The 57671-nt window shown below is 43.7% G+C and carries 50 protein-coding genes (2 of these 50 running past the window's edge); 22 read left to right on the top strand and 28 right to left on the bottom strand.

What is annotated here, in order from left to right; all coding sequences use genetic code 11:
• Positions 1-597 carry the 5' portion of a pyruvate, water dikinase regulatory protein gene (locus Q1A86_RS12590; RefSeq protein WP_299807033.1) on the bottom strand. The gene continues 216 nt to the left of window position 1, outside the view, so only the first 597 of its 813 coding nucleotides appear in the window; the start codon lies at positions 595-597; its stop codon lies beyond the left edge, outside the window.
• Positions 598-723: 126 nt separating this feature from the next.
• Here Q1A86_RS12590 and ppsA point away from each other — a divergent pair, with 126 nt between their 5' ends.
• The 5 genes from ppsA to Q1A86_RS12565 all read left to right on the top strand — a co-directional run bounded on the left by ppsA (position 724) and on the right by Q1A86_RS12565 (position 7889).
• Complete coding sequence (gene ppsA / locus Q1A86_RS12585; RefSeq protein WP_299807031.1) at positions 724-3093, top strand: phosphoenolpyruvate synthase; 2370 nt, start codon at positions 724-726, stop codon at positions 3091-3093.
• 144 nt (positions 3094-3237) lie between these two features.
• On the top strand, positions 3238-6273 hold the full coding sequence (locus Q1A86_RS12580; protein WP_299807071.1) for an FAD-binding and (Fe-S)-binding domain-containing protein: 3036 nt from the start codon (positions 3238-3240) through the stop codon (positions 6271-6273).
• 89 nt (positions 6274-6362) lie between these two features.
• Entirely contained in the window at positions 6363-6806 is a 444-nt protein-coding gene (locus tag Q1A86_RS12575) for a DUF1285 domain-containing protein (protein WP_299807029.1), read from the top strand.
• Positions 6807-6962: 156 nt separating this feature from the next.
• A complete protein-coding gene (locus Q1A86_RS12570) occupies positions 6963-7376 on the top strand; it encodes a MarR family transcriptional regulator (RefSeq protein ID WP_299807027.1) in 414 nt (137 codons plus the stop codon).
• A gap of 96 nt (positions 7377-7472) precedes the next feature.
• Positions 7473-7889 (top strand): PliI family lysozyme inhibitor of I-type lysozyme, encoded by a 417-nt coding sequence (locus tag Q1A86_RS12565; RefSeq protein WP_299807025.1) that lies wholly within the window; start codon positions 7473-7475, stop codon positions 7887-7889.
• 51 nt (positions 7890-7940) lie between these two features.
• Here the strand turns inward: Q1A86_RS12565 and Q1A86_RS12560 are convergent, their stop codons facing one another.
• Positions 7941-8285 (bottom strand): hypothetical protein, encoded by a 345-nt coding sequence (locus Q1A86_RS12560; RefSeq protein WP_299807023.1) that lies wholly within the window; start codon positions 8283-8285, stop codon positions 7941-7943.
• 172 nt (positions 8286-8457) lie between these two features.
• Positions 8458-9489: a Glu/Leu/Phe/Val dehydrogenase dimerization domain-containing protein gene (locus tag Q1A86_RS12555; protein WP_299807020.1), complete on the bottom strand. Its 1032-nt coding sequence runs from the start codon at positions 9487-9489 to the stop codon at positions 8458-8460.
• A 262-nt stretch (positions 9490-9751) separates the two neighbouring features.
• On the opposite strand from Q1A86_RS12555, the gene Q1A86_RS12550 reads away from it, so the two are divergent.
• Positions 9752-10177 carry a DUF4826 family protein gene (locus Q1A86_RS12550; RefSeq protein WP_299807018.1) on the top strand — a complete coding sequence of 142 codons (426 nt, stop codon included), beginning with the start codon at positions 9752-9754 and terminating at the stop codon, positions 10175-10177.
• 84 nt (positions 10178-10261) lie between these two features.
• Here the strand turns inward: Q1A86_RS12550 and Q1A86_RS12545 are convergent, their stop codons facing one another.
• From Q1A86_RS12545 to Q1A86_RS12520, 6 genes are all read right to left on the bottom strand, one after another.
• Positions 10262-11392 (bottom strand): cupin domain-containing protein, encoded by a 1131-nt coding sequence (locus Q1A86_RS12545; protein ID WP_299807016.1) that lies wholly within the window; start codon positions 11390-11392, stop codon positions 10262-10264.
• Between the two features lie 146 nt (positions 11393-11538).
• Positions 11539-12909 (bottom strand): adenylosuccinate lyase, encoded by a 1371-nt coding sequence (gene purB, locus Q1A86_RS12540; protein ID WP_299807014.1) that lies wholly within the window; start codon positions 12907-12909, stop codon positions 11539-11541.
• Between the two features lie 31 nt (positions 12910-12940).
• On the bottom strand, positions 12941-13558 hold the full coding sequence (hflD, locus tag Q1A86_RS12535; RefSeq protein WP_299807012.1) for a high frequency lysogenization protein HflD: 618 nt from the start codon (positions 13556-13558) through the stop codon (positions 12941-12943).
• Positions 13559-13561: 3 nt separating this feature from the next.
• Positions 13562-14677: a tRNA 2-thiouridine(34) synthase MnmA gene (gene mnmA, locus Q1A86_RS12530; RefSeq protein ID WP_299807010.1), complete on the bottom strand. Its 1116-nt coding sequence runs from the start codon at positions 14675-14677 to the stop codon at positions 13562-13564.
• A 267-nt stretch (positions 14678-14944) separates the two neighbouring features.
• Positions 14945-15397, bottom strand: a complete 453-nt coding sequence (locus Q1A86_RS12525; RefSeq protein ID WP_299807008.1) for an NUDIX hydrolase — start codon at positions 15395-15397, stop codon at positions 14945-14947.
• A gap of 10 nt (positions 15398-15407) precedes the next feature.
• A complete protein-coding gene (locus tag Q1A86_RS12520; RefSeq protein ID WP_299807006.1) occupies positions 15408-16145 on the bottom strand; it encodes an rRNA large subunit pseudouridine synthase E in 738 nt (245 codons plus the stop codon).
• A gap of 303 nt (positions 16146-16448) precedes the next feature.
• Here Q1A86_RS12520 and Q1A86_RS12515 point away from each other — a divergent pair, with 303 nt between their 5' ends.
• On the top strand, positions 16449-18671 hold the full coding sequence (locus tag Q1A86_RS12515; RefSeq protein WP_299807004.1) for an NADP-dependent isocitrate dehydrogenase: 2223 nt from the start codon (positions 16449-16451) through the stop codon (positions 18669-18671).
• Between the two features lie 183 nt (positions 18672-18854).
• Here Q1A86_RS12515 and cspD read toward each other — a convergent pair whose 3' ends face one another.
• Positions 18855-19061, bottom strand: a complete 207-nt coding sequence (cspD, locus tag Q1A86_RS12510) for a cold shock domain-containing protein CspD (RefSeq protein WP_012155761.1) — start codon at positions 19059-19061, stop codon at positions 18855-18857.
• A 239-nt stretch (positions 19062-19300) separates the two neighbouring features.
• On the opposite strand from cspD, the gene clpS reads away from it, so the two are divergent.
• Both clpS and clpA read left to right on the top strand, forming a co-directional pair.
• Entirely contained in the window at positions 19301-19609 is a 309-nt protein-coding gene (gene clpS, locus Q1A86_RS12505) for an ATP-dependent Clp protease adapter ClpS (RefSeq protein ID WP_012155760.1), read from the top strand.
• 37 nt (positions 19610-19646) lie between these two features.
• Entirely contained in the window at positions 19647-21905 is a 2259-nt protein-coding gene (gene clpA / locus Q1A86_RS12500; RefSeq protein WP_299807000.1) for an ATP-dependent Clp protease ATP-binding subunit ClpA, read from the top strand.
• 144 nt (positions 21906-22049) lie between these two features.
• Here the strand turns inward: clpA and infA are convergent, their stop codons facing one another.
• The 3 genes from infA to aat all read right to left on the bottom strand — a co-directional run bounded on the left by infA (position 22050) and on the right by aat (position 23808).
• The gene (gene infA, locus Q1A86_RS12495) at positions 22050-22268 is read right to left on the bottom strand and encodes a translation initiation factor IF-1 (RefSeq protein ID WP_026959988.1); all 219 of its coding nucleotides are present in this window, start codon (positions 22266-22268) and stop codon (positions 22050-22052) included.
• Positions 22269-22382: 114 nt separating this feature from the next.
• Positions 22383-23141, bottom strand: a complete 759-nt coding sequence (locus Q1A86_RS12490) for an arginyltransferase (protein ID WP_299806995.1) — start codon at positions 23139-23141, stop codon at positions 22383-22385.
• The gene (aat, locus tag Q1A86_RS12485) at positions 23098-23808 is read right to left on the bottom strand and encodes a leucyl/phenylalanyl-tRNA--protein transferase (protein ID WP_299806993.1); all 711 of its coding nucleotides are present in this window, start codon (positions 23806-23808) and stop codon (positions 23098-23100) included. The genes Q1A86_RS12490 and aat overlap by 44 nt, the downstream gene beginning before the upstream one ends.
• Before the next feature lie 105 nt (positions 23809-23913).
• Between aat and Q1A86_RS12480 the strand changes: the two genes are divergently transcribed.
• Positions 23914-24339 carry a glycine zipper 2TM domain-containing protein gene (locus Q1A86_RS12480; protein WP_299807069.1) on the top strand — a complete coding sequence of 142 codons (426 nt, stop codon included), beginning with the start codon at positions 23914-23916 and terminating at the stop codon, positions 24337-24339.
• A gap of 175 nt (positions 24340-24514) precedes the next feature.
• On the opposite strand, the gene Q1A86_RS12475 is transcribed toward Q1A86_RS12480, so the two are convergent.
• Positions 24515-25882, bottom strand: coding sequence for a PLP-dependent aminotransferase family protein (locus Q1A86_RS12475; protein ID WP_299806991.1), 1368 nt, complete (start codon positions 25880-25882; stop codon positions 24515-24517).
• Between the two features lie 161 nt (positions 25883-26043).
• Here Q1A86_RS12475 and Q1A86_RS12470 point away from each other — a divergent pair, with 161 nt between their 5' ends.
• Entirely contained in the window at positions 26044-26649 is a 606-nt protein-coding gene (locus Q1A86_RS12470; protein WP_299806989.1) for a LysE family translocator, read from the top strand.
• Positions 26650-26704: 55 nt separating this feature from the next.
• Here the strand turns inward: Q1A86_RS12470 and Q1A86_RS12465 are convergent, their stop codons facing one another.
• Positions 26705-27424, bottom strand: coding sequence for a glutathione S-transferase (locus Q1A86_RS12465; RefSeq protein WP_299806987.1), 720 nt, complete (start codon positions 27422-27424; stop codon positions 26705-26707).
• A 284-nt stretch (positions 27425-27708) separates the two neighbouring features.
• Here Q1A86_RS12465 and Q1A86_RS12460 point away from each other — a divergent pair, with 284 nt between their 5' ends.
• The 3 genes from Q1A86_RS12460 to Q1A86_RS12450 all read left to right on the top strand — a co-directional run bounded on the left by Q1A86_RS12460 (position 27709) and on the right by Q1A86_RS12450 (position 30787).
• Positions 27709-28692 carry a rhodanese-related sulfurtransferase gene (locus Q1A86_RS12460; RefSeq protein WP_299806985.1) on the top strand — a complete coding sequence of 328 codons (984 nt, stop codon included), beginning with the start codon at positions 27709-27711 and terminating at the stop codon, positions 28690-28692.
• Positions 28693-28850: 158 nt separating this feature from the next.
• Positions 28851-30218, top strand: a complete 1368-nt coding sequence (yegD, locus tag Q1A86_RS12455) for a molecular chaperone (RefSeq protein WP_299806983.1) — start codon at positions 28851-28853, stop codon at positions 30216-30218.
• A 74-nt stretch (positions 30219-30292) separates the two neighbouring features.
• Positions 30293-30787: a CreA family protein gene (locus Q1A86_RS12450; protein ID WP_299806981.1), complete on the top strand. Its 495-nt coding sequence runs from the start codon at positions 30293-30295 to the stop codon at positions 30785-30787.
• 134 nt (positions 30788-30921) lie between these two features.
• Here Q1A86_RS12450 and Q1A86_RS12445 read toward each other — a convergent pair whose 3' ends face one another.
• The 4 genes from Q1A86_RS12445 to pdsR all read right to left on the bottom strand — a co-directional run bounded on the left by Q1A86_RS12445 (position 30922) and on the right by pdsR (position 36002).
• Positions 30922-31494, bottom strand: coding sequence for a type II secretion system protein (locus Q1A86_RS12445; protein ID WP_299806979.1), 573 nt, complete (start codon positions 31492-31494; stop codon positions 30922-30924).
• A 145-nt stretch (positions 31495-31639) separates the two neighbouring features.
• On the bottom strand, positions 31640-32818 hold the full coding sequence (locus Q1A86_RS12440) for a cystathionine beta-lyase (RefSeq protein WP_299806977.1): 1179 nt from the start codon (positions 32816-32818) through the stop codon (positions 31640-31642).
• Positions 32819-33026: 208 nt separating this feature from the next.
• Positions 33027-35213, bottom strand: a complete 2187-nt coding sequence (gene pdsS, locus Q1A86_RS12435) for a proteobacterial dedicated sortase system histidine kinase (RefSeq protein WP_299806975.1) — start codon at positions 35211-35213, stop codon at positions 33027-33029.
• Between the two features lie 96 nt (positions 35214-35309).
• On the bottom strand, positions 35310-36002 hold the full coding sequence (gene pdsR / locus Q1A86_RS12430; protein ID WP_299806973.1) for a proteobacterial dedicated sortase system response regulator: 693 nt from the start codon (positions 36000-36002) through the stop codon (positions 35310-35312).
• A gap of 244 nt (positions 36003-36246) precedes the next feature.
• On the opposite strand from pdsR, the gene pdsO reads away from it, so the two are divergent.
• The 3 genes from pdsO (at position 36247) to Q1A86_RS12415 (ending at position 40193) form a co-directional block, all read left to right on the top strand.
• A complete protein-coding gene (gene pdsO / locus Q1A86_RS12425) occupies positions 36247-36996 on the top strand; it encodes a sortase-associated OmpA-like protein PdsO (RefSeq protein WP_299806971.1) in 750 nt (249 codons plus the stop codon).
• A 69-nt stretch (positions 36997-37065) separates the two neighbouring features.
• On the top strand, positions 37066-39483 hold the full coding sequence (locus tag Q1A86_RS12420) for a marine proteobacterial sortase target protein (protein ID WP_299806969.1): 2418 nt from the start codon (positions 37066-37068) through the stop codon (positions 39481-39483).
• On the top strand, positions 39483-40193 hold the full coding sequence (locus tag Q1A86_RS12415) for a class GN sortase (protein ID WP_299806967.1): 711 nt from the start codon (positions 39483-39485) through the stop codon (positions 40191-40193). Before Q1A86_RS12420 ends, Q1A86_RS12415 begins: the two co-directional genes overlap by 1 nt.
• Positions 40194-40361: 168 nt before the next feature.
• Here the strand turns inward: Q1A86_RS12415 and Q1A86_RS12410 are convergent, their stop codons facing one another.
• The 3 genes from Q1A86_RS12410 to Q1A86_RS12400 all read right to left on the bottom strand — a co-directional run bounded on the left by Q1A86_RS12410 (position 40362) and on the right by Q1A86_RS12400 (position 43469).
• On the bottom strand, positions 40362-41387 hold the full coding sequence (locus Q1A86_RS12410; protein ID WP_299806965.1) for a GGDEF domain-containing protein: 1026 nt from the start codon (positions 41385-41387) through the stop codon (positions 40362-40364).
• A gap of 293 nt (positions 41388-41680) precedes the next feature.
• Positions 41681-42553, bottom strand: coding sequence for a hypothetical protein (locus tag Q1A86_RS12405; RefSeq protein WP_299806963.1), 873 nt, complete (start codon positions 42551-42553; stop codon positions 41681-41683).
• Between the two features lie 544 nt (positions 42554-43097).
• Positions 43098-43469 (bottom strand): diacylglycerol kinase, encoded by a 372-nt coding sequence (locus Q1A86_RS12400; protein ID WP_299806961.1) that lies wholly within the window; start codon positions 43467-43469, stop codon positions 43098-43100.
• Between the two features lie 266 nt (positions 43470-43735).
• Here Q1A86_RS12400 and Q1A86_RS12395 point away from each other — a divergent pair, with 266 nt between their 5' ends.
• Positions 43736-44611, top strand: coding sequence for a DNA ligase (locus tag Q1A86_RS12395; RefSeq protein WP_299806959.1), 876 nt, complete (start codon positions 43736-43738; stop codon positions 44609-44611).
• Positions 44612-44719: 108 nt separating this feature from the next.
• Here the strand turns inward: Q1A86_RS12395 and Q1A86_RS12390 are convergent, their stop codons facing one another.
• Positions 44720-45376, bottom strand: coding sequence for an NAD(P)H-dependent oxidoreductase (locus Q1A86_RS12390; RefSeq protein WP_299806957.1), 657 nt, complete (start codon positions 45374-45376; stop codon positions 44720-44722).
• A gap of 229 nt (positions 45377-45605) precedes the next feature.
• Between Q1A86_RS12390 and Q1A86_RS12385 the strand changes: the two genes are divergently transcribed.
• The gene (locus Q1A86_RS12385) at positions 45606-46094 is read left to right on the top strand and encodes a low molecular weight protein-tyrosine-phosphatase (RefSeq protein WP_299806955.1); all 489 of its coding nucleotides are present in this window, start codon (positions 45606-45608) and stop codon (positions 46092-46094) included.
• 132 nt (positions 46095-46226) lie between these two features.
• Here Q1A86_RS12385 and ylqF read toward each other — a convergent pair whose 3' ends face one another.
• Positions 46227-47165, bottom strand: a complete 939-nt coding sequence (gene ylqF, locus Q1A86_RS12380; protein ID WP_299806953.1) for a ribosome biogenesis GTPase YlqF — start codon at positions 47163-47165, stop codon at positions 46227-46229.
• A gap of 117 nt (positions 47166-47282) precedes the next feature.
• Positions 47283-48122, bottom strand: a complete 840-nt coding sequence (locus Q1A86_RS12375) for a 2OG-Fe(II) oxygenase family protein (RefSeq protein WP_299806951.1) — start codon at positions 48120-48122, stop codon at positions 47283-47285.
• Positions 48123-48569: 447 nt separating this feature from the next.
• Between Q1A86_RS12375 and Q1A86_RS12370 the strand changes: the two genes are divergently transcribed.
• Positions 48570-49475, top strand: a complete 906-nt coding sequence (locus tag Q1A86_RS12370; protein ID WP_299806949.1) for a bifunctional methionine sulfoxide reductase B/A protein — start codon at positions 48570-48572, stop codon at positions 49473-49475.
• 92 nt (positions 49476-49567) lie between these two features.
• Here the strand turns inward: Q1A86_RS12370 and Q1A86_RS12365 are convergent, their stop codons facing one another.
• Together Q1A86_RS12365 and rne are read right to left on the bottom strand one after the other, a co-directional pair.
• On the bottom strand, positions 49568-51127 hold the full coding sequence (locus tag Q1A86_RS12365) for a SulP family inorganic anion transporter (RefSeq protein WP_299806947.1): 1560 nt from the start codon (positions 51125-51127) through the stop codon (positions 49568-49570).
• 130 nt (positions 51128-51257) lie between these two features.
• A complete protein-coding gene (rne, locus tag Q1A86_RS12360; RefSeq protein ID WP_299806945.1) occupies positions 51258-54530 on the bottom strand; it encodes a ribonuclease E in 3273 nt (1090 codons plus the stop codon).
• 599 nt (positions 54531-55129) lie between these two features.
• Between rne and rluC the strand changes: the two genes are divergently transcribed.
• Complete coding sequence (gene rluC / locus Q1A86_RS12355; RefSeq protein WP_299806943.1) at positions 55130-56089, top strand: 23S rRNA pseudouridine(955/2504/2580) synthase RluC; 960 nt, start codon at positions 55130-55132, stop codon at positions 56087-56089.
• Positions 56086-56733, top strand: a complete 648-nt coding sequence (locus Q1A86_RS12350) for an HAD-IA family hydrolase (protein ID WP_299806941.1) — start codon at positions 56086-56088, stop codon at positions 56731-56733. The genes rluC and Q1A86_RS12350 overlap by 4 nt, the downstream gene beginning before the upstream one ends.
• 69 nt (positions 56734-56802) lie before the next feature.
• On the opposite strand, the gene Q1A86_RS12345 is transcribed toward Q1A86_RS12350, so the two are convergent.
• Positions 56803-57671 carry the 3' portion of a GGDEF domain-containing protein gene (locus Q1A86_RS12345; RefSeq protein ID WP_299806939.1) on the bottom strand. The gene runs 493 nt beyond the window's last position, so 869 of the gene's 1362 nt are visible here — the last part of the coding sequence; its start codon lies off the right edge, out of view; it ends in the stop codon at positions 56803-56805.

Genomic DNA, 57671 nt, shown 5'->3' with positions numbered 1-57671 from the left:
GCCAAACAGTTTATGCTTATTACGTTTAAGTGCTTCAGGCAACTTAAGGTTATCCATATCATCTTCGGTAAAAGGATAGTTGGCTGCCTTTATACCAAACTGCATAGAAAGGTAGAGACTCGACGGGGTCTTACCGCAACGAGATACACCCAATAAAATAAGGTCAGCTTTATCCATATGCTTCATGGTTTGACCGTCATCATTTTCCATCGCGTAGTTAATGGCATCGATACGCGCTTCATAACTTTCGTTGGTTTTTCCGTGAGTACGATGTAGTGCTGGTGCAGCAGCAACGCCTAGTTGTTTCTCTAATGGCGCGACAAAAGTGTTCAAAAAGTCATAATCTAAGCCTTCACTGCTATAGATGATGTCTCTGATCTCAGGTTTTACGATGGAGTGGAAAACCAGAGGTCTTTCACCTGTTGTAATAAAACAATCATTTATTTGAGCCTTAACGGCTTCTGCTTTTGTTTGTGTTTCGACAAATGGAATTGTAAGTGCATCAAATTCAAGTGGAAACTGGGAAAGCACTGCATGGCCGAATACCTCTGCTGTGATCGCTGTCCCATCTGAGATATAAAAAACTTTACGTAACATTTTGACCTCTTGTAGTAATAAAATTACAAATAAAATTATACATTTACGCTTGTTGCCATGGAGTGTAAGATGCCTCTGCTCTCGTGTGAAGAGCCACACTAAAATATACTTGCGGAGATAAAAACTGTGCAGCAATACGTACTCTGGTATCAAGAATTAGGCATGGGCGATGTTAACAAGGTAGGCGGCAAAAACGCTTCTCTTGGTGAGATGATTAGCAACCTATCAAACGCAGGCGTTCAAGTGCCTGGTGGATTTGCGACAACATCTTTTGCGTTCAATGAATTTCTTGAACAAAGTGGACTTAACCAGAAGATATACGAAATTCTAGAAACCCTAGATGTAGATGACGTGAACGCACTCGCTACAGCCGGTGCACAGATTAGACAGTGGGTTATCGATACCCCATTCCACCCAGAATTTGAGCAAGCGGTTCGTGAAGCCTACGACAAGCTGAGCTCTGAAACAACTGATGCATCTTTCGCAGTTCGCTCTTCAGCAACAGCAGAAGATATGCCTGACGCATCATTTGCTGGCCAACAAGAAACTTTCCTTAACGTTAAGGGTTATGCTGCCGTTTTAGAAGCAACTAAGCATGTATTTGCTTCTTTGTTTAATGACCGCGCAATCTCATACCGTGTTCACCAAGGTTATGACCATAAAGGCGTTGCACTGTCTGCTGGTATTCAGCGCATGGTGCGTTCAGACAAAGCCGCTTCTGGTGTTATGTTCACCATGGACACTGAGTCTGGCAACAATGACGTAGTATTTATTACTTCTTCATTCGGTCTAGGTGAAATGGTTGTTCAAGGCGCGGTTAACCCTGACGAGTTTTATGTACATAAGCCAAGTCTAGTGGCTGGCCATAAAGCGGTTGTTCGCCGTAACATCGGTAGCAAGCTTATCCAAATGGTGTATTCAGATGATGAATCACACGGTAAGCAAGTTAAGATTGAAGATATCGCAGCAGATAAGCGCCGCGAGTTCTCAATCAACGATGCTGAAGTACAAGAACTTGCTAAGCAAGCCATGACAATTGAGAAGCATTACGGTCGTCCAATGGACATCGAATGGGCTAAAGACGGTAACGACGGTAAGTTGTATATCGTACAGGCTCGTCCTGAAACTGTTCGTTCTCGTGAAGATGTGCAGCTTATTGAGCGTTACCACCTTAAGACTCAAGGTGATGTTGTTTGTGAAGGTCGCGCAATTGGTCACAAGATTGGTAAAGGTGTCGCTAAGGTACTTAAGTCAATCGAAGACATGGATCAAATCCAACCAGGTGACGTATTAGTTACAGACATGACTGACCCAGATTGGGAACCAATCATGAAGCGTGCAAGCGCGATTGTAACTAACCGTGGTGGCCGTACTTGTCACGCTGCGATTATCGCACGTGAGCTTGGCGTACCAGCGGTTGTTGGTTGCGGTGACGTAACTGAGCGTATCCAAAGTGGTCAAGAAATTACCGTTTCTTGTGCTGAAGGTGACACAGGCTTTATCTACAATGGTCTACAAGACTTTGAAGTAGTTTCATCACGTGTTGATGCAATGCCAGAACTGCCAATGAAGATCACGATGAACGTGGGTAACCCTGACCGTGCATTTGACTTCGCCCGTCTTCCTAACGAAGGTGTGGGTCTTGCGCGTCTTGAGTTCATCATTAACCGTATGATTGGCATTCACCCGAAAGCATTGCTTGAGTTCAACGACCAAACTGCTGAACTACAACAAGAGATCCACGAGATGATCGCGGGTTACGAGTCACCAGTAGAATACTACGTGGCACGTCTTGTTGAAGGTATCGCGACTATTGGTTCAGCTTTCCACCCGAAGAAAGTGATTGTTCGTATGTCTGACTTTAAGTCAAACGAATACGCTAACTTGGTTGGTGGTGAGCGTTACGAGCCAGAAGAAGAAAACCCAATGCTTGGCTTCCGTGGTGCAAGCCGTTACATCTCTGAATCGTTCCGTGATTGTTTTGCGCTAGAGTGTGAAGCAATTAAGCGTGTGCGTAACGACATGGGTCTGAAGAACGTAGAAATCATGATCCCATTCGTACGTACCCTTGACGAAGCGGCGCAAGTGATTCAATTGCTTAAAGAGCAAGGTCTAGAACGCGGTAAAGACGGCCTACGCGTCATTATGATGTGTGAGCTGCCTTCAAACGCATTGCTAGCTGAGCAGTTCCTAGAGTATTTCGATGGTTTCTCTATCGGTTCAAACGACTTAACTCAGCTGACTCTTGGTCTTGACCGAGATTCAGGCATCATTAGCCATCTATTCGATGAGCGCAATGAGGCGGTTAAAGCACTATTGTCTCTTGCAATTAAAGCGGCTAAAGCGAAAGGTGCTTACGTGGGTATTTGTGGCCAAGGCCCATCAGATCACCCAGACTTTGCTGCATGGTTGGTTGAGCAAGGTATCGATACCGTATCACTAAACCCTGATACTGTTATTGATACTTGGTTGTACCTAGCAGAAGCTCACGGATAACAGTCATTGTTAACCGTTAAAATGAAGTGTTAATTCTGCTTGATTTAACATTTTGTTAAAAACATGAAAAAAGCCGCTATTTAGCGGCTTTTTTTTGTTTATAATGCTGGGATAAACCTAATAATTATAATGACAGAAGCAATCATGTTACCCAAGTTATCGCATCAGCAGACCCTTGAACCAAGTTACCTTTCTTTTTTAGCTTCTCTTGAAGACGGTACCTTCTCTGGAGATATCGATACTCGCTATAGCGCGCGTTTAGCTCAAGCGACCGATAACTCTGTTTACCAGTTTTTACCTCAAGCCGTTATCTATCCTAAATCAACCCAAGATGTGCAGATAGCACTACAGCTAGCCAGCCAAGATGAGTTTGCACAAGTGGTCTTTAGTGCAAGGGGCGGTGGTACGGGCACCAATGGTCAATCATTAACCCATGGCATCATTGTTGATATGTCGCGTTATATGAACCAAGTGCTAGAAGTCAATGCTGAAGAGGGCTGGGTAAGGGTTCAAGCTGGTTTGGTAAAAGATGCTCTCAATGATGCGCTGCGGCCTCATGGTTTTTTCTTTAGCCCAGATTTATCGACCTCAAATCGCGCCACATTAGGTGGCATGATCAATACCGATGCTTCTGGAGCGGGCTCGCTGGTTTACGGTAAAACCTCTGATCATGTACTGGGGCTTAGCAGTATTTTATATGATGGTAGTGAGCTTGAGACTCAGCCGTTAAACAGCGAACAGTTAGGTAATCTTGCTTCTGTTACGACAAACTCTTTAGGCCAGCAATTAATCTCAAATATTGCTGAAATGTGTAAAGCAAATCGCGAGCAAATTGAACAGCGTTTTCCTAAACTGAATCGCTTTTTGACGGGCTACGATCTTAAAAATGTCTGGGATGACAAATTAGCGCATTTTGACCTGTCGCGAATTTTAACTGGATCTGAAGGCACGCTAGCGGTCATTACCGAGGCAAAACTTAATATCACGCCGCTACCGACGTGCCGCATGATGGTCAACATCAAGTATGAGTCATTTGAGTCAGCATTGCGCCACGCGCCAGATCTAGTTAACGCCAACGCGACTGTGGTTGAAACCATCGACTCTAAAGTGCTTAACCTTGCTAAAGAAGACATTATCTGGCACTCGGTGTCATCGCTCATCCAAGATATACCTGGCAAAGAGATCGATGGGCTGAATATGGTGGAGTTTGCGGGCTCGCAAGCAGATGTTGAAGCAAGAGTGGCGAGTCTTGAAGCCATGCTTACAGCTCAAATAGCACAAAGCGAGGCAGGGCTGCTGGGTTATCAAGTCACCTCAGATAAAGCCAGCATCAATACCATTTATGCCATGCGTAAAAAGGCGGTTGGGCTTTTAGGTGCGGCCAAGGGCACTCGTAAGCCCATCGCGTTTGCCGAAGATACTGCTGTGCCACCTGAAAAACTGGCAGATTTTATTCTAGAGTTTAGAGCACTACTCGATAGCCATGAGCTGCAGTACGGAATGTTTGGTCATGTGGATGCAGGCGTGCTACATGTTCGCCCTGCACTTGATATGTGTGATATAGCAGATGAGAAATTGCTGAAAACACTTTCAGATCAAGTTGCCGAGTTAACCCTTAAATATGGCGGCTTAATGTGGGGCGAGCACGGTAAAGGTGTGCGCGGTGAATACGGTCCTGCGGTATTTGGTGAGCATCTTTACAGTTTGTTAGAAGAGGTTAAGGGATTATTTGACCCTAAGAATAAGCTTAACCCTGGCAAGTTGGTGGCGCCTAAAAACAGTGGCCCAATGCTATATAACGTAGACAGTGTTAAGCGCGGTGCCTTCGATAGACAAATCCCGATTAAAACTCGAGAAGCCTTTCCCGATGTGATGAACTGTAATGGCAATGGTTTGTGCTTTAATTACAGCGTCTATTCACCTATGTGCCCGTCGTTTAAGGTGACAGGCGATAGAGTACAATCGCCTAAGGGGCGTGCGGGCTTGATGCGTGAATGGCTGAGACTGTTAGAGGCAGAAGGAGTTGATGTCAATGAACTCAGTCGTAGTAAGCCACTCGGTTGGCTGCAAAGAGCGCAGAATTCATTAAAAATTGACAAAGAATACGACTATTCACATGAGGTGATGGAGTCCTTAAAAGGTTGCTTGGCCTGTAAGGCATGTTCGAGTCAGTGCCCTGTAAAAGTCGATGTACCAAAGTTTAGAGCGCAGTTCTTCGATCTTTATTATCGCCGTTATCTGCGTCCTGCAAAAGACTACTTAGTCGCGGGTATCGAGGACTCACTGCCGTTAATGGCTGCAGCACCAAGACTGGTGAACGCGGTCTCACAAAACAGCTTGAGTAAGTGGGTCATTAAAAAGTCTCTGGGCTATGTCGATTCACCAGCGTTATCTGTACCCACCTTAAAACAGCGTTTAGAAGGTCATTCTAGTCGGGGCTACGATTTAGCTGCACTACAGCAAATTCCTGAAAACGATCGCAGTGATTATGTGCTGGTAGTACAAGATCCTTTTAACAGCTTCTATGAGGCTGGAACAGTTTTTCACTTCGTACAGCTTATTGAAAAACTAGGGCTAAAACCCATTTTATTACCCTTTAAACCCAATGGTAAGCCAATTCATATCAAGGGATTCCTTGATAAGTTTGCTCGTACGGCTAAATCAACGGCAGATTTTCTTAATGACGTCGCCAAACTGAATATGCCTATGGTCGGTATCGATCCAGCATTAGTGCTTTGTTATCGCGATGAGTATGCAGAGGTGCTCGGTGGTGCTCGCGGCAACTTCCACGTGCAGTTGGCAAATGAGTGGTTGTTAGAGGTAGTCGACAGTCGACCTAAGCGTGAGTCTGGTGAGTCTGAATTTACCTGGTTTAGCCATTGTACCGAGTCAACGGCCAAGCCAAACACGGCGAATGAGTGGCAAGCTATTTTCGAGCACTTCGGTGCCAAGCTAAACACAGTGAATCTTGGCTGTTGTGGTATGGCCGGCACCTATGGTCATGAGGCTGAAAACCTTGAGCGTTCTAAGGCGCTTTATACAATGTCCTGGGAGCAAGCGCTTTCGAAGTTGCCCAAGACGCAAGTATTGATCTCAGGCTATTCATGTCGCAGTCAGGTTAAACGATTTAGTGGATTTAAGCCCAAACATCCATTAGAGGCTTTACTGAACTTGCTTTAACCTTAATGTGTAAAAACTAGCCTCTGGCTAGTTTTTATTATTTAACGCCTCAACATTATGATTTAAATTCTGAAGTAGAAGAGGTGTTGATGACATCAAAAAAAGAGCTGTTAACACAAGTGACGGATGCAATATCTTCGTTAACCCAGAACACGCCTTTATGTACCGAGGAGGCGATATTTGAAATTAATGCTAATGGTGATTGGTTTTATCGAGGTGGCAAACTTCCACTCAAATTCAGTAAGCTTTTTGCCAGTATTTTAAATCGAATTGGTGAAGAGTATTTCCTTATCACACCGGTTGAAAAACTGCGGGTTGCCGTCCTGCAGCAAGCCTTAATGATTGTTGATTATCAATGTGAAACGGATGCTAGCTTCACTCTCAAATCGAGTATTGATACTGAGCATACAATTTCATCGTTTGAGCAGTTTGTTATCGGTGAGGATAGCGTCACCTTGCCCCTTGAAAGAGGTGTGGAGGCGAGATTAAACCGTGCCTGTTTTTATCGTTTTATCGATGAGTTTATTGCCTAAAACTGGTTAAGTGAAACTAGCCAAATAGTTTAGTTTCAACGCTATGATTTATAACCTGTTTGATTGAATCTGAGCAATAAACACCCTCAAAAGCTAGTTTCTTTCGGTGTAAGTGATAAGATTAACTCAAGCCTTAAAGAGCCTTGGAGGTGTTGATTGAACCGATTTGAGAGTCTTGGCTACTTGGTGTCTCATTTAAATGTCGATCTACAAAATGCGCTAGATCAACGTCTTAAACGATACCAATTAGATATTAAACTATGGCCAGTGTTGTTTTCACTCTGGCAAGAGGAGGGCGTAACCCAAACCACGCTCTCTAAGCGTTGTGATGTCGCAAATTACACTATGACTCGCTTGCTCGATCAACTGCAGCAGCAGGGTTTGATTGCTCGCCATCAGGATGCGGAGAACCGCCGCGCATTTCAAATATACCTTACCGATAATGGTAAGGCGCTAGAGCAAGATCTCGTTCGTGAAGCCGAACGGGTAAACGAAGCTTTTTTAGATAACTTAGCGATGGAAGAGCGCAAAACCTTCTTAAGCTTGCTGAATAAAATTAATCGTTATTAACTCCCCCCTCGTTGTCATGGTCACTCATATATCCTCTTGGCATAGATAGCTCAATCCGTTACGCTCTTGTTATCTCAAAAATTTAATGGAGCCGCTATGAAAAGGCTATTGGTTGCTTTATGTATTGCTTCTACACTCTCTGCTTGTTCAGTCAATATTAATAAGTCTAAACCTAAACCTCAGCAATCAGTAACTTCTGCGCAGCAAGAGACAAATGGCAGTTTCATACAGTCAATAAATCTTGCAAGTGGTGCGACACTGGTTGTCGAAGAAGGGCGGTTAGAACCGCGTTCTATTGGAAGTGTAACGGTGAAGCTATATCGTGATTTAAACGTTGGTGATTTTGCCGGAGCGGTGAGCTTTGCTCGTGATGGCACAATCTTGAAAGCAGTTTTAATTGAAAATGGTAGTGATAAACAAAAACTGTCGATAACTACGGTGACGGCGGGAAGCGGCAATTATCAGGCGAGTCAGTTGGTTTGCATCCAAGGTGACAGTATTACGCTATGTTAGTTATCACTTCCAGTTAGAAGGTTAAAAAGAACTTTAGGTTAGCGTTAAGCGCTAACTTAAAGTGAGTAGAAACACGATAATTATCCCCAGTGCTAATATACCCTGTTGAGTAAGTTGACGGCTGCGATACAACTCCTTTTTACCCTGCTTTAGGCTGGCGACTAAGTTGTTTTGTTTATAAATGCGACAGATTAGCTGCTCTGTCATCGGGTCTAGAACCAAATGCAATTGTGCTTGCTTGCCATCATTAAGTACTAGGCTGTGCTCACTGTGTTGACCGAAATTAAGCTTGCTAGAGACACGTTTACCATTGATGTACATCTGCTCTAAACCAGACCAGTTACTGGCCTGTAACTCGATGTTATCTTGGTTGAGAGCGTACTTAAATGTCACCATCGTTTGGCCTATTTATGATAATTGAGCCCTTAATTCAAGCAGAGGAAAGGGATCTTCGCCAGTGTGGTTTGTAACGCTAGATCGAATAATCGCTTATCTATTTATTTAGTTTACGAATTGTAGTCAAAAAAATGCCCAGCTAAAAAGCTGGGCATTGTTAATGTATTGCCTGTTATTTTACGGCGTTGATAATCGCGCGCGCCATTTCGTCGGCGACATCACCCGTAGTACGGTTTTGCTCGTCTGACTGGGCAAAGATCGTTAGTAGAGTGTTGTAGATCTCTTCCACTTTTGCAGTGGCTGCGGCTGCGTCGTAATCTTTCTCGAAAGATACGTTGATAATGCCGCCTGCATTAATAACATAATCGGGTGCGTACAAAATACCTAAGTCTTTTAGCATCTCCCCGTGACGTACTTCGCCAAGTTGATTGTTCGCACACCCAGCCACAATTGTCGCTTTTAGTAACGGGATGGTGATGTCATTAATGGTTGCGCCTAACGCACAAGGGGCATAAACATCCACATCTTGATGATAGATATCCTGTGGGGCAACAACAGTTGCGCCAAATTCAGTGGCGACTCTGTCTAGCGATGATTGATGAATGTCAGTCACAATTAGCTCTGCACCTTCAGCATGAAGGTGACGGCATAGGTAATAACCGACATGGCCAACACCTTGGACAGAGATCTTTAGTCCCTTGAGGCTATCAAGCCCACGCTGATGCTTCACTGCGGCTTTAATGCCTAGATAGGTACCTAAGGCCGTAAACGGTGAGGGATCGCCGCTCTTACCTTCTAAACCAGCCATATAAGGTGTTTCTTGATGAGCTATCATGATGTCGGAAGTCGAGACACCAACATCTTCGGCTGAGTAATACTTGCCGCCTAAGGTATGGATGCAACGGCCGAAGGCTCTAAAGAGTGCTTCTCTATCCTGTACTTTTGGGTCGGCGATAATCACTGACTTACCACCACCCATAGCTAAACCCGCTAGCGCGTTTTTATAGGTCATGCCACGAGATAAACGTAATACATCGGTAATGGCCTCATCGTCAGATTCATAGTTCCACATTCTACAACCGCCGACGGCAGGGCCTAAATTAGTGTTGTGGATCGCGATAATGGCCTTTAAGCCACTTTCTTTATCATGACAAAATACGACCTGTTCATGGTCGTCGAAAGAGATGTGATTAAAAACTGCCACTTGTTGATCTCCGCTGTGAGCATCTAAATACCACTACCATATGAATACGGTGTGGCATGCTTGTTATATTTATTGCAGAACGATAGCATTTAGAGATACTCTCAACAAAATAAAGATTCGGATTATTTGTGATCTGTCTGGCAATTTTGCTTTCCACTTTACGTTAACGTAAAGTATTGGTTCGATTTAAGCTAATTGGCTGTGAATGATTTTGTTTGATCGTGAGACAGAAGCAAAGATAACAATAAGAAAGGAAGTTTAAATGGCTGAACAAGTAGTAGACCAAGAAGAACTAAGACAAGAATGGATTAGAACTCAGTTCCAAAAGGCAAATAAGTTTTTGGCTGAAAAGGGGGTTATGCCCGACAAAGTTCATCCTGAGGAAAGTCGTTATTTAGCGCCTTTTGTTGCAATCTGGAAAATCGATTCTAAAAAACCAAATAAGAAAACATTTTGGGTTATGTCCGGTGATTTGCCATCAGATTATGTCGATATTAGTGTAGCCGCTACTGCTCGTGATGCAGTGCGCCACTTCTCAATGATGTGGCAGATGAAGGCTGAAAACATTCAGCGCTCAGGGTTAACCAAAGATCCTGCTCAAGCAAAATTTGCTCAGCTTCTCGTATCACGTGCCGAAAGCCTTTATAAGATGCAAGCCGATGATTCTATCTGGGGCCCGAGCGCTTAAGAATCACTGTCTGCGCAAACTTTTGCAGTACTAAAAAGGCATCATAAGGATGCCTTTTTTGATCGCGGTTATTTGTAAGTGATATTACTCACCGAAATAGAAATAGCCGCGGTTTAGTAAGTCTAATATTAAAGCCTGAGTTGCTGGTGTTTGGATTAGCATGGCAGTTTGCTGATTATCAAACGTGAAGCGCTCACATAATTGCTGCACCTCAGTTTCAATCGCTGCTGAATATTCGATGGCTTCACCATTAACAAAGATGCGCGAGATGCTATCGTCTTCAAGCTTAAGTAATTTTAAACCTCCGATACGATATAACTGCGCTCCCTGTGCAACATAATCACTCATGTCTTCAGCTGTATAAGCTTCTTCAGGTTCACAAATATCCAGCTCAAAACGGTTTTGACTTAGCATTTTACCTAGCATGGCTTGGTAATATTCAGGATTTGCGGCGAGCTCAGTAATCAATGCCATCAAATCTTGTTGGTGTGAGCTACTTATTTGGCTAGCAATTTTGGGCTCATCACTTGAAGTGAAACGTTTTAATCCAGTATTGGTATCGATTAAGGCATCGGCCATTTCACTAAATAGCTCTTGCTGGCTTGGCGCGCGAAAGCCAATGGAGTAGCTCATTGCTAATGTTAAGGTTTGGCCTTGATGCGGGAAGCCTGGAGGAATATAGAGTAAGTCGCCTTTTTCAAGCACCACATCGATGATTGGCTCAAAACCTTCAATTAACGGTGTGGTTGGGTCATTATTTTTCGGCGCATATTGGCCTTTATCACCCACCGTCCAGTGACGTTGACCTTCACCTTGAATGATGAACACATCGTAATTATCGATATGTGCACCAACGCCACCGCCGGGAGTGGCAAAAGAGACCATTAAGTCATCGAAGCGCCAGTCGGGAATAAAGCGAAAAGCGTTAATAAACTCGGCAGAGTCTGGATGCCAATGGTTCAGGGCTTGTACTAGTAATTGCCAGTTTTTCTCGCCAAACTGCTCATAATCTTCAAAGGGGCCTTCGATAATTTGCCAATCATCAGGCTTAGTCACAACCACTCTTGATGCGACAGCCTCTTCGCAGGCAAGGCCTGCTAGTTCATCTGCGCTAATGAGATCTTCAAAATTTGGGAAAGCATTCTTAATTAAAATGGGCTTTTTTTGCCAGTATTGAGTTAAAAACTCGCTGATATCAAAGTTGAGGCTAAACATAATGAGGAGGCTACTCTTGTCTATAGGCTAAGGGGAAATGGAAAAGCTGTGCTGCAAACGGTTCTAAATATGAAATAAAATAAAGGCGCTAAGCCTAAGCTTAACGCCTTTATCAACCCTTTAATAGCAAGTTGCTAAGAAGGTAATTAGTTTAACTCATCAACAAATGCTTCTGCGCGGCCGATGTAGTTGGCTGGTGTCATCTTCTTAAGTTCAACCTTTACATCTTCTGGTAGTTCTAAACCATCGATGAATACTGCAAGTTGAGCACCGTCAATGCGCTTACCACGAGTTAGCTCTTTAAGCTTCTCGTATGGCTTTTCAATGCCATAACGACGCATAACAGTTTGTACTGGCTCTGCAAGTACTTCCCAGTTGCCATCGAGTTCTTTACGAAGTTGCTCTTCGTTAACTTCTAGCTTGCTGATCCCTTTCAATGTTGCTTGGTAAGCGATTAGAGAGTGAGCCATGCCCACACCTAAGTTACGTAGCACTGTTGAGTCAGTAAGGTCACGCTGCCAGCGAGAAACAGGAAGCTTAGCAGCAAGGTGCTGCATTAACGCGTTAGCAATACCTAAGTTACCTTCCGAGTTTTCGAAATCGATTGGGTTGACTTTATGTGGCATGGTTGAAGAACCAATTTCACCTGCAATGGTCTTTTGCTTAAAGTGACCCAGTGCGATGTAACCCCAAATATCACGGTCGAAATCGATCAAGATTGTGTTGAAGCGCGCTAGGGCATCAAACAATTCTGCGATGTAATCGTGCGGCTCAATTTGAGTCGTGTATGGGTTCCAGTTAATGCCAAGGCTTGTCACGAAACGCTGTGACAGTGCATGCCAGTCAACTTCTGGATAAGCAGAGATGTGAGCGTTGTAGTTACCAACTGCGCCATTGATCTTACCCATGATTTCAACTTTAGAGACTTGAGATAGCTGACGTTCTAGACGCACAGCCACGTTTGCCATCTCTTTACCTAATGTAGAAGGTGAAGCAGGTTGACCATGTGTACGAGACATCAAGGGTACTGACTTATGCTCGTGTGCTAATTCTTTAATCGCATCAACGACTTTTTGGCAATATGGCAAAACCACTTGGTCACGCGCTTCAGTTAGCATCAGTGCGTGAGACAGGTTGTTGATGTCTTCAGAAGTACATGCAAAGTGCACGAATTCGTCAATAGCCACTAGCTCAGCGTTATCGGCGATACGTTCTTTAATGAAGTATTCAACCGCTTTAACGTCATGGTTAGTTGTTGCCTCAATTTCTTTAACGCGTAGCGCGTCTGCTTCGCTAAAGTTATCTTTAATTTGGTCAAGCAAAGCCAATGCAGCTTCGCTAAAAGGTGGAACTTCTTCAATTTCTGGGCAGCTAGAAAGTAGCTTTAGCCAGTTAATTTCGACTTGAACACGGTATTTGGTCAGGCCGTACTCGCTGAAAATCCCTCTTAATGAGGCGGTTTTACTACCATAACGACCGTCTACCGGAGAGATAGCAGTTAGTGCGGAAAGTTCCATTTGAAGCTCCTTGATGAACTTGACTTAAATATTATAGGGTGAGGCTTTTCATAGCTGTATCTACTATTGTTTTTCTTGCGAAGACAAGGTGCCTACGCTTGCCTCCTAATTGACGCCATAGCACTGCGCTGCGCATGGCAGACAGCAACAATGCGCGAATTTTTTGTTGTGTTTGGGTACGCTTAAGAAACTCTGGATTACCGGAGATCTGTAGTTTAGGGCCGAGTTCACTGATAATGTCGCTATAAATACCGGCAAAATTGGCAATCACTTGTTCATCAGTAATCTCAAAATGGCTGAGTTGTCGATGAATTTGGTTGATACGTTCAGCTAGCATGCCCATGGCATTGGATGAGCGAGTTAATTTTCGCTCTAGCGCCAAGATCCCCACTAAATAGCGAGTCACCTCAACATCTTTTTGTTTAGCATCGCCAAGCTGACTAACAATCAGCTCATAACCTTTTCTTAGCGCGAACTTATCAGCATAGACATCACTGGTCGATTGCGGGTTCGTCACTAAGACAGACTGTAAACTTGCTGCTAGGGCTTCTTTATCTGAGTCACCGTGCCTTGCAATATACTGAACTTGTGCCACTGCTTGTAAAATACCAGCAAAGGCCATAGTGCGTTCAAACAGCTGATCACTCATTAATTAATCTCTTATTAGTGCGTCAATAATGCCGCCACCTAGGCAGATTTCACCGTCATAAAAAACAGCCGATTGACCAGGGGTTACAGCAGCTACTGGCTCGTCGAAAATCACGCGCAGTACATCATCGCTATCGTAAGTTACACGACATGGTACATCTTGTTGGCGGTAACGAGTCTTAACTGTGATGTTTGAACCATCAGCAGGCCCTTTTCTGTCTACCCAATGTAACTGGTTGGCGATTAAGCCATTTGACATTAGGCGAGGGTGGTTGCCACCTTGACCCACAATCAAAACGTTACGGACTAAATCTTTTTCAACTACGTACCATGGGTCTTCGTTGCTGTTCTTTAAGCCGCCAATGCCTAAACCTTTACGTTGTCCAAGAGTGTGATACATCAAGCCTTGGTGCGTGCCGATCACTTCGCCTTCACTGGTTTCTATATTACCAGGTTGAGCGGGTAAGAAAGTTTGTAGAAAATCGGTAAATTTACGTTCACCGATAAAACAAATACCAGTGCTATCTTTCTTGTCGTGGGTGATTAGGCCCATTTCTTTTGCGATTTCACGCACTTCGCTCTTCTCTAATTCACCGACAGGGAATAGCGAGCGAGCAACTTGTTCGTGGCCTAGCGTGTATAGGAAGTAGCTTTGGTCTTTATTGTTATCAACGCCACGCAGCATTTGGCTGGTGCCATCGATATCGCGGCGGCGAACATAATGTCCCATGGCGATGTAATCAGCATCTAAGATTTCATCTGCAAACTCGAGGAAAGCTTTAAACTTAATCTCTTTGTTACACATGATATCTGGGTTCGGAGTACGGCCTGCTTTGTATTCAGCTAGAAAATACTCAAACACGTTGTCCCAGTATTCAGAAGCGAAGTTAACCGTGTGCAGCTTAATGCCTAGCTTGTCACAAACAGCTTGCGCATCTTTAAGATCGTCTGCTGCCGCGCAATATTCATCCGTGTCATCTTCTTCCCAGTTCTTCATGAACAGGCCTTCAACCTGATAACCCTGTTTCATTAACAGGTAGGCTGAAACTGATGAATCAACACCACCGGACATGCCGACGATGACTTTTTTACCAAGATGAGTGGGTTCGATTGACGTCATAAATCCTAAAAAAACCTTGTGTTTACTGAATATTGCTGCGAATCGGTATCTCGACGAATGGGATTTACAATCGAGATACATAGTTCAAGCCGCGGCTTTCTGCGGGTGCATATTCTATCATGCATTATGGGGCTGGGCTATCTAGCGAGTATTTATCTTTTGGCTTTATTCGCATCAGAATTAGCCTCTAAGTTGAATATTCACGCATGACGCAGGAATAGAGTGGCTAATTTATATTGAAAATTAATATGTTAACTCAGCTTTCGTTTACAAATACTCATCATTGAGAATACCTAATGGATAACGATTTCCTGCTAAGTAATCAGCTATTGATTTAAGCACTAAAGGACTTCTAAGCTGACAAGATAAGGCGTCAATTTCATCTAATGAAAGCCATTTTAGAGACTGTATCACCGGGTCCTCAGGTTGAGACGCTAACGGCTTGTCTAGCTTGAGATAAAAAGTGTAACGAATAAAAGCGAGAGCTTCACTGGCACTAAACTGATAGATCCCTACGAGTCCTTGTGGTTCGATTATCAGGCCGGTTTCCTCTTTTACTTCACGAATACAGGCATTGATAATCGATTCATTAGTTTCAATATGGCCAGCTGGCTGATTGTATTGAGTTTCACCTTCAATGAGCTCCTCGACTAAAAGGTACTTTCCCTGAGCTTCAATTACACAGGCGACAGTGGTATTAGGTTTATAGCGCTCAGTCATTGCTTGTTACTCACACTGGTTTGTTTTTCATATCAAGTTGACGATATTCACCATTTTTAAGATCATCTAGACTCCATTGACCTATTTTATAGCGGATCAATCTTAACGTCGGGAAGCCGATATGCGCCGTCATACGTCTTACTTGACGGTTTCGGCCTTCACAGATCTGAATTTCTAACCAGGTAGTTGGGATATTGGCGCGTTCACGAATGGGCGGCGTTCTTGGCCAGATTTCAGGCTTATCCATGATTTTGATTTTGGCGGGTAAGGTCATGCCATCTTTTAGAACGACGCCTTGACGCAGTTTTTCAAGATCATCTTCACTCGGCGTGCCTTCAACTTGCGCCCAATAGGTTTTATAGGTTTTTTTCTTAGGCTCAGTAATTTTGGATTGTAACTTTCCATCGTTGGTTAGCAGCAATAACCCCTCGCTGTCTCTATCTAGTCGGCCTGCCGCATAAACGCCGGGTATAGGGATAAAGTCTTTGAGGGTATTTCTACCTTGTTCATCGGTGAACTGACAAAGTACATCAAAAGGCTTGTTAAATAGCACGATTACCGGGTTGGTAACCGTTTTCAGTTTTGTCCTAGTCTGATTATCGACTCTATTGTGAGGCTTGCCGTTTCTTGCCTTTGCTTTAGCGTTTCCAGTCAGCCTGTTGCTGGCAGAGTTGCTAAAGCCACCCGCCTTATTGCTTTTACTGTTTGATTTATTGGTCGTTCTTTTCTTTGAAATTGGCTGTGTCACGCTGAAATACTTTTAATCTTTAAGTGATTTCTGTCTATTGTACTGCGCATTGGCTATTAGTGGAATTTGAATCTTGCGTGGAATGTTTTATGATGTCGGCAAATTAAAAAGTGTGATCCGCAACTAATTATTCCCATTTGTGAGAGGTGGCTGAATAATGCCGCTAGCTTATTGCATACAAGATCGCATAAATTATTACTAGCAATTCAAAGTGATAACTTAAGACCGTGACAGTTTTTTAATCGTAAAAATAGAAAATAATTATTATAAAAATCTTAAATTTAAATCAATGTAGGACACAAAATGAACGATAAAACATCAACGATCATCTATACCGAAACGGATGAAGCACCAGCATTAGCGACACTTTCTTTGTTACCTATTATTCAAAAATTCACTCAAACCGCAGGCGTCGATGTTGAAACCCGCGATATCTCCCTTTCTGGTCGTGTGATTGCCAATTTCCCTGAAAACCTAACAGACAAACAACGTATCGGTGATGCGCTTGCAGAATTAGGCGAGCTTGCTAAGAAGCCTGAAGCTAACATTATCAAGCTGCCTAACATCAGCGCCTCAATCCCACAGCTTAAGGCCTGTATTTTAGAGCTGCAAAACAAAGGCTACGACATTCCTAACTATCCAGATGAGCCGAAAAGCGAAGCTGAAACTGAGATCCAAGCCCGTTACGATAAAATTAAAGGTAGTGCGGTTAACCCTGTGCTACGTGAAGGAAACTCTGATCGCCGTGCGCCAGGCTCAGTAAAGAAGTTTGCACAAAAGAACCCACATTCAATGGGCAAGTGGTTGTCTGACTCTAAGTCACATGTTGCACATATGAGCGACGGTGATTTTTATGGCAGCGAAAAGTCAGTCACTGTGGCTGATGCAGGCAGCGTTTCAATTGTACTGAATAAAGCCGATGGCTCTGAGCAAGTATTACGCAGCGCAATTGCATTGCAAGCCGGTGAGGTGATTGACTCTGCCGTGATGAGCAAGAAGGCGTTGATTGAGTTTTACGAGCGTGAAACTAATCTGGCGAAAGAGCAAGATGTATTATTGTCATTGCACTTGAAAGCGACCATGATGAAAGTGTCTGACCCAATTCTTTTTGGTCACGCAGTTAAAGTTTATTACAAAGATGTCTTCGCTAAACATGGCCAGCTATTTGAAGAGTTAGGTGTCGATGTTAATAACGGTTTAGGCGATGTCTACGCTAAAATCGCGACATTACCTGCGGAGCAAAAAGCGGCTATTGAAGCCGATTTAGCGGCGGTTTATAGCGAGCGCGCAGAGCTTGCTATGGTTGACTCTGATCGCGGCATTACCAACTTACACGTACCAAGTGATGTGATCATTGATGCTTCAATGCCTGCGGCTATTCGTACTTCAGGTCAGATGTGGGGGCCTGATGGCCAGCTAAAAGACATGAAAGCGATGATCCCAGATCGTTGTTATGCAGGTGTTTATCAGGAAACTATCGATTTTTGTATCAGCAATGGTGCATTTGATCCAAGCACCATGGGTAGCGTGCCAAACGTTGGCTTAATGGCACAAAAAGCGGAAGAATACGGTAGCCACGATAAGACATTTGAAATTGCTGCAGCTGGTACCGTTAACGTTGTTGACCAGAATGGCAAGGTTCTTATGTCACACAATGTTGAAGCTGGCGATATCTTCAGAATGTGCCAGGTAAAAGATGCGCCAATTCGTGATTGGGTTAAGCTTGCGGTTAACCGTTCACGTTTATCAAACACACCAGCGGTGTTCTGGTTAGATGCTACTCGTGCACATGACGCTGAAATCATTAATAAGGTAGAGCTTTATCTTAAAGACCACGATACAAGCGGTCTCGAACTTCACATTATGTCACCAGTTGATGCAACACGTTTCACACTGGAACGGGTGAAAGCGGGTAAAGATACTATCTCGGTAACGGGTAACGTTTTACGTGACTACTTAACGGATCTTTTCCCAATTCTTGAACTTGGCACCAGTGCAAAAATGCTTTCAATCGTGCCCTTGATGAATGGTGGTGGTTTGTTTGAGACCGGTGCGGGTGGTAGTGCACCAAAGCATGTTCAGCAAGTTGAGAAAGAAGGCCACCTACGTTGGGATTCTCTAGGTGAATTCCTTGCACTCGCTGCATCGTTAGAGCATTTAAGTCAAACTACAGGTAACGTCAAGGCGCAGGTTCTTGCTGATACGCTCGATATTGCTATCGGCCAGTTCCTCGATAGCAACAAGTCACCATCGCGTCGTGTGGGTGAGCTTGATAACCGTGGCAGTCATTTCTATCTTGCGATGTACTGGGCACAAGCACTTGTTGCACAAGTTACAGATCCACAGCTTCAAGCTGAGTTCACTGCGCTTGCTGAGTCACTAACGAGCAATGAAGACAAGATTGTTAGCGAATTAAATGATATTCAGGGACCAGCTGTTGATTTGGGCGGTTATTACCGCTTAGATGCGGCTAAAGCTTCATCGGCAATGCGCCCAAGCACAACATTAAATAGCATTGTTGGCTAGTTCAGCTAGTCTGTTTGCTTAAAAATTAAGACCAGCAAGATTGCTGGTCTTTTCTTAGGAGTTGAGCAATAAAAAAGCAGAGTAGGCTTGCTACTCTGCTTTTTTTATTTTTTATCGCAACCTATACCAAGCTAAACAAGTATTGTTTAATTATATCTAGACACTTACTTAGCTAGATTGGTATTAGTTCGTTGGCGATATTGCTGACGCGTGCATCCCTTTTGGACCTGCTTCTACTTCAAAACTGACTGGTTGGCCTGCTTTTAGAGTTCGATAGCCTTCCATTTCAATGGTAGAATAGTGTGCAAAAACGTCTTCACCGCCAGCATCAGGGCATATAAACCCGAATCCTTTGGCGTTGTTGAACCATTTAACAGTTCCGCTTGCCATACTTCCACTTCCTTCTGTTGTCTACTTCCCAGTAAGATAGTAAAACTTATCGGCGAGGAAACTCCCCGCTTAATGAACAGAATGAAAGCTGAATAAGTGGTTGTCAAGCTAAAATTAACAAAAAAGCAACAAATGGTAACAAGTCGTACCTGAATGTAATTCGTTATGATTTATTGAATAAACAGACTGAGTTACATAATCAATTGGTACAAGCCAAAACTAGAGGCTAATATTGGAATATGAGCAGAACAGAAAATATTGAACACGTAGAAGAAAGCGTTGAATCAGAGCTTAAACAGCCTTCTATGTATAAAGTTATCTTAAACAATGATGATTACACACCGATGGATTTCGTCATTGAGATTTTACAACTGTTTTTTAAGAAAGATGAGCAGCAAGCGACGGAAATCATGCTGGCAATCCATCATAAGGGGAAAGGGATCTGCGGAATTTATCCGTTTGGGATCGCTGAAACTAAGGTTGCTCAGGTAAATCAATTTGCAAGACAAAACCAACATCCGTTACTGTGTTCATTAGAGGAAGCCTAAATTTGGCTGAATCTGTAGTATTTTTTAGGGGGTGCTTATGTTAAATAAAGATCTTGAAGTCACCTTAAATCTGGCTTTTCAGCAAGCCAGAGATGCCCGTCATGAGTACATGACCGTTGAGCATCTATTGTTGGCATTAATCGATAATCCAGCCGCACAAGAGGCGTTAGTTGCTTGCGGAGCAAATTTAGAGAAATTGAGAAATGAAGTCTCTAGCTTCATTCAACAAACCACGCCAATTATTTCAGATCCTGAAGAAGAGAAAGAGACGCAGCCGACACTCGGTTTTCAACGCGTTCTGCAAAGAGCCGTATTTCATGTGCAGTCATCAGGCCGCAATGAGGTTACTGGTGCCAACGTCTTAGTCGCCATTTTCAGTGAGCAAGAGTCTCAAGCGGTTTACCTACTTCGAACTGGCGATGTCACTCGTTTAGATGTGGTTAATTATATCTCCCATGGTTTTTCGAAAAACGATATCGATACCGATCCAGACCAAAGCCGTATCGAAGATCAAACAGAGAGCGAAGAAGAACGTAGTATCTTGTCTCAGTTTACCGCTAACCTAAATGAGTTAGCCAAAAATGGCAGTATTGACCCGCTTATTGGTCGCAGCGAAGAGATTGAACGCTCGATTCAAATTCTTTGCCGTCGCCGTAAGAACAACCCACTGCTAGTGGGTGAGGCTGGAGTGGGTAAAACCGCAATTGCCGAGGGTTTAGCTTATCGTATCGTTAAAGAAGAAGTGCCTGAAGTGATGAGTGAAGCGACGGTTTACTCGCTCGACTTAGGTGCCTTGCTTGCGGGTACCAAGTACCGTGGTGACTTTGAGAAGCGCTTTAAAGGCTTACTCAAAGAGCTAGCTAATGACGAACATGCGATTTTATTTATCGATGAGATCCATACCATTATTGGTGCAGGTTCAGCTTCTGGTGGTGTCATGGACGCCTCTAACTTACTTAAGCCGTTGCTGTCAGGTGGTAAGTTACGCTGCATGGGCTCGACCACGTTCCAAGAGTACCAAAGTATTTTTGAGAAGGACCGAGCATTAGCACGTCGCTTCCAGAAAGTGGATATTAATGAGCCATCGGTTGCTGAGACCACGAAGATTTTACAAGGTCTTAAGTCAAAGTATGAAGAGCACCATAATGTGCGTTATACCATGGCGGCATTGAGCGTAGCGGCAAGGTTATCTGATAAGCATATCAACGATAGACACTTGCCCGATAAAGCCATCGATGTGATTGATGAGGCGGGCGCGCGCATGGCGATGCAGCCCGCGAGCAAACGTAAGAAGACGATTGGACAAGCGGAGATCGAGTCGATCATTGCCAAGATGGCGCGTATTCCAGAGAAGTCCGTATCGAGCTCTGACAAGGATATGCTTAAAAATCTTGAGCGCAACCTTAAGATGGTGGTGTTTGGCCAAGACCAGGCGATAGAGGGGCTTAGCTCGGCCATTCGTTTGTCTCGAAGTGGTTTAGGTGGTGAAAACAAACCTGTTGGTAGCTTCTTGTTTGCGGGTCCAACTGGTGTGGGTAAAACAGAGGTCACCAGTCAGCTTGCTAAATGCTTAAGCTTGAACCTAGTCCGATTCGATATGTCGGAATATATGGAAAGTCATACCGTGTCACGTCTGATTGGTGCACCTCCTGGTTATGTTGGCTATGATCAAGGTGGCTTGTTAACCGATGCTGTGATTAAGAATCCACATTGTGTGGTGCTGCTCGATGAGATTGAGAAAGCGCACCCTGATGTGTATAACTTGCTTTTGCAGGTGATGGACCACGGTACCTTGACCGATAATAATGGCCGTAAAGCTGACTTTAGGCATGTCACCCTAGTGATGACGACTAACGCCGGTGTACAAGAAACCATTCGTAAGTCGATAGGCTTTAAGCAGCAAGATCATACTCAAGATGCTCTATCGGAAATCAATAAGGTGTTCTCACCTGAATTCCGTAACCGACTCGACTCGATTATCTGGTTCAATCATCTCGATATGACAGTTATCGCTAAAGTTGTTGATAAGTTCTTAGTTGAGCTACAAGCGCAGCTTGATGATAAGTCAGTGACGCTGGAAGTCAGCGATGAAGCTAGAACATTACTTGCAGAGAAAGGCTACGATAAGTCGATGGGCGCACGCCCAATGGCGCGAGTGGTTACTGAGCTTATCAAGCGGCCTTTAGCCGATGAGATCTTATTTGGTGAGTTAGAGAAGGGCGGTATTGCCCGAGTCGACGCCAAGGGTGATGATATTGTGATCACCACTGAGTCTCTCGAGAAAGTCACTCACTAGCTTGACCGTAAGGGCCAATGAGCAGCGATATCTATTTGTTGTTTATTGGCCCAACTAAGGCTTTAAGGTGATACAGGGGTATATTAGAGACAAGAAAAAGCCGGCATAGCCGGCTTTTTGATATACGTTATATAGGCTAATAACTTAGCGTGCGCGGAAGACGATGCGTCCTTTGCTCAAATCGTAAGGTGTCAACTGAACCGTTACCTTGTCACCCGTTAGAATACGGATGTAGTTTTTACGCATTTTTCCTGAAATGTGCGCCGTAACGACATGCCCATTTTCAAGTTCTACACGAAACATTGTATTTGGCAAGGTTTCAAGGATTGTGCCTTGCATTTCAATGTTGTCTTCTTTCGCCATTAATCAGTTATCCTGTTAGCCTTCAAATAATAAAAACGGGCATATCATGCCGCAAAATCACGCTACTGTAAAGCAAAGTTATCCATATCAACCTAGCCACAGCCCCGTTGTACCTCAATCTGCTATGTTTTTAATCGCAATCTGAGAAACCCAACCTGATTGGGTCAAAATTTGGTGGGGGCGATAGTCGCGTTTATAATTCATTTTTCTTGATTCATCAATCTGATAGCCGAGATATAAATATCTTTTCTTCATCATCTTAGTAATCTGGGTTTGCAGCAAAATAAGTAAACTTCCTAACGAACGCTTTTCTAGTTCTGGCGCAAAATAGCTATAGATGGCCGATAAACTATGAGGGAGGACATCAGTAACGGCAACGCCTACTAGCTCTTCACCCTGTCTTAGCTCAATAAACAAAGGTTGTATCCAGCTCGCCGTGGCAAAACTGTCGTATTGCTCTGGGGTTGCTGGGTACATGGGACCGTCACCATGCCGGGTATTGACGTAACGCTCGTAAAGCTCATATTGCTGCGGCGTTTTATGGTCAACAATTTTCCAGTTCAGGTCCTGATTTTTCTTTAACGTTCTCTTCTGCCTTTTGGAGAGCGTAAATTCGTCCATATCCAGCCTAATAGGGAGGCAAGCATTGCACTGGGGACATTGGGGCTTGTAGATCATACTGCCGCTACGACGAAACCCAAGTGCAAGCAGTTGCTCGAATAGGCCGATATCAATAACGTCTTCTTGCAAAACCATCAATTGTTCTTGTTGATCGTCTAGATAACTACAAGGGAAGGTCTTGGTTCTACCGACCGTGACGGGTCTAGATTTAGAGTTCAATGGGTACCTCGGATTTGCGCCAGCTATCAGCATTCACTGTACCGTCCCTGAGGTGAGCTAATAGCCTGAGAAAATCATCACGCTTAATGGATTTAGCACCAAGACTGTCTAAGTGGGGATTGACCACTTGAGCGTCTATCAGCTTAAAGCCACAACGCTGTAAATGTTGCTGTAATACGATCATAGCAGCTTTAGAGGCGTTCGTTGTACGATGAAACATAGATTCGCCGCAAAAAACTTGCCCAATAGCTAAACCGTAAAGGCCGCCGATTAACTTATCGCCCTGCCAAACTTCGAGAGAGTGAGCGTGGCCTTGGTGATGTAAAGACAAATAGGCTTGTTGGATTTCATTTGAGATCCAAGTTCCATCTTGACCCGCTCTCGGCTCGGCGCAGCCCGCGGTGACCGCGACGAAGTCATGGTTAATGGTATAAGTCCAGTTCTGTTTTTTAAGGTACTTAACCAAGCTGCGGCTGATTTTCATATTGCCGGGCACAAACACTGCACGGGGATCCGGAGACCACCACAGAATAGGGTCATCGAGATTAAACCAAGGAAAAATACCGTTGTAATAAGCATTTAGTAGGCGTTCTGGTTGAAGGTCTCCACCAACGGCTAACAAGCCATTTGGCTCAGTTAAGGCTTGCTCTGGCGGCGGGAAAGCTTGCTGCGCGTGATTTAAATAGGACAGTGAGTTCACAATTGAGTAAGATTAATAAATATACTTATCCTTAAAGTTAGCGGAAAAAGTCTTATGTTGAAACATCATCTTACTGTTTTCACTGTTATCTGTTTATTTTTTGGTATGCAGAGTGCTTTTGCGACTCCCTATGATCGCAATCAGGCAGTGCCTGTCGAGAAAGTGGAGTTCGGTCAAGTCGTCTCAGTGCGCAATATTACTCAAAAGCAACTGGTTGAAGATCGTAATACCGGTTGGAAAACCTTTGGTGGTGCACTGATTGGTGGTGTCATTGGTCATCAATTTGGTGGCGGTTCAGGCCAAGATGTAGCAACGGTTTTAGGCGCTTTATTGGGGGCAAGAGTCGGAAATACCTACGGGGATAGCTCCTATTATCAAGAGTTAAAGCTAGTGGAAATGATGATCGCCTTAGATACTGGCGAGCAGGTGATGGTGATCCAGGATTTAGATCCCGGTATGATCTTCAATGTTAACGATGACGTAAGGGTCGTTTACCTACAAGGATTTGTTAGGGTCGATAGACAGATGTAGTCATTCCTTGACCTAGACTCTTGTAACAAATGAAAGCCGCTAAGTTAGCGGCTTTTTTGTGTATTTTTATAGGGTTGATATTTGATTTGGTTTTTATCTTGCCATGATTTTGTTTGGCATTATTTCAGCGTACGCTCGGTTAATTGCAAATTCAGACCTATGGCTAAAAACTCTTTTATACAACAGAGTAGGCCGATTGACTGAGTTCAGTTATGCAGGTCTCGATAATGCTAAGTTGCTCTATAAAATGCTTGTCGTCATGGGTATCACCGATACTGATGCGGATACAATTATCATGATTATTAAAATCATCACCATTTCGAATGAGAATACCCTTCTGTGCTAAGGCGGTGACTACATGATGAGACTTTAGCGGCGCTTTGAGCTGTAACCAGCCATTTAGCCCCCGCCAGTTTTGTGTAAGCTTGAGTCGCTGCCCCATAGCAACTCCTAACTTTTGCCTATTAGCTATCAGCTGCTCCCTTTGCCCCATAAAATCGTTATTGTTGATTATCGTGCAAGCAAGCTCGGTATTTAAAGGAGAGACCATCCAACACTGGCTATATATCGCTTGTTTCACTAGGCCAATCAGCCTACTAGGGATGAGCATAAAGCCTTGTCTTAATCCACCACAGAACATTTTAGATAAGCTAGACAGATAAATAACACACTGCTCTTGCTCATTCTTAGCGCTTTGCTGATCGAGTGACCACATAGGCGAGTGCCATTCATTAGGAAGGCAGTAATTAACATCATCTTCGATGATCACCACTCGGTGTTTTCTGGCTAAATCAACAATGCTTTGACGTTGTGTATCGCTGTATTGAATACAGGTTGGATTTTGATTGTTTGGTGTCAAGTACAGCATTTTAGCTTGGTACTGGGTCAGTTTGTCGGCTAAATCTGTTAAGTCTAGCCCTTCAGGTGTCAATGAAACCGCTACCGTCTTGAGCCCAAGCTGCCCCGCCGCAACATGAATGCCTGGATAGCAGCTGGACTCACAGAGTAGCGTTTCCCCCGCCTGCATCAAACCGTTAAGGATTGAGAAAATACCTTGTTGAGCACCATGGCAAAATACAATTTGTTCGCTCGATTGCGGGATATGACGTCTTTGTAGCCATTGACTGAATTTAAGCTGGTGTTCGCGAAGGGGCTCGGCATGGTATTGCATCAACTGGTGCAGACGTAGCGGTGTTTTTGCTAGTTGGTTGAGCGCATCGCTTAAAAGGGCAGTTTGATTGGTAAAAGGTTGTTGGCAGGTCGCAAAATCAGCCCCTTGAGCGACAGCTTGGTAATCACTGGTTTTTACATAAGTCCCCGCACCAACTTTAGCCTGCACATATCCACGTTGTTCAAGTAACGCATAAGCTCGGGTGACGGTGCCGACAGTGATAGCTAATTTGTCAGCAAGCAACCTTTGGGGAGGAAGCTTACTGTTTGGCATAAGTTCACCGCTTTTTATGGCATCTTCCACCGCTTGTGCGAGGCGAGAATACTTAGCACCTGTATAGCTGTCTAAGTTCGGACTCCAAATTGTACCCATGACAATAAAACCATTGTGTTCGACTTTGTAATCGTTATTATGCGGATCTTAGCTGTTTTGTGTCAATAATTGTACGCATACAATTATATGTTTCTTTAAAGGCGCTCTAAAGAAACCATTAAATAGTGAGTATCAATTTTAGGTAAAGTCGAGGTAAGGCAATGGATGGGTTATGGGCAATAATGATTTCAGCGGCAATATTTTGTGCAACCATGACGATGACTCCTGGTCCAAACAATATATTACTGACGATGTCGGGTGCTAACTTTGGTGTTAGGCGCACCCTGCCACATATTGTCGGGATCCGTGTTGGTCAGACACTGTTACATATCGCAATTCTTCTTGGGTTAGGTAGTATGTTTGAGGCTTGGCCTGCTATGCATCAAATACTGAGGGGAGCTTCTATAGCCTATCTGTTGTTTCTTGCTTATCGCGTCATCAGCACGCCAGTTGATAATGAACTAACAGTCATTGAGCGCCAGCCGATGACCATGAGAGAGTCTGCATTGTTTCAGTGGATCAACCCAAAATCCTGGCTCGCTACCATTACGCTTTGTACCGCTTTTACCGTCTCGGGTGACAGTTATTGGCTCAGCGCTATTATGGGAGTAATGGTATTTAATATTGTTGGTTTCCCTGCATCGTTTACCTGGGTGATTTTAGGCGCGAGGATCAGTAATAAGCTCAATACCCCAGCTAGACGAAAAAAGTTTAACTGGAGTATGGGTGGACTCTTGTTAGTGACGATTCCTATGGTGATCCATTGATGGTGTAATCAAAACTGCGAGTTATTGCGCTGCCATCTTGTATAGAGCGTTAGCTCTAATGGTGCTCGTCAATGAAGTGTGCAAGTCCAAACTCAACGCTCTCACCACTCTCAAGCCAAGTCGGGTATTTTTTCATGATCGAGGCGAACTCAGCACTTTCGATATGATCTTTTAGCCAGCGTTGTACATTAGGGTAGGCGCTATTATCAAACCAAGCGCTATCTACTGAGGCAAACTGGCGGACAAACGGATAGATGGCGTAATCGGCAATGCTTGGCTCACTTCCGAGCAACTGAGGGCTTATTGAAGGATCAGCTCCTTGTGTCGTAGCTTGTTTAGCTACTTGTCTAGACAGTAAGCTCTCAAGCTGGCCAATAAATACTTCTCCCTGCTGGCGATAATATTGCTCACTATTGTCTGGATGCCTATCGGCGTACTTATACTTATCTAACCAAGGCTTGAATTGATTGTCGTTGGCGTGAATAAGCGCCTGAGCGTTTTCTTGTTGCTGTGGATTATCGCTAAGTAACAGATTGTGAGGATCATTGTTCATTAAAGCCCAGCACATGATCTCTATACTCTCTTCAATCACACTCCCATCTTGCAAAATAAGCACAGGCACAGTGCCTTTTGGTGAGGCTTCGAGCATGGAATCTGGCTTATGTTTAAGCACTATCTCTCTAAGGCTAACGCTTTGGCCTGATAATAAAATACCGAGCCTTGCGCGCATGGCATAGGGACAACGTCTGAAAGAATAGAGTGTAGGCAGAGACATATAGTGATCTTGATTAACTTTGTGATGCCGCTATTTTCAACGCTTAATTGTTAAATAACAATCATTAATATTAATTCTATGGCGAGTATTTGTGAGTTTTTCTGTCAACCTAATAGCCTATTGCTGAGTAACCCTACTTTTTGTCCCTGTTTGTATTTGTGTGATCCATGTAGACTTTGTGCTCGATTTTGTCTGGTCGGGCGTGTTTTGTCTGCCAGCGTTAAGCCTATTCGCATTAATCGCACTGAAGATTAAGCTTCAGCTAGCTGTAAAAAGGGAAAGAGATGTCAAAAGTTGTTGTTTGTGCCATGTATAAGTTTGTCACTTTGGCTGAATTTGAAAAATTACAGGCTCCGTTACTAAAAGTAATGGAAGCATCAGGCGTAAAAGGCTCATTACTTATAGCGCAAGAAGGCATTAACGGTACCGTCGCCGGCTCACAATCAGCTATCGATGAATTATTAGCTTGGTTAGCGGCCCAGCCAGGACTCGATAACATTGTCTATAAACTTTCGTTCGATGATGAAATGCCGTTTTACCGAACTAAGGTAAAACTGAAGAAAGAAATTGTCACCATGGGAGTCGAAGGCATAGATCCTAAAAAGGTGGTTGGTACCTATGTTAAGCCAAAAGACTGGAATAAACTGATTTCCGATCCTGAAGTTCTGCTCGTCGATACCCGTAACGATTATGAAGTGCAAATTGGTACCTTTAAAGATGCACTAGACCCAAAAACAAAGACATTTCGGGAGTTTCCTGAATACGTGAAGCAAAGCCTAGATCCTGCCAAGCATAAAAAAGTCGCTATGTTTTGTACCGGTGGCATACGTTGTGAAAAATCAACGGCTTATTTGAAAGAACAGGGGTTTGAGGATGTTTACCATCTTGAAGGCGGGATCTTAAAGTATCTAGAAGAGGTCAAGCAGGAAGAGAGCCTATGGCAGGGCGAGTGTTTTGTATTTGATAACCGCGTCGCCGTTGACCATAACTTAGAAAAAGGCCAGTACGCTCAGTGTAATGCCTGTCGTATGCCGATAACCGCAGATGAAATGGCGTCAGATGCCTTTATTCAAGGGGTCAGTTGTCCCCACTGCATTGATAACATCAGTGAAAAACAGCGTCAACGCTTTATAGAACGTGAGCGCCAAGTACAGCTGTCTAAGCAACGCGGTGAGGCCCATATTGGTAGTGATGTGAGTCAAGTGATACAGACGCGCAGAGCCAAGAAAGATCAGCTTAAAAAGGCGCAGCACGACAAAAGTGAATAAGCTTTTGTAATAGCCAATAGAGACGATGGCTTAACGCGTTAGGATACACATCATTAAAGGCAGCCTAGGGCTGCTTTTTTTATTTGTAAAAGGCACTTTTTACTGGCGTCTGACTGTGCTATTTTGCACGGCTTTTTTACGCTTTAAAGGATAAGGGAATGTTTGTAGGTTTTGACTACGGTAGTGCAAACTGCGCTATTGGTGTGGTAGAAGGCGGTGATGTGCGCTTGGTACCCTTATCTGGTGACTCTAAGTATTTAAGTTCAACGCTGTATGCGATGGATAGAGAGTTAATTGCCGAGGCAGTATTAAATCAGTTACCGCAAGAGCAAAAAGTGGAGTACGCACGAGCGCGCGCCGCTCAGTTAAGTCGAGCGCAAGCGGCGCGTCGTGATCTGGATTTACTGCCTAATGAGCAGGCGGTATTTGTGGGCGAGCAGGCTATCGAAGCCTATTTAGATATGCCTGACGAAGGGTTTTATGTACGCTCTCCGAAATCTTTCCTTGGCGCAACCGGGCTAAGAGAGAGTCAAATAGCGCTATTTGAAGATATCGTTACCTTAATGATGATGCATATTAAGAAACTGGCAGAAAGCAACTTTTCAGCCGCGCAGAAGATCACCCATGCGGTTATTGGCCGTCCGGTTAACTTCCAAGGCATAGGTGGTGAGCAGAGCAATCAGCAGGCTGAGGCCATTTTGTCTCTTGCTGCTAGTCGTGCAGGCTTTACCGAAGTCGATTTCTTATTTGAGCCTCTCGCTGCGGGTATGGACTATGAAGCTTCATTAGATGAAAACGTTACTGTGCTGGTGGTAGATGTCGGCGGCGGTACGACTGACTGCTCTATGGTGAAAATGGGGCCAAACCATATCGATAACCGTGACCGCAGTGCCGACTTTTTAGGCCACAGTGGTCAACGTATCGGTGGTAATGATCTAGATATCGCTCTGTCTATGGCTTCATTTATGCCACATCTTGGTCTTGGTAGCCTTATGGTTAACCAATTGCCAGTGCCAAGCAAACCCTTTTGGAACGCGGTTGCAGTCAACGACATTAGTGCACAGCGAGACTTTAGCGCCTTGGCATCGAAGAAGTTAATTGAAGACTTAATCAAAGATGCGCAAAAGCCTGAGCTTATTCAGCGCCTACTTAAAGTTCAAAAAGAGCAGTTAGGTTATAAATTGGTGCGCAGCGCAGAACAGAGTAAGATTGCACTGTCTAGCGATGCAAGCGTTGATATGGAGCTGGAATATATTCACGCAGGATTACATGCTAGGGTGAGCGAGGAAGACTTTGAAAGCGCTATCACCATACCGCTATCAAAAGTTGAAGCTTTGATGCGAGAAGCCCTTGAGCAAGCTGGTGTGATGCCTGATCGTATTTATGTGACTGGCGGTACGGCGAGAAGTCCGGCGATCTATAAACGCATCTCAGGTTTGTTCCCTGAGATCCCAATCGTTGTTGGCGATCACTTCGGTAGTGTGACAGCGGGTTTAACCCGTTGGGCGCAAAGAGTGTTTGCTTAAGCGTCTTTTATTTAAAAAATTGTGATTTAAACATTTTAATCTTATTTTTGGCTCAATACCTTAAGGAAATGGATATGACAGGGTTCACTAGAAAGCGAGTTTTAGGCGTTGGCTTATCTATACTGCTTGCACTAGGTCTTAGTGGTTGTGGCGATGATGTGGGGAAAGTGAGCTTAGGCCTATTTACCACCAAGGATGTGATTATTGATGCTAGGCACGACCCTAAAATACCGGGTGTGACGTGTCATATTAGCCGTATTGAAGCTGATTTAAGCCTTGCTGACCCATCGGATATGAGTATCTCTTGTCGTCAAACCGGGCCTATTACCGCGGCTGAAATCGCTAATATCGATAAGAGTAAAAATGGTGAGGTGGTATTCAAGGAGTCCTTAAGTATTTTGTTTAAGTCACTTAAAGTCCGCCGAATTTACGATGCTAAAAACCAAACATTACTGTATCTGTCTTATTCGACTAAAGAGACCAATGGTAGCCATAAACATGCGCTCTCGACAGTGCCACTCTATGGCACGCAGGCATGGATAGCGGGTGGGGCAGTTAATAGCCACTAAGTCTGTTAACTCAAAAGCTTGTTGACTCACTTTAGCTTTAAATAAGCCAAGCTTTGGACTATTAGAAAATAAAAAGGGCGAATAATATTCGCCCTTTTTGCTATGCGTTTTACTGGTTCGTTATTTGTTAACCGTTAGTCGCTAATCAGCGCTGTAGCACTGCCTGCAACGGAGTCGTAAACAATTTTGATATCGGCTTGCTGGCGACCTTTAGGATCACCAAGTGTACGCAATACATAGGTGCATTGAGTCTGTCCATCAGGATTAACGTCGGCCTGATGACGATAGGCTTGAAAATCGCTAACAGAATTTGCATTTGAAAGTGACACCGAAGCGGGTTCCTGTTGCAGTGTATTCCACAGATCAACACAGCCTTGCTCACCTTTACCGATATTTTTAGGCTGAGCCATAGGGTTATTTTTATTTATGCCTAATGGGTAGCCATAGCTATTCATATCCAGTTTTCCGCCAGCAAAATCGGCAAGATCGTTTAAATCACCGCTGCCTGCAACAAGTTGCCACTTTGTGTGGGAAAATGTCAGAGATTGTTCTAATGCCGCAGCGATCCCTTTAACCCGAGCAATTTCAGCATCGCGTTTTAAGTCGATATATTTGGCCGCCGCAATGACGGCTAAAATACCAAGTACAATGATCACAGTGACAAGTTCGATTAAGGTGAAGCCTTTGGAGGCTGTGACGCGCTGCATTGAAAACATTCTCTAGAGTATGAGGGACGTTTTCAATAATAGAGTATTTAGACTAATAGCTGAAACAAAAGGTTCTTACTGATATAAATAAGACAAGCCGACATTTTGTCGGCTTGTTTGACTATAGCTTATAAATGCATCTGGATTAACGATTCAACACTTGATTGTAACGCTCAAACGCCGCATCGAGATCGGCAATTAAGTCATCGACATTTTCAAGACCAATGTGCAATCTGATGAGTGGCTTACTGCTGTCCCACTGAGTTGCAGTGCGCAGCTTGTCGATGCCGAATACACCTAAGATCAGGCTTTCATAGCCCCCCCAAGAGAAGCCCATTTTAAAGTGCTGCATATTTTCAACAAATGCGGTAACCGATCTAACATCGCCTTGTTTCAGCACAAATGAGAACAAACCGTTTGAGGCACTAAAGTCGCGTTTAAAGAATTCATGACCCGGGCAAGACTCAAAAGCGGGGTGACGGAGATGATCGACTTCTGCTCTGCTATTTAACCAGTTAGCTATCTTAAGCGCATTTTGCTCATGCTGGGCTAAACGAATGCCTAAGGTTCTCAGGCCGCGACTAGCAAGGTAAACATCATCGGGAGAAGTACACTGGCCAAGCAGATAGCTATGCTCTCTGAGTTGTTCCCAATGCTTTTTATTGGCTGTGGCGGTTCCCATCATCACATCTGAGTGGCCGACAATGTACTTTGTCGCCGCTTGGATAGAGATATCGACGCCCATATCAAATGGACGAGAGTTAATCGGTGACGCCCAGGTATTGTCGAGCATGACTACGATATCGTGCTGGTGGGCGATACGACTCAGGGTAGGAACATCTTGCACTTCCATGGTGATAGAGCCTGGGGACTCTAAAAATAACACCTTAGTGTTTGGTTGAATTAACGCCTCGATGCCATCACCTATCATAGGATCGTAATAAGTGGTTTCGATACCGTAGCCTGCTAGCAACTTATCACACAAGTCGCGGGTTGGTTCGTAGGCACTATCGACCATTAATAGGTGATCACCTGATTTTAAGAAAGACAGTAGGCTGTTGCTGATAGCGGCACTACCCGATGGATATAAGGCCGTACCCACACCGCCTTCTAGCTCGGCGATAGCAGCTTGAAAAGCAAAGTGAGTTGGTCCGCCTCGGCGGCCATAGAACATCTCGCCATTTGCCTTGTTTTTGGCGGCAAAGCGCATATCTTCAATGGTATCGAATACCATGGTTGAAGCGCGGTAAACCGGAGGGTTAATTACCCCTTGAGTCCATTTTTTATCGCGGCCAAGACTGATTATTTGGGTCTCTTTTTTCATAGGGCGAATTCCATCAGTTTTAATTTTTAGCCATCTTAACATCTAAACGGCCAAAATGAAGTGTCTATCACAACAAGTGTTTATCTTTTCAAGATCAATTTGATTGATTGTCTCAATTGAATGTCATAGCCGCTTCATCGCAATTGTTTTAGCCGTTATAACCACTACAAAATCAGCTGTTCCATGCCATTTCGATTTAGTCTTAGCTTCAAGAAAGACTCTCTTTACTCAAAGGCAGTCTGATTTTAATCTCTACGCCGCAGATCTCTCCAGACTTGTCTTGCAAGTTACGGGCATTGATCTGACCGTGGTGGAACTGACTGATAAGTCTTGCGATATACAGGCCTAGCCCCAAATGCGGTTTGTCTTGCGCCTTTTGAGTTCGCACCGAAACCATAGACTCGAAAATTTGCTCTGCCATATTTTCAGGCAGGGCAGGACCTTGGTTACTGATACATAGTTCGGCAAATTTATTCTTTACCTTGAGTGAAACATCAATCGGCGTAAGCGGATGGCTAAATTCTAATGCGTTGGCAACAAGCTTATCCATTAGCTGGGCGATATATTCTGGTACCCCAAGAATCGGCGTCTCTTCGTTGATGATATCTAGGCTGAAGGTTTGATCTGGATAGGTCATCTGATAGCCTTGCATGCAGCCACTGACCACTTTCTCTAAAGGAAAAACGCTTCTTTCTGCATGGGAAAGACTCTCTTCTAAGCGGGTTGCTTCACTCATATTATTGAGGATCATGTTGAGGCGGTTTACACCTTCTTGTGCCCGGTCAACATATTTGCGTGTATCGGGGTTAAGCTCTTGTAGTCCAAGGTGCTCTAACGATGAACGTACTACGGCAACTGGGGTTCTAAGCTCATGAGATAAGCGTGACGACATATTCTCTAAGTAATGAGTATATTGACTCAAGCGGCTGACAATGCTAGCGAAACTACGTGACAGATCGCCAATCTCATCGCGCACCTTAGAGCCTTGGATTTCATTCTTAATCCGGCCCTGACTATCGATGGCTTGTTCAGCTTCATCGCGCAGCTTGCGAATACGGCTGGAGATGTTTGAGGCGAAGAAAAACAGCGCTAAGGTGCCCATGCTCATGATGGTTAAAATCACATTGAATAGCTTTTCTAAGGCCTTATTTCTTAAAGTGCGAATACCGTGAGTGGTCTCCTCCGCGATCACGACGCCCATCACCTTGTCATCGATCCAGATAGGACTTGCAGCAGCAAGCACCACGGCCTTGTTGTCGGGAGTTAATCGCCATGTCGAACCTTGATCGCCCTTTAGTGCTTTAGAGATATGACTACCTTGCAGCACGGTAGAATCTTGTAAGGAGTCGATAAAGTCTTTAGCCGGGATGGTGAGGATTTTGTAATACAGCGGGTGCAGGTACTCTCGTTTAAACTTTTCCCAGGCTGAGTTTCCCTCTTTTTCTATGGTTGATCGTGACCAAACGCTATTGTCTGTGCGAATATCGCCTGACTTTGCCAGTACGCGCCCATGCTTATCCACAACCCAAATGCGTGAGCTGTTATGGCTCATGCCTTTAATGATACTTTCAATCTCAGGAGAGGGAACCAGTACCGTACCTAGCTTGCTGACATCATCGATGGCCGAGGTGCCAACTACTGCATCTAAGGTACGAGATTTCTTGTCATTGACGTCATAAACCGCAAAACCAAGCTTACTGCCCACCATATCAAGCGGGATCCGCAGCTCGACATTGTAACCCTGTTTACTCTTAGTCCATTTGCCCTGAATTTTGACTTCAGGAGTCACAGGTTTGGTTAGGCTAGGATCTTCAGGAAGTTCAAAGGCACTGATCCAACCATCTTGGGTCGTGGCGATAATATAACGGCGGAACATGCCATCGGGAGCGAGCGTTGCGATGGCGATATGATCGTTTCTATCTATGCTAAGGCTGTTTTTACCACGGTAGATCACTTGCGGATCATTGACCTCGAAAAACGCATACAAATAACCCGCATATTTTCCCACCATATGGTTAAAGCTTAGCTGCAGTGGTTGGCTTTCATCGCGTTTATAGAGTTGATAGTCATTAGCGTAGTTGAGGGCTCTATGGCGATAACTACTCCAGTCTGCCAGCTTGCCATCGAGCTGGATCGGGCCAGAAAGCGGATAGGCATACAGATCTCGGCCTTTCTCGACTTGGGTTAAGAAACTTGCCTGACTGTCGAACAGTTTAGGTCTCTCATGCAAAGCAGTTGCTAATGCTTGCGTTGTGCCTTCTAAGGTTTTTTCCTGGCCGTGACGCAGGTACTTTTCCATCTCCCACACGTACTGATACCCCAGCCAAGGTAGGCAGAGTAGAAACAGGGATAAAACCGCGACTTTAGCGCGTAGACCTATGGGCAAATTGAACATGGGTTAATGCTTTACCTAACTAATGCTTAATTGAAGTGGCTAAAATTGTGTCAATCAAATTGTGTAAGTCAAATGGACAAAATAAATAACACAGAGCTAACTGTGTGAATCCCAGCGATAACCCATGCCATAGACGGTATCGATACAGTTAAAGTTCGCATCTTGGGCGATAAACTTCTTTCGAATACGTTTAACATGGGAGGTAATAGTTGAATCGTCGACAAATATTTTCGCTTCCTGCATCAGTTCTTGGCGTTGGCGTACATGACCCGGACGTTTAGCCAGCGCATGCACCATCCAAAACTCGGTAACGGTTAGCTCTATTTGTATCGCATTCCAACACACCCGCATACGATTAACATCTATGGTGAGCAAGCCGTGCTCAATGATCTGGCTGTCATCGCTGCTGACATTCTTAAGATCCGAACGTCTAAAGAGCGCCGCAAGTCTGGCGATAAGATGGGGGAAACTGACCTCTTTACTCAAATAGTCATCCGCACCGAGTCGAAGTCCACAAACCGTGTCGAAATCGCTATCACGAGCGGTTAAGAAAATAATAGGTAAGGTGCTCGACATGGCTCTTAGGGATTGGCATAGGGTAAAGCCGCCGTCGATTTCATTTTCAAGACCGATATCGATAATCGCCAGATCCGGCAGGCGTGTGTTAAACGCTAACATGGCTTCGGGGCGATTGGCATAGGCCTGTACACAATAACCTTGTTGCTGCAAAACCTCTTTGTAGTTTTCTCTGATCGCAGCTTCATCTTCTACTATGGCAATTCGTTTCATGACTTCTTGTATTTGGCTTTAACTGTCTAATTGATTGTGACTATACAGGAATTTAATCGCGTTTAAAGATGCGAACCGCGATTGCCATTTTGTTGCCACAATTGATATTCAATTCGCCACTTTTGCTCCCCTTAAAAGCCATTTCACTCGGGTTTAATAGCCTCATCGAATAGATACATCTTGTTAAACCAAATTACGGCGATTAATTCCGCCAATTGAATAGCGACATAAAAGGGAACTACTTATGAAAAAGCAACTTATCTCTACTCTAGTTATCGGCACCTTAATGCTTTCAACTTCGGCCTCTGCTGAGCAAGTCATTGAGAGTGAGCGTAGTCATAACGAAGAGTTGATTGGTCTGAGTTCGGGCATTGTTATCGGTGCGGTAGTAGGCGGACCAGTGGGGGCGATTATCGGTGCGTTTACCGGAACCTTGCTGGGTAAGTCTGTAGGTGATGATGATGCCTTACAATCGCAACAAGCCATGTTAACCGAGCAAGAGCAGCAACTTGTTGCATTAAACCAAGAAAATACCTCACTAGTAGAGCTCTCTGATCAATATGAACAAGCGCAGCAGCAACTGACCACATTAAAGATGGCGCAGGAGCAGAAGCTAACCGAGCTGGCACTTGGCCTTAATGTGCAATTTAAAACTGGTTCATCAATTATTGAGCCGCACTTTCAGCAACAGCTTAATGATATCGCTTATGCCATGTCGTTATCGCCAGAGCTAACACTGGATCTTACTGGCTACGCCGACCGCCGAGGTGATGGCGATTACAACCAAGCATTATCTGAACAGCGCGTTGCAGAAGTTAAGAATTACCTTACTGAGCAGGGCGTCCCAGAAGAGCGTTTACATAACCAAGCCTTTGGAGATTCTTCGCCATTGATGGCTGAGCAAAACTTTGAAAATGACTTCTTCGATCGCCGAGTGACGCTGAAGCTTCAAAATCAAAACAGTTCACTGGCTGCTAACGCAACTAATCCGTAAAGCGAACGAATAAAGCGAACTGGCGAGTGGTTAAGTCAGTCAAGAGTAAGAACAAAAGAGGAGTAACAGATGACTGCGTATTTATTAGAGCTTAGTCATCGCCAAGGAGGCCCCCGTATGGGGGCTTTAATGGCAGCTAAAATCAAGTTGAAAGTGGCAATGGTGTCGATGCTTTGTTTGCTACTGCCAATGAATGCCATAGCAATGCAAACGACTCAAGCCTATAACATTGATGCTGTTAAGCAAGGCAGCCTAGTGTTTGAAAATACCCTAGGCGAGATAGCATTGTCTCTACCGATGAAAACCGATGTCAGTATGCAGGTATCAGGTTGGATTAACCGAGTCTCGGTTCGCCATGAGTTTAAAAATACTAGCGAGGACTGGGTCAATGGTCAGTATCTATTTCCTTTACCGAATGAGGCGGCCGTTGATCAGCTCAGACTTCATATAGGAGACCGGGTGATAGAGGGACAAATTGAGCCTAAGGTTAAGGCAAAGGCGATATTTGAACAGGCTAAATCTCAGGGGAAGAAGGCCAGTTTGTTGGAGCAGAAACGGCCTAATATCTTTAGCGCTAAAGTGGTGAACCTTGCACCGAATGAGATGCTGATTGTAGAGCTAACCTATCAAGAGACCTTAGATTACCGAGATGGCGAATTTAGTTTACGTTTTCCTATGGTTGTTGCGCCTAGGTATGCGCCTAAGCAAACTGGCAGTGATCTCCTAAAAAATGGTCATTTAAAAGATAATGGAAAAGCCCTGAGTGATGAGATTGATAGCAGTGTTAAGCCTGCAGAATATGCCAAGCATTACACTGATTATACCGTTAGTAATCAACACTATTCATTTGATATTCATAGCCAAGTCTCAGCTCCATCTTTAGCACTCGATGAAACATCGCTTGAAAACGCTAGATCTAATGAAACCGTGTCTAGTGAAGCTTTGCTCGGTCAGCAGGGCAAAACAAACACTGTTGCATTGAAGGTGAGTTTCGATGAAGGAATGCCAATTGAGCATATTCGTAGTCCTTATCATGAGGTTAGTGTGGATGTGGCTGAGAATGGCGGCGCGTTTGTTAGCTTAAATCGTGATGTCATCGCAAATAAAGACTTTGTATTGACCTGGAAGCCGATTCAAGGAGAAGAGCCAACGGCTGCTGTTTTTTCACAAATAGGAAAAACACATCACTCACAGGCTAGCTCATCTGAAGTGCCAATAACGCCGCTAATTGCCAGCGAGAAATATGCCTTGGTGATGTTAATGCCCCCCCAAGGCGCTAGTGAGCAATATTCGCCTATTCGTCGGGAGCTGATCTTAGTGATTGACACCTCAGGTTCAATGTCGGGAGACGCCATCATTCAGGCTAAGGCGGCACTTAAATATGCCTTAGCTGGGCTGAGACCAACGGATAACTTCAACATTTTGCAGTTCAACTCAACTGTCGATAAATGGTCTGACACTGCAATGCCAGCGACTGCGGTTAATCTTGGTCAGGCACAAAACTATATTAATCGCTTAGAAGCCAATGGTGGTACCGAGATCTCGATTGCGCTGAATGCGGCGCTTAATATTGAGACAGCTATCGAGAGTATCATTGAGGATCGGGCTCAGATTGATAATGAAACTGAACTTGCTAATAAAGACCTAGATACAAGCTTATTGCGACAGGTGTTATTTATTACCGATGGTGCGGTATCGAATGAGTCCACATTGTTTCAGCAGATAGAAGACCAGTTAGGTGATAGCCGTTTGTTTACCATAGGGATTGGCTCGGCGCCGAATGCTCACTTTATGCAAAGAGCTGCGCAGCTAGGGCGTGGAACGTATACCTATATCGGTAAACTTGATGAGGTAAACCAGAAAGTGGTGAACTTACTCGAGAAGATAGAAAAGCCGCAGGTGACAGATGTGGATCTTCGTTTTAGCGATGGAAGCGTGCCAGATTATTGGCCAGTTCGTATTCCTGACCTTTATGCTCATGAGCCGTTACTGGTTGCGGTTAAACTGCCTAGCTTTGTTAGTAACGATCTGCTAATCCAGGGGCAATTAGCGGGGCAGTTTTGGCAGCGGCGCTTATCGGTTAGTGCCACAGAGCAAGCCAAAGGGCTAGATCTCGTTTGGGCGCGCAAGCAGATAGCCGCTTTAGAGCTAAGTAAGCAGGGATCCAACCGAAATCGAGTCGAAAAGCAGATCACCGCGATCGCAATGAATTTTCATATCATGAGCGCCTATACCAGCTTAGTGGCAGTGGATTTAACCCCATCAAAGCCAGAAAGCCACGAGGCTAAATCTGCCAAGGTGATGAATCATCTGCCAAGCGGTTGGCAAATTCAGTCAAAATCTCAGTCGTACATATTGCCGCAAACAGGAACTAACAGTTATGTGTTCATTGTTTTTGGTTCAGTGTTATTGCTCTTAGCGGTTCTTTACCGTCTGTCTTTTAGAAGAGAGGCATTTAGTCGGAGTGCTTTCAGGGAGTTAGAGTGATGGCAAATACCCTTGAGCAAATCGTTATTTTAGATGATGCACAGCGTTTTAAAAAACTCTGCAGAGGCTTTAATCAGTACTTCCCGTGGTTGTTACTTTCTATGGGGATGATGCTAGTCATCCAAGGCGGATATATGCAAGCAAAAGCACACTTTGCCCAGTTTCTTATTCAGCAGGCTTGGCAAAAAACACTCGAAGATCACAAACCCCATAAACCTTGGTCATGGGCCGATACCCATCCTGTTGCCAAACTGGAGTTTCTCCCTCATACAGTGACTCAAGATGATTTCGGTAGTCACTTAGCCAGTCATTTAGCAAGCCAAGAGGCGCTGGATGCACAAGATAGCGAGCGAGACGATAGCCTTTACGTGTTATCAGGGGCATCAGGTCGTAATCTGGCCTTTGGTCCGGCACTGATGTTATCGAGCTCTGAATTTGATGAGCAAGGCAATACGGTTATCGCTGGTCATAGAGACACGCATTTTGCTAGGCTAAATGGCGTTAAAGTGGGGCAGTTGATTAATGTGCAAAGCGCTTCAGGAAAACGCCGTCTGTATCGAGTGTTTGCAACCCAAGTGACCCACGAGTCTGATATGAGCGTGGCTCAAGACAGTGGTGACAAGCAGTTGACCTTGGTGACTTGTTATCCTTTTGGCACGAGCTTTGCGGGTGGGCCGCTACGTTTTGTTGTTAAAGCTGAGCCCATTTAGGCTATCGAGCCGTTTTATATAAAATGGCTCGATACTTTTGTGAGGCTATTAGGTGAGTGATTGTTTGCCAATAGTGCCAATATCTAAAATTGAACATGGCAACAACAGTGACGATGACAGTATCTAAATCTAGGTCTCTGCTTTGGTTAAAGCCTTATAAATTTAAGGCTAACGTATGATCGGCATGACTCGATTGCGGCCAAGGTTCTTTGCTTGATATAGCTGGCTGTCGGCGCGATCAATTAACGCACCATGGGTGTCATTAGCTTGATATTCGGCGACCCCAAACGAAGCGCTGATGTTGTTAATCGTCTCGCCTTTACGCTTATCTTTTAAGGTGAGTTTTTCTAAACTACGGCGCATTGATTCTGCTAGTTGGCGAGCACGGCGTAACTGGCTCTTAGGCACGATAAGAGCAAATTCCTCACCGCCAAATCGATATAACTTGGTACCGTCTTTACAGGCTTCCGTAAGACGTTTAGTCACGGCTTTGAGCACTTGGTCACCTAGCTGGTGGCCATAGGTGTCGTTAAAGACTTTAAAGTGATCGATATCGGCAATAATCAGGCAGAGGCCTTGCGGGTGCTGCTCCAAAATACCATTTAGATCATTGTCAAATGCGCGGCGATTCAGTGAACCAGTTAAAGCATCAAAATGCATCTCATGTTCTGACTGCTTCAACTGCTGCTTTAGAGCATCAATCTCAGATTGCGCTTTAGCCAACTGAGCAGAGAAATGTTGTGCGCTAACCCGAATGTCATTGGAGTCCTGGACTAGAGTCTTGACGACGGTTAAAACCTCTTCGATGGTAAAGCCATCATTTTCAATTTTATTCAGCTTGTTGTAGTTGTGACTAATCTTGTTATGGAACTGGCTGGCATCGAGGTTGGTGTCTTTCAATGATTGCGAAAGCTCCGTCACCATAGCATCGAGATTAAGGCGCATATCGACGACGTTAAGCGCGGCAGGATCGGATAAATACTCTTGATATAGTCGTTCACTTTGACTCGGTGGGCAAGTACTATACTGGCTGACTATCTCGTCTAAGTGTTGGTTAAGCTTTGGACTTTTCTCACCGACATAAGCATACCAAAGGGCATAGTTGGTTGGTGTTGTCGGGATCTGGTGTTTTAGCATCAAAGGAATGGCTTTTTTTAACTTTGTTGCCGATTCCCTTAACAGTGGATTAGCCATGATAGTGCCTTACTGCGTAAGAGTTTTTGATATTGTTATGTGCATGCAATGAGTTGAGGACACGATTGTGCAGTTTTATTGATTCTAATATGTTTTTGCCCACTGAAGAACTCGGGAATTTAAAAAAATAATAAAATAGCTAATAAAAATCAGAACTCTGAGCTCAGCAATATGAGTTATGCACCACGAACCTGGCCGATGCTTAGGCATTTTGTCGATAAGGGTACGTAAAACGCCATTTTTATCGCAGAAATGCTGTGGTTAAATGACTTTTAACCGTGTCAAAAATAACTTTAAAATTGGTAGCTTACCGAAAGCATAGGGCCGATAAAGCTGTAGTAGATGTTGTAATCGGCAATCTTGATATCTGCTGAAGTAATGGTCGATTCATATTCAACGTCAACTTCGTAGTAATTAAAGGCTGCTGTCATATGCCAGTTTTCACTGATAGCGGCTTCAACGCCCATTCTAACATCGACTAAACCGCCTTTTAGATCGTCTAGCTTGATATAAAAATATTGCGCATGAGCATTGAATTTAAAACCAGGATAGAACTCATAACGGCCAAAAATACCAATATCGGGTAGTGGAGCCGTGAGCTTTTCGTCAACAACTTTAGGGATGTCTATACTGTCTGGGCAGCGGTTCTCTGTTGCGGCATCGCAGATCCCTATGTTGCCTTTAAATGCTGTTTTAATAAACATTGCATGTAAACCAACCGAGACACCTACGTCATAGTTATGACCCTGCCAAATATCATAGCCATAACCAATACGCATGATATCTATGTTGAGGGTACTATCTAGTGCAATGCCAGATTTAACGTCATAGGTTGTGTCATCCCAAGTAAATTGAAATGGCTTTTCTACAGATTGCACAAAGGCACTACGGTGAAGCTGTTTCCAATCTGCATATAAGGTGTGGCGATCATTAAAATGATGAGAGATTTCAAAGAACGGTAAAAACTGAGATTCTTCTAACTTTAAATCGGTTTCAAAGTCGAGAGCGAATGCATTGCCTAAAATAGGATCATTTACATCTATGGTAGAGTCTGTGTTGGCATAAAAACCACCCACTCGGATAATAGTGCTATTATCTGCAAAAGTTACCGGACTCGCGACCAAGGCCATTGTGGCAGCGCTACGAATGATGAAACTTTTAACCATTAAAAGTGACTCCGTGTTTCTTATTTTTATTAGAACTAAATGAATAGTGCTTTTATTATTTGTTTTCTAGCATAGCAGGATCCTTATGAATGTGAATTAATTGTTTCAAAAAATGTATAAATTATTTGATCTAGTGCAAATGGGATGTGGTTTGCAGTTGCAGGGGCAACTTCTACGAGTAAATAACGATTAAACTTGAGTAAGTAGGTGAGAGTCAGTGCGAGTAGAAATCTTATGTAAAGAAGTGATGCTGTTGACTGTTCTAATGGAAGATAGGCCTAAAGGAGAATAGGTCTATAGGAAGAGAGGCTGAACTCAATTTAGCTCAGCTCAAATCCACACAATCTAGAGCAAGCTTGAATTGTTAACTTAGCGCTTTGCAATGATTAAATTAACGGCTTGCAACAAACTCAAATACAGCTGATATATAGATAATGTTTAAGCTAGATACGCTTTCGCAGTATAAAAGTCATTAGTGTTAAACTTTCGGAAAAGCGCTAAAAAAGTATTAGCGCTTAAGATTTCAGGTGTTTGTGGAAATCTTTTAAAACAGCTTTGGAAGAAGAATAAGCGCCCAAGTCAACCCACAAAAAACAAGGCTCATGAAAACAGCTGCAGAGGCAATATCTTTGGCTTGGCCACTGAGCGGGTGGTGCTCATCGCTAATTCTATCGACAACGGCTTCTATTGCTGAGTTAAGTAGCTCGACAATCAACACCACAAATAGTCCCAAGAGAAGTAAAACTCGCTCAACAGTTGTGATGTCAACTAACAGCGCAATAGGGAGCATGATGGCCGCTAAGATCAACTCTTGCCTAAATGCCGCTTCGTGTTGCCAAGCCAATTTAAGACCTTGCATTGAAAAGCCTGTTGCTCTGATCACGCGTTTGATGCCATGGTTGTTAGCAGGTTTCATAGTGTTCCATCGTGTGCGAAAGCCTCTTGAATTCGTGTTCTTTTGGCTGATGACTAAAATTTTTCATGCAGTATAACATGTTCTTTTTTGAGTTAATCAAAAAAGCCAGCCCATAAGGGAGCAGTCTTAAGCTTAGCTAATGGTTTAATAGCATTTGAGCTTGGCGAGATAGCAGAAGTCAGTCTAGTCTTAACCTTTAGCAAGCAAGATATGTAAATATAAGATGTATCGCACAGGATGTGCAGATTAACGCAAGGAGCAGCATTATGTTGGCAATTCGATTTACCACTTTATTTCTCTGGCTATGTTTAGCCTATTTCACCACTATCAATTCTAGCTATGCCGATGAAACAGCGATTCAAACTCTTGATAAACCTTCTATACAACTCGCATCAGCATTCGATAAGTCTGTAGCGGATATAACGCAATACTTAGTAAGCGAAAAACTCGATGGTGTTAGAGGCTATTGGGATGGTAATGAGATGTATAGTCGTTCCGGTCGCCAAATTGCGTTACCCGACTGGTTTGTAGAGGGATTTCCTAATTACCCGTTAGATGGCGAATTATGGATTAAAAGAGGGATGTTTGAGCAAGTATCGGCAATTGTCAGAAGGAGCAAAGTGAGTGATGAAGAGTGGGCTAGAGTGAAGTTTATGGTTTTTGACTTACCCGCTGAGCCGAGTGTTTTTGAATTGCGCTACCGAAAGGCAGTAAAAGAGTTGACTGACGTCAGCCCATACTTAAAGGTGATTGCTCAGCATAACCTAGAGAGCTACCAAGCATTAGAAACTGAGTTACAGGAGGTCATTGCGAAAAATGGCGAAGGACTCATGCTTCATAAGAAAAATGCTTTTTATAAATCCGGACGCAGTAAAGATATAGTAAAGCTAAAACCTTTCTATGATGCAGAAGCGAAAGTCATTGGTTACACGCCAGGTAAGGGACGTTTTAGTGGAATGATGGGAGCCTTAGTTGTTAAAAATCAACAAGGGATCACCTTTAACTTAGGCACTGGGTTCACCAAAGCACAAAGGCAGAGTCCGCCACAGATTGGCAGCTTAGTCACATATAAATATTACGGGCTGACACAAAAAGGCACGCCAAGATTTGCGAGTTTTTTAAGGGTAAGACATGCTAAGTAGTGCTGATTGAAATGAACGATAAGGTTCGAGAGATAAGCCTCGAACCTTAATTTATTTAGCTATTAATTGTATGAACTTCAGCAGTATAAGTTGTATTAAACAACAGGGCTAAAGGACTTGAACTACATCTTCCATAGCAAGGCGTGACTTAGGAAGTGCAGCGTTGTAGTCTTCTTCAGAATGATGAAAACCCATGGCTAAAGCGACATTACATTGGTAACCACCAAGCTCTTCTTTAAAAATCTCACCAATCAACTCACTATCAACGCCTTCCATAGTCGTTGAGTCAATCCCCAAACGCGCAAGAGTATGTAGTGTATTACCTAAGGCTAAATAGGTTTGTGACTTTGTCCAAGCAGCATTGTTACCTGCTGTATCAGTATTGAGTTCTACGAAAGCAAAAGCGCCAAACGCTTGCTCTCTGTCTTCTATTCCCATACGGCCATCAGCAATACCTTTATCGACAACCTTTGCGTAATCATCGCGAGTGTAGTGAGGGTTGTGAGCAAATAGCACAATATGGGATGCTGACTTGATATGCGGCTGATTAAACTGAAAATTGTTGGCAAAGGTGTCGTGCATACGCTGCTTAGCCTCATCGCTTTCAATTACGATGAACTTCCAAGGTTGTGAATTGATTGATGATGCAGACAGATTCATTGCTTGATAAATAACATCAAGATCTGCTTGAGGAATACGCTTTGACGCATCATAGCGTTTTGCAGTGTAACGGCTTTCAAGATCAGCAATAATTGGGTGAGTCATATTCGTATCCTAATGCAAAAAAGATAAAACCAAAATTAAGTTGCGGCTATCCTACATTTATCTTCAGGATTGAAACACTGCATTTGAGTTGAATGATTATCAAGATTTTGTTGATAATCAAAATTTAGGATTATCTAGCTAGGCTTATATAAGTAATTTGATTTGTTTTAACAACCTGCTTTTTCGCTTACTATTTGAATAATGTATAGACCATAGTTAGGATACTGATATGAAACAAATTTCTTCTGTTCTATTTGTATGTATGGGCTACATATGTCGCTCACCTTCGGCTGAGGCTATGTTCAGATTAAAAGCACAAGCAGCCCAGTTAGACATCGAGATAGATTCAGCAGGGACGATTGCTTATCACCAAGGGAATTCACCGGATAAGCGTTCGATAGCAGCAGGTGTCAAGCGAGGATTAGCCTTTGATGGTATGCGAGCAAGGCAGGTAAAAGCAGATGACTTCGTCGATTTTGATTTGATCCTTGCGGCTGATAAGCAAAATCTTGATGACTTGAAGCGGATCTGTCCCACTGAGTACCAGACTAAGTTGGCATTAATTTTAGATTTTTGTGACTTTGACTGTTATCAGAAAGCGTATGAAGAAGTGCCGGATCCATATTATGGTGCAGGTGATGGCTTTGAGTTGGTTCTGGATTTACTTGAGAATAGCTGTGAGCAGCTTGTAAGACGGATCCAATATGGTTATTTGTAACTGATGAGAGACTATAGAAGCGGAGGCACTATATAGTCGTTGTTGATACTGAGAACTTATCTGTAGACAGATAATGGATTTAAAAATAAAAAGGCGCTTTTGATAGCGCCTTTTTACTTAATAAAATAGAGTTTAGCTTAAACGCTTACCAGAACGCTTTAAGCGTTCTTGTTCTTTACGTGCGTCTTCTTTTGCTTGCTTCTCTGCCATTAATTTAGCCACTTCTTCTTTCTCTATCTCAGCCATTTCAGGCGTCTCAAGTGACAATTGGCCAATTCTGCCTGCTCGGAAGTCATGCAGTAACACTTCTGATGCTTTATGCAGGTCGATTCTTCCACCTGGGCGTAGTGCACCACGGTTACGGCCAATCGCTTCTAGTAGCTCAATGTCAGTATCAGGCATCTGCTTGATTTTGTAACGCTCGGCAATGGCTTCTGGATAAGCAGTTAGGAAGTACTCGGCTGCAAACATGGCAACATCTTCGTACTCCATCGCAGTATCTTTAATCGCGCCAGTTACTGCTAAGCGGTAACTGCTCTTCTCGTTATCGACTTTTGGCCACAAAATACCTGGGGTGTCAGATAGTACGATACCGTTGCGTAAATTGATCCGCTGTTGGGTTTTGGTTACCGCAGGTTCGTTACCGGTTTTAGCAATCATTCTACCCGCGAGTGTATTGATAATGGTAGATTTCCCCACGTTTGGGATCCCCATAATCATAGTGCGGATATCTTTTTCGATTTTGTCGCGGCTTGGTACGAACTTACGACATAAGTCAGGGATCTTTTTAACTTGAGAAGCCTGCAAGGTAGTAATAGCCATGGCCTTTACGCCTTGCTCTCGCTCAAGATATTCAATCCATCTTTGGGTAGTTTCTGGATCGGCTAAGTCGGATTTGTTGAGTAGTTTAATACATGGCTTATCACCACGTAGCGTTTGCACCATAGGGTTTTCACTACTGTAAGGGATCCTTGCATCAAGCACTTCGATCACTAAATCGACTTGAGGCATAACCTCTTCGATCTCTTTTCGTGCTTTGTGCATGTGTCCTGGATACCACTGAATTGCCATGTGTGCGCTCTACTATCAAATTACTAAATTAAGGGGATTTTACCTTGTTCTGCTTAAGTTTAACAAACAAAAAGCGCCCTAAGGCGCTTATTGGACTCTTATTGAGTGCTATTGAGGCTAAATTACCCCTAATTCTCTTAATCGTTCCATCAGGTAGCTGTCGGCTGTGTATTTATCTGACAATTTGACCTCTGGGTTTGGATGTAAGAAAAGCGGTAACGACAGGCGTGACTTTGTCTTGTCCATACCTTCAGGGTTAATGACGCGGTGACTCGTCGATGGGAAGTAACCGCCAGAAGCCTCTTGCAACATATCGCCGATGTTGATGATCAGATTGCCAAAATCACTGGGTACATCTATCCAGTTTCCATCCTTTAACTGTACTTGAAGTCCGGGCTCATTTGCGGCGGGTAGTACGGTTAATAGGTTGATATCTTCATGAGCTGCGGCTCGAATAGCCCCCAACTCTTCGTCGCCAGACATTGGTGGGTAATGCAGTACGCGCAGAAGAGTTCGCTGACTATCTTCAATCATTTTAGGCAGTGCGATTGAAAATTTCTGTTTTATTTCTGCTGGCGAATAGTCTTCAACCCATTGCAGTAACTCCGAAGCTAATGCGTTGGCATTATCGTAATACTTTAAAATATTGTCTTTTAACGATTCAGGAATACGTCCCCACGGGTAAACATGGAAGTATTCTTTGATGTCTTTTACGCTATGACCTTTTGCTGTTTCTGATATTTCAGCAGGGAAGAAGCCATCTTGTGTTTCAGGCTTAAACAGGAATGCTCGCTTCTCTTCGGTGTTAAAAAATGCGTGCCACTCTTGGTAAATATTTTCTACTAGCTCTTTATCAATGGGGTGGTTTGTTAACACACCAAAGCCAGTTTCTTGTAGAGAAGCTACAAATTGTTCAGCAGCATTGGTGGCTCGATAATCGATTGTTTCTAATGTCATATTAATTCTTCTTATTATTAAACCCTTGGCAAGTTTAACGAGCCGTAACAGGTGAATCAAACGTGAGTGAGCTAGATCACACCTTTGATTGTTTATACCAATGAATAGTCCGGCTTTAAAGAGGAATAACTGATTAGTATTGAGCTGGTTAGTTGGCGACACTCGTGTATAAAAATCAATAAAAAAAGTTGAAATTTGATTGAACAGAAACCGAGTTTATTACCTTTACGATTAAGTTATGACTTTTTGTCTTTGATTTAGAATGGCCTAATACGGGTCAATCAAGCCTATAAAGAGTAGAATTAAGTCAATATAGAAAGATTTTGTGATTGTATCGGGTCTATTGAGGCGTGCTAGCAGTTATTTGTTTGCTAAACATGGAATGATCAGCTTTTTAGAATTGATTGATTTTAAGTAGATAGTTGTACCCAGAGCAGAGAGGGTGATATGCGAGAACTAACCGATTTTGAGAAGCATGTGATTGAAAATAAAGGCACAGAAAGGCCTTTTAGCGGCGAATATAATCAACACGATGCTCAAGGGGTATATTGTTGCAAGAGGTGCGATGCACCCTTATATCGCTCGGAGAGTAAGTTTAATGCCCATTGTGGTTGGCCTGCTTTTGATGATGAGATTGAAGGCGCAGTTAAACGTAATATAGATGCCGATGGCAGGCGAGTAGAAATTGTTTGTAGTCAATGTGAAGGGCACTTAGGCCATGTGTTTGAAGGCGAACTGTTAACGCCAAAAAATATTCGCCATTGTGTCAATTCGGTTTCAATGACATTCAAGCCAATCGATGAACTGGTTGAAAATAAACCTGCATTTGAGCTTGCGACTTTCGGTGGAGGCTGTTTTTGGTGCCTTGAAGCTGTGTTTTCCTCCATTCGAGGGGTAAGTAAAGTCACTTCAGGTTACTCGGGAGGGGATGCTAATGATGCTAATTATAAGGCTGTTTGTAGTGGTAATACGGCTCACGCCGAAGTAGTGCAAATTGAATTCGATCCTAGCGAGGTGAGTTTTGAGAGTTTGTTGGAGGTGTTTTGGGTCAGTCATGATCCCACCACCTTAAATCGTCAAGGTAATGATGTAGGCCCTCAATATCGTTCGGTTATTTTCATTCATAACGAACAGCAAGCGTTAATCGCTAATCAGATGATATCTGATTTAACTGAGGCCTCTGTATGGTCTAAGCCAATCGTGAGTCAAGTGGTCGCTTATGATGGCTTCTTTGCAGCAGAAAATTATCATAATGATTATTATGAGTTAAATGGTGAGCAGCCCTATTGTCAGATGGTGGTGAAACCTAAGGTAGACAAAGTTAAAGCGCTTTTTTCGGATAAATTGAAGTAGCTGATTTATTCTTAGAACCCAATTTTCTAAAGTGAATCTAAAAAAAGACGGGCATGCCCGTCTTTTTTTAGATTCAAACTTAATAGCTAGCTTTACGAGTCAAGCTTATCGTCAGCTACTTTATAGTGTGGATCTTCAATTAAGTTAACCTCAACTAAATCACCCGCTTTTGCTAGCAGCTCCTTACAGTCATTACTTAAATGACGTAGGTGTAGGCGTTTACCTGTGCCAACATATCGCTCTGCTAATGTATCGATAGCATCTAGGGCTGAGTGGTCACATACTCGTGAATTTTGGAAATCGACAATCACATCCTGAGGATCGCTCTTAGCATCAAATAGCTCTAAAAACTCAGCAACTGAACCGAAGAATAGTGGACCATTTAGCTTATACACTTTCCAGCCATTTTGGTCTTCACTCACTTCTACGTTGATATGCTTGGCATGTTCCCACGCAAACACAAGAGCAGAAACGATAACACCGACAAATACAGCAAAGGCTAAGTCAGTAAACACAGTTACGATTGTGACTAGAACAATAACGAATGCATCGTGCTTAGGTACTTTACGCATCACTTTAAAGCTAGCCCATTCGAACGTACCGAGCACGACCATAAACATTACACCGACGAGTGCTGCTAGTGGGATCATTTCGATAAGCGCTGAACCAAACAGAATGAAGGCAAGTAGTGCAACAGCAGCAGTGATCCCCGATAAGCGTCCACGCCCACCAGAATTGATGTTGATCATTGACTGACCAATCATGGCACAACCACCCATAGCGCCAAAGAAACCGCTGGTGATATTACCTACACCTTGTCCAATACATTCTTTGTTACCGCGACCACGTGTACCTGTCATTTCGTCGATAACGGTTAACGTTAGTAGCGATTCGATTAAGCCTACTGCAGCAAGGATCAGCGAGTATGGCAAGATGATGTATAAAGTTTCTAACGTAAACTCTACTGCTGGGATTGAGAAGGTTGGCAAACTACCTGCAATTGTCGCGTTGTCATTGCCACTCATTGACTTAAGGAAATCGAGTACGGTACGAGTATCTAAATTTAAAAAAGTAACCAATAGGGTGACAGTTAATATCGCAGCTAACGAAGATGGAATTGCGGTTGTTAGCTTAGGTAAGAACTGAATGATCGCCATTGTTAGCGCGACTAAGCCTAACATTAGTATCAATTGATCTTGAGGTAACCAATTCATTACGCCATTTGCATCAGGTGTTTTAAATTGCCCTAATTGAGCAAGGAAGATCACAATAGCTAGACCGTTCACAAAACCTATCATTACAGGGTAAGGCACAATGCGAATGAATTTACCGAGCTTAAAGACGCCAGCTGACACTTGAATGAGGCCTGCCAGTACGACAGCGGCAAATAAATATTGCACCCCATGCTCAGCCACAAGCGCTACCATTACAACGGCCATAGCACCCGTTGCACCAGAGATCATTCCTGGGCGGCCACCAATCAAGGCTGTTATTAATCCCATAATAAATGCGGCGTATAAGCCGACCATTGGCTCAACACCTGCAACGAATGCAAATGCAACCGCCTCAGGAACCAATGCTAAGGCTACGGTGAGCCCTGAAAGTAAATCTGCTCTGTGACTGGCAGTTTTGTGACGAATAAGATCGAACATTTAGCCTCTGTTAAATTATTGTTGGAATAGGAAGGGGTGTTGGCCGCGAATACTAACAAATTCGCGGCCGTTTGAATATAAAAAAGCCATGCACTAATGCATGGCTTTTAGATAAACCAGTTAACTCAGTTTACGTACGAGCGGTATCTGAATTTGCACTGTTTGCTGTTCTTGGCTTTGCAGTGTCAACAGCGTCAGATACATCATATTGGCGACCTGTTGGGGTAGCGATATTGTCTCTAGTTTCAACTGTTGGCTTAGTTGTATCAGACATTACCATCGCGCCAAAACGACTCGCAGGCTTAGCTGCAACAGGCTTGGTTTCAACAGCGATCTCAGTAGGCTCTGTAACCTTAACTTCAACTGCTTTTGGCTCTACAGCTTCTGATTGGACTTGAGCTGGTGCTTCTACTTCTACAGAACGTTCAACACTAGGCACTATTGCTGCAGGCTTTGCCATTGGAGCTGAAGCTGTTTTTGACGTAGATTCAACCTTTGGCGCTTTTGATTCGTTAGGCTCAGCCATAACTTCAACTGCTGGCTCAATCACTGGTTTGACTTCAGCCTCTACCTTAGTCTCAGGTTCAGCAACAAGCTTAACTTCAGGTTTGGCTTCAACTTGAACTTCAGGCTTGGCTTCAACTTGAACTTCAGGTTTGGCTTCAACTTGAACTTCAGGCTTGGCAGCTGGAGCTTCAACAGCAGTCTCTACTGTTTTAGCTTCAATCACAGCTTCAGCAGGTGTTGCTTCAACCGTAACTACCTCTGTAGGGGCAACCGTTGGAGCTTGTGCTTCGCTAGTCGCTTCGGCTTTAGCTGCGGCGTGTTCATTGGCAGGAGTATCCGTTTTAACTTCAACATTGGCCTCAACTGGTGCAACGACGACAACGTCAGAAGTGCTTTCCACGACAGTCGTGATTGGATCAATTGCAACAAATGGTTGGCTATCTTCATTTTGCTGAGCAGCTTCTCCATCACGGCGACGACGTTGACCCGCTGCACGAAGATGGCGAGGACTACGACGGCTTCTGCGTTGGCCTTCACGTGGCTCACGTGTATTTTCTTCTGAAGTGGTTTCTTCTGTCGAATCTACATTTGCTTCAGTCACTGTTTCAACTTTAGTTTCAACAACTGGCTTTGGCGATTCAACAGGAGTGTCAACTACTGGCTTAGTCGCTTCAATAACTGGTTTAGTCGCTTCAACCTGAACAACAGTATCAGCTTGCTCTGCTGTTTCAACCGCTTCAACTTTAGCCTTAGGCTTACGAGGTTGACGTTTTGGACGTGCTGGCTTTTCTTCGTTAGTGACTTTAGCTGGCGCCGGGGCATCAGTTTTAGCCGCTACTACTTTGGTTTCTTCAGTCTCATTTGTCACGCGCACTTTACGGCGCATATTACGACGCTGGCGACGTTCACGTGCAGCTTCTTGCTTTGGTTGCTCGTTCTCGTTGCTAGTCTCTTGACGAGTGCGTGACTTATCGGCACGAGGTTGACGCTTATTCGTGTCTTCTTGCGCCTGTGAACGGTCATCGTTTCTTTCGTTACGACTGTTCTTGTTACGCTTGTCTTTAGCTTGCTCACCATCGTTGCGGTTCTCGTTGCGGTTACGACGTGGGTCGTTGCGACGATTGCTATTGCGACGGTTATTATTACGGCCTTGGTTATTACGGCTGTCTTTGTCTTGCTTCTTAGGCTCCGTTTTTGGCTCTTCTTTGCTAGCAAATAGTGAGCTAATCGCAGCAGCAATCTTAGCGAAGAAACCTGGTTCCTCTTTCTTAGGAGCGGCAGGCTTAGTTTCTACAGCTGCTTTTTTAGGAGTCGAGAACCCTTTTAGTGCTGGTTGTGGCGCAGCTGCTCTTTCAAGCTTGCGTGGTTCGTACAGCTTAGATTCTTCTTTTTCAAGTAACTTGTAGCTAGATTCGCTGATCTCATCATCTTTACGATGACGAACAACACGGTAATCCGGTGTAGTCATGTTTGGATCTGGAATGACATACACTTCAACATTATGGCGCTTTTCAGTGATACGAATTGCTTTACGTTTTTCGTTAAGTAGGAAAGCGGCAACATCAACAGGCACAACCGCTTCAATTTGCGATGTGTTCTCTTTAATCGCTTCCTCTTCCATAAGGCGAAGAATAGATAAGGCTAAAGATTCAGTACCGCGAATCGTACCTTGGCCATGACAACGTGGGCATAAATGTGCAGCAGACTCTTCAAGTGATGGGCGTAGACGTTGACGCGACATTTCCATCAAACCAAAACGAGAAATACGGCCTAATTGTACGCGAGCACGGTCGTGATGAACGGCGTCTTGCATACGCTTTTCAACTTCACGTTGATGACGTACTGGTGTCATGTCGATAAAGTCGATAACCACTAAACCACCTAAGTCACGAAGACGTAATTGACGGGCAATTTCATCAGCGGCTTCAAGGTTAGTATTTAGTGCTGTCTCTTCGATATCACCGCCTTTAGTTGCACGGGCTGAGTTAATATCGATAGAAGTGAGGGCTTCAGTTGGATCAATAACAATTGAACCACCAGAAGGAAGGCGTACTTCACGTTGGAATGCAGATTCAATTTGTGTTTCGATTTGATAATGGGTAAATAGTGGTACTTCAGCGTCATAGCGTTTAATACGCTCAACGAAATCTGGGCGAACAAGAGAAACGTGTTCTTTTGCTTGCTCATAAATGCGTGGGTGGTCAATCAAGATCTCGCCAACATCGCGACGTAAATAGTCACGAATTGCACGAACAATCACGTTACTTTCCTGATGGATTAGGAAAGGCGCGGGTGCACTTTCTGCAGCTTCTTTAATTGCAGCCCAGTGGTGCTGAAGTACTTTTAAGTCCCACTTTAACTCTGCTGGATCTTTACCCACACCTGCGGTGCGAACAATTAATCCCATACCTTGTGGTACTTCAAGCTCGGCTAGAGCGGCTTTTAGTTCAGTACGCTCATCACCTTCGATACGACGTGAAATACCGCCAGCACGAGGGTTATTTGGCATTAGAACAAGGTAAGAACCTGCAAGACTGATAAAGGTTGTTAGTGCTGCACCTTTGTTGCCGCGCTCCTCTTTATCAATTTGAATGATAACTTCTTGCCCTTCTTTAACCACTTCCTTAATGCTAGGACGACCTTGGAAAGAGTAACCTTTAGGGAAGTATTCACGAGCAATTTCTTTAAGCGGGAGGAAGCCGTGACGTTCAGCACCATAATCAACGAAAGCCGCTTCAAGAGACGGTTCTACTCGCGTGATAGTGCCTTTGTAAATGTTGGCTTTCTTTTGTTCATGTCCTGGGCTTTCGATATCCAGATCATAAAGTTGTTGCCCATCAACAAGGGCAACGCGCAACTCTTCAGATTGAGTCGCATTGATTAACATCCGTTTCATGATGACTTAATTCTTCTATGATAAAGGTCACCAAACGATACAAATTTCACTGCATTACGGGCCTAGGATTACTAAACAGGACCTCTCGGTCGGTCTCTAGGCAAGGTGCGCATTGCTGTTAGACGCATTCTCTGCGTGTCGCATCCTATTTATGGCTTATTTTTTTATGTTTACAAAAAACAAGGAATTCGTCGTTAAATGTCAACCAACCCCATAAATTCTTTAAGTACTTTCCAGTAATGCCAATTCGAAATGGTAGCGTCTGACGACGAGTTAAAATTATTCTTCGAAATTGGGGGCGTTTCAGTCGAGAAACCAGTTGTAAGTTGGGTTTGCATTTTGATTTAGTCGTGAAGGCGTATGTTCTTGCCTTTTTATTGATACAACGACCCGTAAATCAATGATTTACTATCAAACTTTAAACGTTTTTAGTCTCGTTCTGATCCGTCATGTAAGGCTGACTTAAGGATGTTTTATCCAGTTGTAGTCAGCAATAGCGAGGGAAATATAGCAATAATAGATAAAATCAGCAAATGGAAAGGCACAATTCTTTTCAGTTGTTGTACAATGCGTCGCATCGAAATACATAACGGCGCAGTATGAATACTCCATCTCCAAAAGCACAAGTTCAAATGGTTACTATTGACGAGGACCACGTTGGACAACGTATAGACAATTTTCTTCTGACAAAACTTAAAGGCGTGCCTAAGAGTATGATCTATCGGATTGTGCGCAAAGGCGAAGTTCGTGTTAATAAAAAGCGCATAAAGCCTGAATATAAATTGGCCGATGGTGATGTGGTACGCATTCCTCCTGTGAGAGTCTCTGAAAGCGAAGGGCGTCCAGGTCCATCTGCTAAATTGACCAAAGTATCACAGCTTGAAGAACGCATCTTATTTGAAGATAAGTACCTAATTGTGCTTAATAAACCGTCTGGTATTGCCGTGCATGGCGGTAGTGGCGTTGAGTTTGGTGTTATTGAAGCGATGCGATCGCTGCGTACCCAACAAAAATTCCTTGAATTAGTGCACCGCTTAGATAAAGAAACATCCGGTGTGTTACTTATCGCTAAGAAGCGAAGTGCATTAAGACATCTACATGATCAACTTAGATATAAGAAGATGCAAAAGGACTATGTTGCTCTAGTTAGAGGCGAGTGGCAAAATCACGACAAAGTGATTAAAGCACCGTTACTTAAGCTAACACTTAAGTCTGGTGAACGAATTGTTCGTGTTAATAAAGAGGGTAAAGAATCAGAGACCCGCTTTAAGGTACTTCAACGCTACAGCGATTCAACATTGGTCCAGGCAAGCCCAGTAACTGGGCGTACCCATCAAATCCGTGTACATTGCCAATTTGCGGGTCACCCAATCGCTTGTGATGAGAAGTATAGCGAACAAAAGTTTGATGACTCTATGCGAGCGCAGGGACTAAATAGATTATTTTTACACGCGGCGCAGTTGAAATTTACTCATCCTGAGACGGAAGAGGTGATGCAAGTTAAAGCGCCATTAGACACAATACTCGAATCAACCTTAAAGAAGTTAAAGAAAGTATGAAGCCTTACGAATTAGTCATCTTTGATTGGGATGGAACCTTAATGGATTCCATCAGTAAAATTGTTACTTGTATGCAGCAGATGGCGCACTCGCTATCAATTGTCAGTCCATCAGAGCTAGCGGTTCGCGATGTGATAGGCTTATCGATGGAAGAGGCGTTAAAAACCTTATATCCAGCTTTGCCTACAATCGATTTCGAACCCATGATTAATTCGTATAAAGAGCATTATTTGACGCTTAACACCACACCTAGCCCACTGTTTGAAGGTAGTGAAATGCTACTGAATGAATTGAGTGCACGTGACTATCGTCTAGCCGTTGCTACGGGCAAAGGGCGCAATGGTTTAAATCGTGTGTTAAGCGAAACTGGCTTAGGAAGGCACTTTGAATCGAGCAGATGCGCCGATGAGTCAAAGAGTAAACCTAACCCTGATATGATCCACGAATTATTAGAAGAGCTTAAAGTTAAGCCCGAACGTGCGATCATGGTTGGTGATTCTCTTCATGATCTGAATATGGCAAATAATGCCGGAGTTGATTCTGTTGGCGTCAGTTATGGCGCTCATAGTGAGTCAAAGCTACTGTTAGCTAAGCCAAAAGCCATTATCCATAGGCCGATAGAGTTACTTAACGTATTAGGTTAGCTTAGCTGTTTATCGTATTGAACGCTGCTAATGGTCAAATTTCAAGCTTGCGTTCAAGTAAACGTGTTTTCATTGGTGAATAGGCACGCTTTGTTTGTTTTTGAACATTTCATTATCGGCCTGATTGATTAGTGATGCTAATTCCGCTGACGTGTCATTGACTAAATGAAGTCCGATACTTGCGCTGATTTCTATCTTATGACCATTAATGGAAACTTGGGTACACAACGCATGTTGCAGTTGTTTTCGCAGGTCATGGAGTAGGACTTGTTCATTTAATGGCGCAAGTTGATGTTCAAACGTTTTGATTAAGATAAATTCATCCCCTCCTATTCGTGCTACGGTATCATCCTGTAAGCTCGCATGAGTTAAAATGTCAGCCACTTCGATGAGCACTTGATCGCCAACCTGATGGCCATAGTTGTCGTTAATGGATTTAAAATCATCAATATCTAAATAGGCGATCGCGACTCTTGCGCTACCACTCCTTGCCACTTTAAGTAACTTCTCGAATTGGTAAAATAATGCGCGCCGATTGGCTAACCCGGTTAGGCTATCGTGATTCGCCAAATACTCAATTCTGCTCTTAGCTTGTTCAAGCTCAGTAATATCATGAGCCGAAACAATAGAGCCCTTGATTTGGCCGAAGGCATCGAAATAAGGGGTATGGTGCACATCTAAGAAAATGGGCCTTTTATGATGAGGAGGATGAACCCAAATTTGAGTCTTTATCTGTTCTCCTTGATAGCAGCGATCGAGTAAAGGTTTTATTTGATTTTCAAAAACGTTTCGTCCATGAAGTTCAAAAACACTTTTGCCGATGATCTGATCTTGAGTTAGATTAAATAATGATTCATAGCCTTTCGATACCACGCGATAGATATAGTTGGTATCGACAAAAGACATATACTGCTCGGATAAAGCGATCATCTTCTGTC

Origin of the sequence: uncultured Shewanella sp. (assembly GCF_947497935.1) — a bacterium.
In the GTDB taxonomy this organism is placed as follows: Bacteria; Pseudomonadota; Gammaproteobacteria; order Enterobacterales; family Shewanellaceae; genus Shewanella.
The sequence above is the reverse complement of the archived record's forward strand: the minus strand, read 5'-3'. Positions and strand labels throughout refer to the sequence as shown.

Coding starts and splice junctions, on each gene's coding strand:
- infA (WP_026959988.1), bottom strand. CDS start 22,268: ATGGCGAAAGAAGACAACATTGAAATGCAAGGCACAATCCTTGAAACC.
- Q1A86_RS12395 (WP_299806959.1), top strand. CDS start 43,736: ATGTTGGCAATTCGATTTACCACTTTATTTCTCTGGCTATGTTTAGCC.
- rne (WP_299806945.1), bottom strand. CDS start 54,530: ATGAAACGGATGTTAATCAATGCGACTCAATCTGAAGAGTTGCGCGTT.
- Q1A86_RS12490 (WP_299806995.1), bottom strand. CDS start 23,141: ATGCTGATAGCTGGCGCAAATCCGAGGTACCCATTGAACTCTAAATCT.
- Q1A86_RS12410 (WP_299806965.1), bottom strand. CDS start 41,387: ATGGCTAATCCACTGTTAAGGGAATCGGCAACAAAGTTAAAAAAAGCC.
- Q1A86_RS12375 (WP_299806951.1), bottom strand. CDS start 48,122: ATGACATTAGAAACAATCGATTATCGAGCCACCAATGCTGCTGAACAA.
- Q1A86_RS12470 (WP_299806989.1), top strand. CDS start 26,044: ATGGATGGGTTATGGGCAATAATGATTTCAGCGGCAATATTTTGTGCA.
- rluC (WP_299806943.1), top strand. CDS start 55,130: ATGAATACTCCATCTCCAAAAGCACAAGTTCAAATGGTTACTATTGAC.
- clpA (WP_299807000.1), top strand. CDS start 19,647: ATGTTAAATAAAGATCTTGAAGTCACCTTAAATCTGGCTTTTCAGCAA.
- purB (WP_299807014.1), bottom strand. CDS start 12,909: ATGGAACTTTCCGCACTAACTGCTATCTCTCCGGTAGACGGTCGTTAT.
- Q1A86_RS12350 (WP_299806941.1), top strand. CDS start 56,086: ATGAAGCCTTACGAATTAGTCATCTTTGATTGGGATGGAACCTTAATG.
- Q1A86_RS12545 (WP_299807016.1), bottom strand. CDS start 11,392: ATGTTTAGCCTCAACTTTGATATCAGCGAGTTTTTAACTCAATACTGG.
- cspD (WP_012155761.1), bottom strand. CDS start 19,061: ATGGCAAGCGGAACTGTTAAATGGTTCAACAACGCCAAAGGATTCGGG.
- Q1A86_RS12385 (WP_299806955.1), top strand. CDS start 45,606: ATGAAACAAATTTCTTCTGTTCTATTTGTATGTATGGGCTACATATGT.
- Q1A86_RS12580 (WP_299807071.1), top strand. CDS start 3,238: ATGTTACCCAAGTTATCGCATCAGCAGACCCTTGAACCAAGTTACCTT.
- pdsS (WP_299806975.1), bottom strand. CDS start 35,213: ATGTTCAATTTGCCCATAGGTCTACGCGCTAAAGTCGCGGTTTTATCC.
- Q1A86_RS12445 (WP_299806979.1), bottom strand. CDS start 31,494: ATGCAGCGCGTCACAGCCTCCAAAGGCTTCACCTTAATCGAACTTGTC.
- hflD (WP_299807012.1), bottom strand. CDS start 13,558: ATGAGTGATCAGCTGTTTGAACGCACTATGGCCTTTGCTGGTATTTTA.
- Q1A86_RS12415 (WP_299806967.1), top strand. CDS start 39,483: ATGGCAAATACCCTTGAGCAAATCGTTATTTTAGATGATGCACAGCGT.
- Q1A86_RS12400 (WP_299806961.1), bottom strand. CDS start 43,469: ATGAAACCTGCTAACAACCATGGCATCAAACGCGTGATCAGAGCAACA.
- Q1A86_RS12390 (WP_299806957.1), bottom strand. CDS start 45,376: ATGACTCACCCAATTATTGCTGATCTTGAAAGCCGTTACACTGCAAAA.
- Q1A86_RS12560 (WP_299807023.1), bottom strand. CDS start 8,285: ATGGTGACATTTAAGTACGCTCTCAACCAAGATAACATCGAGTTACAG.
- Q1A86_RS12440 (WP_299806977.1), bottom strand. CDS start 32,818: ATGAAAAAAGAGACCCAAATAATCAGTCTTGGCCGCGATAAAAAATGG.
- Q1A86_RS12480 (WP_299807069.1), top strand. CDS start 23,914: ATGCAGAGTGCTTTTGCGACTCCCTATGATCGCAATCAGGCAGTGCCT.
- Q1A86_RS12460 (WP_299806985.1), top strand. CDS start 27,709: ATGTCAAAAGTTGTTGTTTGTGCCATGTATAAGTTTGTCACTTTGGCT.
- Q1A86_RS12550 (WP_299807018.1), top strand. CDS start 9,752: ATGGCTGAACAAGTAGTAGACCAAGAAGAACTAAGACAAGAATGGATT.
- Q1A86_RS12465 (WP_299806987.1), bottom strand. CDS start 27,424: ATGTCTCTGCCTACACTCTATTCTTTCAGACGTTGTCCCTATGCCATG.
- Q1A86_RS12525 (WP_299807008.1), bottom strand. CDS start 15,397: ATGACTGAGCGCTATAAACCTAATACCACTGTCGCCTGTGTAATTGAA.
- pdsR (WP_299806973.1), bottom strand. CDS start 36,002: ATGAAACGAATTGCCATAGTAGAAGATGAAGCTGCGATCAGAGAAAAC.
- Q1A86_RS12475 (WP_299806991.1), bottom strand. CDS start 25,882: ATGGGTACAATTTGGAGTCCGAACTTAGACAGCTATACAGGTGCTAAG.
- mnmA (WP_299807010.1), bottom strand. CDS start 14,677: ATGACGTCAATCGAACCCACTCATCTTGGTAAAAAAGTCATCGTCGGC.
- clpS (WP_012155760.1), top strand. CDS start 19,301: ATGAGCAGAACAGAAAATATTGAACACGTAGAAGAAAGCGTTGAATCA.
- Q1A86_RS12515 (WP_299807004.1), top strand. CDS start 16,449: ATGAACGATAAAACATCAACGATCATCTATACCGAAACGGATGAAGCA.
- Q1A86_RS12450 (WP_299806981.1), top strand. CDS start 30,293: ATGACAGGGTTCACTAGAAAGCGAGTTTTAGGCGTTGGCTTATCTATA.
- Q1A86_RS12370 (WP_299806949.1), top strand. CDS start 48,570: ATGCGAGAACTAACCGATTTTGAGAAGCATGTGATTGAAAATAAAGGC.
- ylqF (WP_299806953.1), bottom strand. CDS start 47,165: ATGGCAATTCAGTGGTATCCAGGACACATGCACAAAGCACGAAAAGAG.
- yegD (WP_299806983.1), top strand. CDS start 28,851: ATGTTTGTAGGTTTTGACTACGGTAGTGCAAACTGCGCTATTGGTGTG.
- Q1A86_RS12420 (WP_299806969.1), top strand. CDS start 37,066: ATGACTGCGTATTTATTAGAGCTTAGTCATCGCCAAGGAGGCCCCCGT.
- pdsO (WP_299806971.1), top strand. CDS start 36,247: ATGAAAAAGCAACTTATCTCTACTCTAGTTATCGGCACCTTAATGCTT.
- Q1A86_RS12565 (WP_299807025.1), top strand. CDS start 7,473: ATGAAAAGGCTATTGGTTGCTTTATGTATTGCTTCTACACTCTCTGCT.
- Q1A86_RS12575 (WP_299807029.1), top strand. CDS start 6,363: ATGACATCAAAAAAAGAGCTGTTAACACAAGTGACGGATGCAATATCT.
- Q1A86_RS12405 (WP_299806963.1), bottom strand. CDS start 42,553: ATGGTTAAAAGTTTCATCATTCGTAGCGCTGCCACAATGGCCTTGGTC.
- Q1A86_RS12365 (WP_299806947.1), bottom strand. CDS start 51,127: ATGTTCGATCTTATTCGTCACAAAACTGCCAGTCACAGAGCAGATTTA.